The sequence below is a fragment of the Desnuesiella massiliensis genome (genome assembly GCF_001403615.1).
Taxonomy (GTDB): domain Bacteria; phylum Bacillota; class Clostridia; order Clostridiales; family Clostridiaceae; genus Desnuesiella; species Desnuesiella massiliensis.
Window position 1 is genome coordinate 115,343 of record NZ_LN879452.1, and the last position, 57,671, is coordinate 173,013.

The following is a 57,671-nucleotide window of genomic DNA, read 5'->3' on the forward strand; positions in this document are numbered from 1 at the left end:
TATGAGAAGTTCTTAAGAGAACTGCTTAGATGTAGCGAATCTAGGTGAACACTCTAAAAATATGTATAAATGAATTATTAGTTATTCGTATTTTCAACCGTATTTTGAAATTTTATATGAAAAATAGGCGTATAAAAGTAACCTATTAATTATTTTCTAAATCTTTCATAATTCATATCTTACCAGAAATGCTTATTTTACAATATTATACTTATATAGAGTCTATAATAGGGGATACTATATGCTAGATAAAGTAAAATAAAGCGAGGTGAGAATAATGGGTACTATTATAAAAACCGTTAAGCAATACTCCTATGAATTAGATAATGAACATTTAAAAGAACTATTATTCATAGGAAATCAATATAAAAATGTTAAAAACTATGTGTATTCAAGATTTAGCGGCATTAATAGTATTGCATTATTGAATAAACCTAGACAAATAAGAGATGAATGGGTAAAAAATGAGTTTGCAAAACAATGGAAATTACCAGCTAGGTATTGGAAGTTAGCTTTAAGCGAAGCAATGAGTAATATAAAAACTCAATGGAGTAGTATAAAGAAGAGAATTAAAGAACAAGTTAGAATTAATGATAATTTATCTAATGAGGATAAGCATTATATAAATTATATATTAAAGTTTGAAGATTTTTATCATAAGGTATTAACTAATGAAGTTTTTCCTATTCCTAAGATATTTCAACATAATGATTTAAATTATAAGTATCTTAACAATCTTATAAAAAGATATACTAGAAAATATAAAAATAAAATACCTTATTCCTACAAGGGCAATACATTTTCAATAGATGAAGGATTGTATTCTTATAAAGATAGCTGTATAAATATAACTTGTACTAAGAAAGGCGAAAGATTACCTATAAAATTAACTGATAACAACAAACATATTAGAACTTTAATAGTTAAAATTATGGGTAATAGATTAGAAATACATTGTCCTTTAAGAATTAAATCCAAAGAAAATAGAAATGACGAAAAAATTATAGGAATAGATAAAGGGTATAGGTATTTATTTGCAGTATCTAGTGAAAAATTTTACGGAGAAAAATCAAATGATTATCTTGGAAAAGAAACGGAAAGATTGAATAAAGTTAATACTGCTAGAAATAGATTTTGGGCATTGTATAATCGGTATTTAGAAGAAAACAACCATATAAAAGCCAATAATATAAAAGAAAATAATTTAGGGAAAGTAAAATATAATCACAATAAACAAAAGCATGATCAAATCTTAAAATCTTATATAAACTATTCCTTAAATCAATTAATAAAAGTGGAGAAACCTACTGAAATAGTAATGGAACAATTAGATTTTGTTAATTGGAAGGATAGATATCCTAAGCTGGTTAAACGAAGATTATCCAGATGGATAAAGGGATATATAAGAGAAAGGCTTGAGTATAAATGTGATTATAACAGTATCAGATATACTTATATCAATCCTGCATACACAAGTAAAGTATGCAATATATGTGGTAGTTTTGGTATAAGAAAAGAAGATATATTTACTTGTCTTAAATGTGGTGAAATTCATGCTGATTATAATGCTAGTAAAAATATATTAAATAGAAAATATGATAAAGAAATTGATTTATATACTTCATATAGAAAAGTGAAAGAGATATTAGAAAAAAGGATAAGTTAAAAAATATTTAATCACGAATATATGTACCGACCAAAGGAAGCATATATTTTATCAGAAATGAGGGTTAAATAATTTTACAAATATAAGATTTCAAAATACGGTTGGAGGATAGATTTATATATTGAATAATATATAAATTAACTGGTTCAACCAAGGCTTAAAACTATTTAAAGATAGAATAAGTGCGAATTATCTAATATGTGTACATTTGTATATGTTTTTAGAACCAGAAGCGAAGACTGTATATAAGGACAGTTATTATGTAGGAGGTTATCCACCAGAAAGTGAAGGAGTATGTACCGATGTTATATGGAGAGCCTTTAAGGGGATAGGAGTAGATATAAAAGCAGCTTTAGATAAGGACATAAAAGCAAATACTTCTCTTTACCCAAGAGTAAACGGAAAACCTGAGCCTAACATTGATTTTAGAAGAGTACCTAATCAAGATGTGTTTTTTAAAAGATTTGCAGAAAGCTTAAGCGTTGAAATAAAGTCTGGTGATATAGAAAATCTAAAAGGCTGGCAGCCGGGAGACATTATAACCATACTTTCACCTTATCAGCATGTAGCTATCATATCTGATAAAAGAGATGAAAATGGAGTACCTTACATAATTCATAATTTTCCACCTCAGGCTAGAGAAGATAAGCTTTCTGATTATTTGAATACCATAAAAATTAAGGGACATTATAGGTGGAAATATTAGTATGGTATAAATTTCTATTGACAAGAATTTTATAAAGGCTTACACTAAAGCTGTAAAAGTTAATAATTTTATCTTCAGGGCAGGGTGTAATTCCCTACCGGCGGTATAGCCCGCGAGCCGTAAGGCAGATTCGGTGAAACTCCGAGGCCGACAGTAAAGTCTGGATGAAAGAAGATGATTACAAGTTTACATTAATCAAAAAAGATTAAGTATGCTTTTTCATGTTGTAAGAATAGGCTCTGAAACTTTGTTTCAGAGCCTTTGTTTTTATAAATGGTTTCTATGTATATTATATAGAGATTTGCATGCGAATATTTTAAAAATGTAGGCTTAAGTGATAATCTAAGATGATTTTTTGCCCTGAGTTTTTACTCAGGGCTTATTTTTTTATAAAGGGTGATGCAGATGGATGGAAAATATATGAGAAGAGCATTAGAACTGGCACAGCTAGGAGAAGGAAGGGTTAATCCTAATCCTTTGGTAGGAGCCGTCATAGTAAAGGAGGGAAGGATTATAGGAGAAGGGTATCATGAGTTTTTTGGAGGACCTCATGCGGAGATAAATGCTTTTAAAAGCTCTAAAGAGTCAGTAGAGGGCGCCACTATGTATGTAACCCTTGAGCCTTGTTCTCATTATGGAAAAACTCCTCCTTGTGCAAAAGCCATCATAGAAAAAAAGATTAAAAAAGTAGTGATAGGTACCTTAGACCCTAATCCACAGGTATCAGGCAGAGGAGAGCAGCTATTGAAATCACATGGTATTGAGGTGGTAAAGGGAGTGCTAGAGAAAGAGTGCATTGAGATAAATGAAATTTTTATGAAATATATAAGCAGCAAAAAGCCCTTTGTTATTATGAAGACCGCTATGACCTTAGATGGAAAGATATGCACCTTTACTGGGGACTCTAAGTGGATAACTAATGAAGCTTCAAGAAATTATGTGCATAAAATCAGAAATAGGGTTTCAGCCATTATGGTAGGAATTAATACAGTTCTAAAGGATGACCCATTATTGACCTGTAGACTTGAAAATGGAGTAAATCCCACAAGGGTAATAATAGACAGCAGCTGTAAAATACCTATGGAAGCAAGAATTTTAAGCATAGCTGATGATGCTGGCACAATTATGGCTACCACTTCTAGGGCTTCTAAAAGCAAGATTAAAGCTTTAGAGGAGAGAGGCATTAGAGTTATAGAGACCCCCGAAAAACAGGGTAAGGTGGACTTGAGCTTTCTCATTAGTGAATTAGGGAAAAGTAATATAGACAGCATCCTTTTAGAAGGTGGAAGTACCTTAAATTATTCAGCTCTAGAAGCAGGTATAGTAGATAAGGTTCAGTTTTTTATAGCCCCTAAAATAATTGGGGGAGAAAACGCAAAAACTCCTGTAGGTGGCAGAGGTAAGGAGTATATGAAAGATAGTATTGATGTTTTTGATACAGCAGTAAAAAACTTTCAAGGGGATATATTAATAGAAGGATATGTAAGAAAAAAGGAGAGATAAATTGTTTACTGGGCTTATTGAAGAGATAGGAAAGATAGAAGCCATAGCAAAAGGTGAGAGGTCTGCAAGACTAACCATTAAAGCAGAAAAAATTATTGAGGACCTTAATATAGGAGATAGTATAAGTACCAATGGGGTTTGCTTAACGGTAACTAGTTTCAGTAGGAATACTTTTACTGTAGATGTGATGGCAGAAACTATGAGAAGAAGTAATTTAGGAGATCTATGTACTGGAGAGGAAGTAAACCTTGAAAGAGCCATGAAGGCGGAGGGAAGATTCGGTGGACATATAGTCAGTGGACATATAGACGGCATAGGAAAAATAATTTCCCTTGAAAAGGAAGATAATGCTACTTGTATTTCAATTTCTACCCAAAGCAACCTATTAAAATACATAGTAGAAAAAGGTTCAATCACTATAGATGGAATAAGCTTGACAGTGACTTATGTGAATGATCAAAGGTTTACTGTGTGTATAATTCCTCATACAGCAAAGGAAACTACGCTGCTAAATAAAAACATAGGAGATATGGTAAATCTAGAGTGCGATATCATAGGAAAGTATGTGGAGAAGTTATTAAACTTTAAAACCTTAGAGGATAAAGCTAGCAATATAACTGCGGACTTTTTAAAGAGTAATGGTTTTATGTAAATAATTATAAGGAGGTATCAATATGTATAAATTCAACACCATAGAAGAAGCTTTAGAGGATATAAAACAAGGAAAAATGCTCATAGTTATAGATGATGAGCAAAGAGAAAATGAAGGAGACCTGATTATAGCCGCAGAAAAGGCTACTCCAGAAGCCATAAATTTTATGGCTAAGTATGGAAGAGGCTTAATCTGTATGCCTATGGAAGAGCAGCGATTAAAGAAATTAAACATAAATCCTATGGTAGAAAAAAACACAGATTTCCATGAAACTGCTTTTACCGTATCCATTGATGCCATGGAAACTACTACAGGTATATCTGCTTATGAAAGATCCTTTACAATTCAAAAAGCTATAAATATTAATAGCATAGCAGAGGATTTTAGAAGACCTGGACATGTCTTCCCCTTAATGGCTAGAAAGGGTGGGGTTTTAAAGAGAGCAGGACATACAGAGGCTGCAGTAGATTTAGCAAAGTTAGCTGGACTATATGCTGCAGGAGTTATATGCGAAATAATGAATGAAGATGGAACCATGGCTAGGACTCCTGAATTGATGGAATTTGCTAAGAGTCACAATCTTAAAATTGTAACTATTGCGGATTTGATAGCTTATAGAAGACATAATGAAAAGCTTATAGAACGAGTGGTGGTTTCAAAGATGCCTACAAGATATGGGGACTTTGATATATATGGATATATAAATAAACTAAATGGAGAACATCATGTAGCCTTAGTAAAAGGCGAGGTAAATGATGGTGAGCCTGTACTGGTAAGGGTACACTCTGAATGCTTAACTGGTGATGCTTTAGGATCAAAAAGATGCGACTGCGGAGAACAGTATGCCGTAGCTGTCAAAAAGATTCAGGAGGAAGGAAGAGGTATTCTTCTTTATATGAGGCAAGAAGGAAGAGGAATAGGTCTTATAAATAAACTTAAAGCTTATGCTCTCCAGGATACAGGTCTTGATACCGTAGAAGCTAATTTAGCTTTAGGCTTTCCAGAGGATATGAGAGATTATGGAATAGGAGCTCAAATTCTTGAGGACCTAGGGGTGAAAAAGTTAAGGCTTATGACTAACAACCCAAGAAAGCTTTCTGGACTTTCAGGCTATGGCATGGAAGTAGTGGAGAGAGTGCCAATTCAGATGAATCACAATGAAAAAAATGAATTTTATTTAAAAACAAAACAAAGAAAATTAGGTCATTTATTAGAATGGGAGGAATAAAAAAATGAGAGTATTTGAAGGAAATTTAGTATCAGAAGGATTAAAGTTTGGAATAGTAGTGGGTAGGTTTAATGAGTTTATTGGCTCAAAATTACTAGGAGGAGCCATTGACGGATTAAAGCGTCATGGAGCAAAGGAGGAGGAAATAGAAGTAGCTTGGGTGCCAGGTGCCTTTGAAATACCACTAGTAGCAAATAAGATGGCTAAAAGCAATAAGTATGATGCGGTTATCTGTCTAGGTGCAGTCATTAAAGGTTCCACACCACATTTTGACTATGTATGTGCAGAGGTATCTAAGGGGGTCGCCAGTGTGTCCTTAGCTTCAGAAATACCAGTAATCTTTGGAGTGCTAACTACGGATAACATAGAGCAAGCCATAGAAAGAGCGGGCACTAAGTCTGGTAATAAAGGCTATGATGCTGCTGTGACTGCAATAGAAATGGCTAATCTTTTAAAAGGCTTAGAGTAAAAAATAAGGGAGTAAGTAAAAGAAAGACTATGCCGCGAAGAAGTGTAACTAGCTTACGTTTTACGTAGCAGAAGCCTTGACTCTTAACTACTTCGATGCAATTTTTGTATAAAGGGAACATCCATAGATTTTGATAAAACAAAATCTATGGATGTTCCCTGTTTCATTAATTAATAACATATATTAACAAATTGGTGTACATATGGTATTATGTATTAAATACACCAATGTTATTTCTTGATCAAAAATAATATGGAGGATGCCATAAAATGAAAAGGGCTATATTTATAACGATAATCGTTTTAATTACTATTGCAATTTTTAGTTTCCTAGGATATAAGCTTCAAAAAAACTTGGTTAAGAATGTGCCTAAAAATATACTAATCCCTAATTTGAGGAAAAGCAAAAGTGAAGTATTTAAAAGCTTAAAGCTAGAAGAAGGTAGAAATATAGAACAAAATAAGCAGTCCCCAGCTATGTATGATTACAAGAAAAAACAAAAGTTTGGAAGTGAATATTTTACACAATCGCTTCTTTTTGATATTAATAATAATACTTTATATGGACTTCTATACCTCAATCGATATAGCCAAAACTCTGAGGAAGGATATAAGGAAGTTATGAGACTAAATAAAGAATTAAATAAACAATTTGGTGAACCAACAACCTATTCATCTGCTGGTAATCGAATCGAGAAAATGCCAAATTATAATGATTTAGTGAAGAGTAAGAATGCTCTACATTATTTAGAAACCTGGAAAGTAAATGATGAAGTTATGGTCCAATTAGATATGAACTATGATACTAACAATGGTATAGTTGTAGATGTTGTATATAAATTAATTCCACCAATCTTAAAAAATAATTAATAGTATTTCTAATACTTATGGATTTTAGATATATCTATCAACAGTATGAAGTAAAATAATTGATCATATTGTGGATAAAACTAAAATATTATAAAAAACTGTGGATAATTAATTATAAAAAAGGCGTAATGATTAAATAACCTCATTGCGCCTTTTTATGAGTTTGTAAATTATTTTACTAGAGTTATAGCGCCCTTATTATCAGCAGATATTTTTTCAGCTTCAGCTATTTCTATAGTAGCTTTGTTGCTTTCAGGGGTATTAACTGTTACTGGAGTATTATTTAGTATAGAGTTTATGAAGTACTTAATTTCTCTATAGTAACCATCTTCCTTTGGAAGCTCTGGCTCAAATTTTGCTCCATCATGAGGGTAGTCTATAGTCTTTCCACCCTTAAATATTATGCAGCCTTTTTCAAAATTTACTCTGTAAGTCATTTCAAAACCGAACTCTCCGTTAATGGTCCAGTCATCTTGAGTATTGATTACTTTTCCGTCTGGGTAAATATAATTTGTAGAAACTGCATCATAGCCGCTGCCAGGTATCACACTTTTACCTATAGTAGAGACTGCCTCAGGTTTTCCAAAAAGCCAGTTGATCATATCTACATCGTGAATGTGTTGGTCAAAAAGAGCTCCTCCTGCTTTTTCGTCTTTTAATAACCAGTTTTCATAAGACCATTTTGGAGTAGAACCTCCTCTAAAGAAGTATCCACTTACTACATTACCATATCTTTTAGAATCTACGGTTTCCTTTAAGTACTCATAGCCAGGCCAGAATCTTAAACAGTGTCCCATCATTAATAATCTATTGTTTTTGTTAGAAGCATCAATCATGTTTTGACAATGCTCTGAGGTCAAAGCCATAGGCTTTTCACAAAGCACATGTAAGCCTTTATTTAGAGCTTTTACTGCCACCTCTGCATGGATATAAGTAGGAAGTGGAGTATCGATGTAATCTAAATCTTCCTTTTCTAGCATTTCATCTATATCTGTATAAAGATTGTATTTAGAGAAATCGTATTTATTATTTCCTACATCTAGATTACCTTTTATAAATTTTCCTTCAAATTTGTCGGGGTCAATATCACAGATAGCAACTAGCTTAACAGGAAAACCTTCTTGCTCTAACCTGATGTAATTATCAAGATGTCCCCTTCCCATAAAACCAATACCTATTAAACCAACCTTTAAAATTTTGTCCATCTTAAGACTTCCTTTCTTAAATATTATTTATAAATTCATTATTATATCTTCTAGTAATTTTTTAGACTCTAATACGGTTCTTGAGTGATTTTCATCCTCAAATATTTCGTTTTCAATAGTTAAGGCATTATCATAGCCTATGTTCTTTAACTCAGCTAGCAGCGCAGGGAAATTTACACTTCCATGGCCTATGGGCTTCTCTTGTCCTAGGAATCTACCGTTAGTTGGGTATTCGCCATCTTTAGCGTGTACCCCTCGTATATATTTTCCAAATATCTTAACTGAATCCACAGGATTAGCTTTTCCATAAAGAAGTAAGTTTGCTGGGTCAAGATTTATTCCTACATTATCAAGACCGATGTCCTCTATAGCTCTTAATAAGGTTATAGGAGTTTCTTGTCCAGTTTCGAATAAGAAGTACTGATCTTGGCTCTTTAATTTCTGACATATATATTTAAGAGAGCTTATAACTCCAGCATAGTTAGGATCATAAGGATTTTCAGGAATAAAGCCTGCATGAGTTATTACATCCTTAACATTTATTTTTTTTGCAAAGTCTGCACCTTCTAATATTCTTTCGGTTCTTGCAAATCTATAGGTTTCTGGAACTATGCCAAGAGTAAGTTGTCCCTCGTAGAAATTCCAAACAGCAGGCTGCTGCCAACCAGCCCATAGAGCTGTTATTTCTATGCCATATTCCTTAGAAGCTTCTACTACTTTTTCAGCATTTTCATCGGTAAACATGGTATGATCCCAGCAAATCAATTGGCAGGTTTCAAAACCATTATGTTTTAGCTTTTTAAATTCTTCTTTTATATCTACACCTTGTTTAAATATAACGATTACACCAAGTTTCATAAAAGAATACCTCCTTTTTAAAAATAGATTTTACATAGAGAAAGGGTTTAGTTATAAGAAATTTTAATAGAGTTTTCTAAATCTTTAATTTTATTTTATAATGTAAAGTAGAGAATATATTTAGAGCTAAGGTCAAAATATTTGCACTTTTGGACATATTTATTTTTTATATATAAATAGGAGGGTAAAATGTATTATAAAACTCCAATCACAAGAGTTATAGACATTGATAAAATAGTTACTATTCACTATTATGAGCTAGCCAGTAATTATGTGTATAAAGGAGAAAAGCATGATTTTTGGGAGATCCTATATGTAGACAAGGGTGAAGTTGAAATAATGGCTGATATGAATGGATATAAGCTTCAGCAAGGAGATGTAGTATTCCACAAGCCTAACGAGTTTCACAGTGTATGGGCTAATGGATTTATTGCTCCTAATATAGTTATAGTAAGCTTTGAATGCAATTCTGAAGCTATGAAATTTTTTGAAGGTAAAATATTGAAATTAGGCACCTACGGCAGAAATCTTATGGCAGAAATAATAAAGGAAGGTAAAGATGCTTTTCTTAATATGATGGATCCAATGCATGTTAAATTAGAAAAAAATGTGCAAAGTAATTTTGGAGCAGAGCAAATGGTAGAGCTATACCTAGAGATGCTTTTAATAGGCCTTATAAGGGAAAAAGGGGAAATATCTAATAATGAGAGACTTTCCACTGCTACCAAGGATAGAATAGAAGAAGATATTGTTAATGACATAATAGAATATATGAAGGACAATTTAAAGGAAAATTACAGCTTTGAAGATATTTGCTATAAATTTTCAATAGGCAGAACAATGCTAAAGACTATCTTTAAGAAAAAAATAGGCATGGGAGTTATAGCGTATTTTAGAATGCTAAAAATGGAGGAAGCCAAAAGATTTATAAGAGAAGGAAAGTATAATTTTACTGAGATATCAAATATTCTTGGTTATGAGTCAGTACATTACTTTTCTAGAGTATTTAAAAAATATACAAATATGTCTCCTACTGAGTATTCTAGTTCTGTTAAATCTAGAGGTTTAATCTAACAAGTATTATTCTTAATTTATTTCAATTTTTTGATTTTTCTATATATTTAATTTTATATAAATGTTATAATAAATTTAACATAAAAATACAAAAATCTAATAAATATGACTTAAAGTAAATTAATTCAACATCATAAAGGGATAAATATATTGAAAATTTAAGAACACCTTGGTTATATGGAGGGGTATGGAGTTATGATTAATATGCAAGAAAAAAACTATATAGACCCCAATATAATAAGAGAGATATTCTCTAGCATGGATGTAGGTATAGCTATATATAGTACAGAAGATGGAGAAAGCTTTACTGTGGACTTTTTTAATGAAGCAGCAAGGGATATAACTAAGTTAAAAGAAGAAGAGTATATTGGTAGAAATATACTAGACATTTTTTCTTCTTTAGAGCATAGTGATTTTTTAAAGGTGCTAAAATGGGTTTATAATACAGGTAAAAGTTATAGGCTTCCAAACTCTTATTATAAAGATGAAAGAATAGCGCTTTGGAAGGCAAACTACATATTTAGATTATCCTGTCTAAAGGTAGTATCTATATTTTATGATGTTACAGCTAATGTAGAGCTTCATAAACAAATCGATCAATATAGGTATAAAAATCTTTTTGAGAACGCCCAAGAACTAGTTTACACCAGGGATCTGCAAGGCAGAATTCTCTCTATAAATAGAGCCTGCGAAAAAATATTAAAGTATAAGCCTAAAGAATTATTAGGTAAAGATATTAGAGATATAGTAAATGCAGAGGATTATAATCTATTAGATATAAGCCATGAGTTAAAACTAAGTGATAAAAATTTTATATCAAATCTAGAAGCTAGATTTATTGATTCAGAAGGAAAAGAAAAGATACTAGAGTTAAGTAGATGTATATTATATAAAAATCATAGTCCCTATGAAATTCAAGTGATAGCAAGAGATATAACGGAGAGAAAAGAGGAAGAGGAAAAGATAAAATATTTGAGTTATCATGATAAGCTCACAGGTTTATATAACAGAACCTTCTATGAAGAGAAACTAAGATTATTTAATAACAAAAAAGTGTATCCTATTAGCGTTATAATGGGGGACGTAAATAGCTTAAAGCTAGTGAATGATGCTTTTGGGCATAATGAGGGAGATAAGCTTTTGATAGAAGTAGGAAATATATTAAAAAATAGCTGTTTAAGTACCTCGGTAGTGGCAAGGATAGCTGGAGATGAGTTTATTATAATAACTCCTCTTATCACAGAAGAAGAAACAGTTAATATAATAAATACAATAAAGATTTACTGTGAAAAAAGCAGTTTAAATCCTATAAAGCCTAGTATAGCCTTAGGGTATGCCTTGAAGGAAAAGGAAGAGGAAGACATAGATGAGGTGTTAAAGGAAGCAGAAAGCAGAATGTATAGGAATAAACTTACAGAGAGCAAAAGCTTAAGAAGTGCCATCATATCTTCTTTACAAAAGACTTTATATGAAAGTACCTCGGAAACCTCTGAACATTGTGAAAGGATAAAGACTATATGCGTAGAATTCGGTAAGTACATAGGGATCTCCAGCGCAGATATAGACAAGCTTATACTGCTTTCTTTACTACATGATATAGGTAAAATTACCATACCTAAAACAGTACTTCAAAAGAGAGGCCCTTTAACAGAGGAAGAGTGGGATGCGGTAAAAAGACATTGCCAGATAGGTTACAATATTGCAAATTCATCACCAGAGCTTACAGTAATAGCGGAATACATACTATATCACCATGAGAGGTGGGATGGAGGGGGGTATCCTAGAGGGTTAAAGGGAGAAGACATACCTTTTTTATCTAGGATTATTTGTATAGTTGATGCCTATGATGTGATGCTCCATGAAAGTCATTATAAAAGTCTTGTAACGCAGAAGGAGGCTTTAGAAGAACTACATAGATGCGCAGGCAGCCAATTCGATCCTTGCTTAGTAAGTAAATTTATTTCAATGATAACAAACAACTATAACGAAAAGATGTAACCCTTATATGGTTTACATCTTTTTTATGGGCTATAATAGAAGCATGTGCTAATATTTTTACTGGGAGGGATATAAATGATTATTAATTATTTAATGCCTACTAAGATTTTATTAGGTAAAAAGGTTATTGATACTCATAAAGGATTGTTGAAAAACTATGGTGAGAAAGCTTATATTATAACAGGAAAAAAATCCTCTAAGGCTAATGGCTCCTATAGAGATATGGTTAAGGCACTAGAGGAACAAAACATAAATTATATAGTCTTTGATGAAATAGAAGAGAATCCTTCTCTAGAAACCATAGAGAGAGCGGCAGAGCTTGGTAAAAGAGAAAAAGTAGATTTTATAATTGGTATAGGCGGGGGATCTCCCTTAGATGCTTCAAAGGCTATAGGGATCTTTATAAATAATGAAGACATTAATAAAGAGAATGTGTTTACTAGCCCTGGGCTAAAGAGTCTGTCAATAATTGCAGTTCCTACTACTTCAGGTACGGGATCAGAGGTAACCCCTTATTCTATAGTTACTGATCATAAGGCAAAAACAAAGAAAAACTTGGGACAGATTGTATTTCCTGAGATAGCTTTTCTTGACCCAAGCTATACTGAAAATATGCCTTATAGTGTTACGGTAAATACTGCGGTAGATGCTTTTTCTCATTTAGCAGAAGGGTATTTGAATGTCAATGCAAGTTTAATTACAGATATGTATGCCGAAAAGGGAATAGAGCTATTTGGTCAGTGTTTGAAGAGTTTATTAGATAACTCCATAGATTACTCTGTGAGAGAAAAGCTTATGTTAAGCTCTACTTTAGGGGGAATGCTGATAGCACAGACTGGCACATCCCTTCCTCATGGTATGGGCTATGCGCTTACCTATTTTAAAGGAGTTCCTCATGGTATGGCCAATGGTATATTATTTGGAGAGTACCTAAAAGTATTTAAGAATAAAGATAAGGTAAATAACATATTAAGGCTAATGAACCTTCAATCCTTAGATGAATTACAACATATACTTTCATCATTATTAAAGCTTAATATAGAAATAGCAGAGGAAGAGATAATAGATTATACTAAATCCATGGTTGAAAATAAAGCAAAGCTAAAAAATCATCCAGAGAACATAGAATTTGAAGACATATTTAACATATATAAAAATAGTTTACTCTAATATAGGTAAATTCAAGGTTTTGGGTTGCGAATAATAGATTTTGTCGCAACCTTTTATTTTTAATCCTTTGACAACAGCTATAAATGTGATTTATTATAAAATTTATTAAGAACCGTGTGAGATAGGAGCGGCATTATGAAATCATACAATTGCAAAAAAATAAATCATAATATAACTATTGATGGTTTATTAGATAAGGAAGAATGGCAAGGAGTTAAGGCTATTACTTTAATTGAAGTAATGATAGGAAGTAAGGTTAGATTAGAGACTGAGGTTAAAGCAATGTATAGTAATGATTATATATATTTTGCCTTTAGATGTGCTGATGATTATATAAAGGCCACAATGACGAAATCTGTTATTGGGATTTAATATTTACAGAAGGTACTAAGGATCAAGAAAGAGGTAGTTCTTCCGTAGCCATTGCTGGTTGTGGTATAATAGAGACATTAAAATATATGCCACTAACAGATGAATACAGAATGTACTATGAAAATGCAGCTCTTAGTATGTGAAAATCCCTAGCAACTAATTATGTAATCGAAGTAGACAGCAAAGAAAATGCTGTGTTAAAACATGGTGTTTATGCAAAACCTCAAGGAAATGGTATATATGAAAGTTGCATATGGGGAAACTACTATTATTTCGAAGCTTTAGTAAGAGCGCTAAAGGATTGGAATTTATATTGGTAACCAATGTAAGGGTTGTTGACTTATGTCGGCAGCCCTATTATTTATTTAATAATAGGAAAGAAGGTGAATAGATGCCTCCGCTAAGTCTCTTAATAAAACCTGCTTCCAGCAGTTGTAATTTGAAATGTAAGTATTGTTTTTATAACAATATTGCTGAGAATAGAGAAGTTAAATCTCATGGAATCATGAGTATTAGTACCTTAGAGCAGATTGTGAAAAAAGCTTTGGAGTATGCTGATATTCAGTGCTTATTTGCATTTCAGGGCGGTGAACCTACCTTATCAGGATTAGAGTTTTATGAGAAGTTAATAGAGTTTCAAAAGAAATATAATAAAAAAAATATAAATATAGTTAATACAATCCAAACCAATGGCATTGCCATAGATGACAAATGGGGAGAATTCTTGTCCAAAAATAATTTTCTGGTTGGACTTTCCATGGATGGGCATAAGGATGTACATGACAAGAATAGAGTCGATTTGAATGGCGAGGGTACTTTTAGCAAGGTTATGAAAACAGTAGAAGTATTTAACAAGTATAAGATAGAATATAACATACTTTATGTGGTGACCTCAGAAGCTGCTAGACATGGGAAAAAGATATATAGCTTTTTTAAAAAAAATAATTTTAAGTATATTCAATTTATACCTTGCTTAGATCCACTAGAAGAAGAACCAGAGAATTATGAATACTCACTAAAGCCTCAAATCTACGGACAATTTCTAAAAGACACTTTTGATTTATGGTATAAGGACATTTTAAATAATGAAATAGTCAGCATACGATACTTTGATAATTTATTGAGAAGGGTCATGGGCTATAGGACTGAGGCTTGTGGTATGAATGGAGTTTGCAGTTGCCAGTTTGTAATAGAGTCAAATGGAGGAGTATATCCTTGTGACTTTTACGTACTTGATAACTGGTATATGGGAAATATCTTAGAGAGCAATATTGAGGAGCTTAGAAGATCTGAAAAAGCTATGGAGTTTATAAGTAACTCAAACTATATTTGGGAGGACTGTAGGCAATGTCAGTGGATTAATCTATGCAGAGGAGGATGCAGAAGAGAAAGAGAACCCTTTTATCATGGAAAGCCTAGTTTGAATAAATATTGTTCTGCTTATAAGGACTTCTTTATCTATTCAGCTAGAAGGTTTTATTATTTAGCTAAATATATAAATAACGAAAGATAATATAATTTTGTTTTTTGTCCCCATATTTAATAATCTGATATGGAGAAAATACTTATAATAGCATTATTGTCAATGATTTTTAGAAATTGTCGCTATTATTTACGATGAAAATTTATTAAATTGTAAACACGAGATGAAATCAAGCGCTAAAATGTAAAAGTTAAAAAATTTAAGGGAAAAAAAACATGAATAAAAAATTAAGAAGTATTATGACAGGCTAATAAAAAAAGACCATCAGTTATATGGATCGGAGTAAATGATAAAGATATACTTGAAATGTTGTGTAAGAGAAGGTAAGGACAATTTTACAGAAACTACCGAGAAGATTGGCTATAATTCGGTAAATTATTTTTCTAGGGCCTTTAAAAACTGTACTAAATGACTCCTTCTGAATACGTTACATCAGTAAAAGCTATGGCAGAGATGTAATAAAAATTAGCTTGTCTTGTTATTAAGACAAGCTAATTTTTATTAAATTTGATATAATTATAACATACTATATTTCGACAAAAAGTTAACAATAAGTATTTTATTTAAAAGGAGATTTCTATGAAGCTGCAAAAGAAGATAACTCTTTTAATTATAGCTATATTACTATTTACTCTAAGCATAGCGGTATGGTTTTCTGTGAAAAAAATGAAAGAGCTTATAAAAGATCAGATGGGGAAAAATGCTATGGATATAGCTACGTCTGTAGCATCAATGAAAGAAGTACAAGATAATCTATTACTACCTAACGGCAGCACTACCATACAATATTTAATTGAAAAAATAAGATTAAAGACTAGGGTTCAGTTCATCACTGTTATGGATATGAATGCTATAAGATATTCTCATCCTATACCAGATAATGTGGGGAAAAAGTTTAGTGGAGGTGATGAGGACCGGGTATTAACTACGGGGGAATCCTATATTACAGAAGGAATTGGAACCTTAGGTAAGTCCTTAAGAGCCTTTACACCTATCTATAAGGATGGAGAGCAGATTGGGGCAGTGTGCGTTGGTATATTGACTGGATGGATATCTCAAGAATTCAAAAATCTTCTATATGATTTTTTGCCTTATATTCTATTGGCTATGGTTATAGGCGTCACAGGAGCTGCCCTTTTATCTTTAAACATAAAAAAGACAATTTTAGGATTAGAACCTAAAGAAATTGCTTGGATGGTAATGGAAAAGCAAGCTATAATAGAGAGCATGAATGAAGGCTTAATTGCCATTAATAGAGAGGGTAAAATAACCTTGTTAAATAAGGCGGGAAGAGATATTTTAGGGCTTAAAGGAGATTATGTGGGGAAAAACATATTAAGTGAAAAGTATTCTAGTAAATTTGTAGAGGTATTAAATACTAAAAAGCCCATATATAATGTTGAAGAAAAATTAAAAGCACAGATAACCATCATGAGCAACTATTGCCCCTTAATCGATGAAAGGGGAGAACTCATGGGGGTTTTAGCTAGCTTTCAAGATTTAACAAAGGTAAAACAAATGGCAGAGGAGCTTACAGGCATAAAGCAAATGACCTGGGACTTAAGAGCGCAGAATCATGAATTTATGAATAAGCTTCACACTATTTCGGGATTAATACAGCTTGAAAAGTATGATAAAGCTTTGGATTTTATATATGACACCACTAAAGTGAGAAATGATATTTTAGATATTTTAACTCATAGGATAAAGGATGTAACCTTAAGCGCTCTTATATTAGCTAAATACAATAAGGCTTCAGAAGCTAGGATAGATTTCAAAATTCATGAGGGCTGCAGCGTTAGATCACTACCTAGAGATATAAGAGAAGATGAGCTTTGCTGTGTGGTGGGAAATTTAATAGAAAATTCTATAGATGCAGTAATAGGGAAAGCAGGGGGGTTTATAAAAATCAAAGTGCTGCAAAGAATGAATGAGTTTTTAATAGAAGTCACTAATAATGGCGAAGCTATACCTAAGGAACTTGGTGATTCCATTTACGAAAAGGGTATTAGCACAAAAGAAGGAGAAAGAGGCTACGGTTTATATAATGTAAAGCAAATTTTGAATTCTGTTAATGGAACCATAAGTTATATTACGGGAGAAGAAACTATTTGGTCAGTAAAAATACCTATGAATGAGGTGGAAGTATGATAAGAGTTATGATAGTTGAAGATGACCCTATGGTTAGAGACATAAATTCAATGTTTTTAGATAAGCTTGAGGGGTTTAAACTGCTGGCCTCCACAGGAGATATTGGGGAAGCAAAAGAAATAATCATTAAAGATATGCCTCAGCTTATTCTTTTAGATATATTTTTGCCAAAAGGAAATGGTATTGAGCTCTTAAAGTGGCTTAGGAGAGAGGAAATAAAATGTGATGTTATATTAATAACGGCGGACAGAAGCATAGAAGCGGTGGAGGAGGCTTTTAGGTATGGGGCTATAGACTATTTAGTCAAACCTTTTACCTTTCAAAGGTTTAAAGAGGCTTTAAATCAATACAAATGCAGATTAGAAGGCATGAATACCATGAAGAGCGTTCAGCAGAAAGAGATAGACAGATTCATATTAAACTCTAATGAAAGTTTAAAAGAAGAAGAGGAGATGGAGCTTTCCAAGGGGCTAAACCAGCATACCTATGTTCAAGTATGGGAGCATATAGGCAGCGTTGAGGGGAATTTTACAGCAGATCAAATAGCAGAAGATATAGGATTAGCTAGAGTTACAGTGAGAAGATATTTAGAGTTTATGTTAAAGGAGGATAAATTAACTATTGAGTTTGAATATGGTAGGGTGGGAAGACCCTGTCATATGTATAAAAAGAAAAAATAAGACCAAAAAGACCAAAAAGAATAATAAGACCTAATTATTGATTGTTTGTTATTTAACAAATATACTCAAATTGTTATTATTGATAAACAATTTGAGGGGGAAACAGTAAATGAAGAAAATATTAGCTTTAGTTATGTCTGTGGCTTTAGTTCTTCCAATTATGGCAGGATGCTCGACAGCAAAGAGTGAAAAGGCGGACGTAGTTGTAATAGGAGCCGGTGGAGCAGGACTTGCTGCTGCGGTAGAGGCTTATGATAACGGTGCCAAGGTAGTAGTATTAGAAAAGATGCCAATGGTGGGTGGAAATACCAATAGAGCTACTGGTGGATTAAATGCAGCTGGTACACCACAACAAGAAAAAGCAGGTGTACAGGATAGTCAACAATTATTCTTTGATGATACTATGAAGGGTGGATACAATAAGAATAATCCAGAATTAGTTAAAGTATTAACTACTGAAGCTAAAAACTCAGTAGAATGGTTAACTAAATTAGGCGCTGATTTATCAGATGTAGGTAGATTAGCAGGAGCTAGTGTTAATAGAGCTCACAGACCATCAGGTGGTGGAGCAGTAGGAGCTACTATAGTACAAACTCTAAAAAAAGCAGCTGAAGATAGAAAGATAGATGTAAGACTTTGGAATGAAGCTAAAGAGATACTTAAAGATAAAGATGGAAATGTTACAGGTGTTAAAGTAGTAAATAAAGACAAAAAAGAATATACAATAAATGCTAAATCCGTAGTAATAGCAGCAGGTGGATTCTCAGCTAACCAAGAGATGGTAGTTAAGTATAAACCAGAACTAAAAGGTTTTGCTACAACTAACCATGCAGGAGCTACAGGAGATGGTATAGTGCTTGGAACTAAAGCAGGTTCAAAGCTTGTAGATATGGCAGAGATTCAAACTCACCCAACAGTAGTACCTGGAAAAGGTGTAATGGTTACAGAAGCAGTTAGAGGTAATGGTGCAATACTTATAAATAAAGATGGTAAGCGTTTTGTAAATGAATTATTAACTAGAGACGTAGTTTCAAAAGCTATATTAGAGCAAAAGGATAAAGTGGCATACTTATTCTTTGATGAAGGTATGAGAAAGAGCTTAAAGGCTGTAGAAGAATATTTCGATATGAAGCTAGTAACAGAAGCTGATTCAATAGAAGCATTAGCAGATCAGTTAAAGATAGATAAGAATGCATTAAAAGAAACAGTTGGTAAGTATAATGCAGCAGTTACAGCTAAAAATGATACAGAGTTTAAACGTCCTGATATGCCAATAACTTTAGATAAACCTAAATTCTATGCTATAGAAGTAACTCCAGCAGTACACCATACTATGGGTGGATTAGTTATAAATAATGATGCTCAAGTTGTAGGAGAAAATGGACAACCTATAAAAGGATTATATGCAGCAGGAGAAATTACTGGAGGAGTTCACGGAGGAAACAGACTTGGGGGAAATGCCTTAGCTGATATTGTTACCTTTGGAAGAATAGCAGGAAAAGGTGCAGCTAAATTCTCTAAATAGTAGGAGGAAATTATGAAAAAGATATTAAGTTTAGTTTTAACATTAATTATGGTTATGGCTATATTTGCAGGCTGTGGAAATAGTGGTAAGTATAAAGATGGTTCCTATGAAGGTGTAGGAAGAGGGGCCAGCAGCGATATAAAGGTTGCTGTAGAGGTTAAAAAAGGAAAGATAGATTCTATAAAGATTTTAGAGCATAAAGAAACTAAAAATCTTATAGATCCAGTTATAGAAAATGTAATCCCTGATATAATAAAGAAACAAACAACTGAAGGCGTTGAAGCTATAAGTGGTGCTTCAAACTCCAGTAAGGGCGTAATAGAAGCCGTTGAAGATGCTTTAAAGAAAGCTAAAAAATAATATATAGCCCCCTATATAGAAATCAGAGCTTTCCCTATAAATTACGGAGCAAAGTCTAATACATATTAGAAGGTGCTCCGTAAATTTTTTATCTTCATAAAAAAAACATATCTATAGGTTATAGTGAATTATATTGAATTTTTTTATAGTAGTTTGACAATGAATAGGCGTATGCTTTATTATAAAGCTTATAGATTTAATAAATTTTTGAGGTGATGCACTTGAATCCGATTGCTTTTAACATATTAGGAATTCCAGTTACATGGTACGGCATAATTATTACTTTAGGAGTTATAATTGCCTTAATAATATCTAGCTACAATAGTAAATTAAAAAATGTAGATTTCGATAAGATATTAGACGTGTTTTTAATCGCCTTTCCTTTGGCTATAGTGGGGGCAAGGCTTTATTATGTGGCTTTTGAATTTGAAAATTATAGAGGAGATTTAATGTCTATTATTAATATAAGAGAAGGCGGCTTAGCCATACATGGAGGGCTTATATTTGGAATAGGTACTGCATGGATATATACTAAAGTAAAAAAATTAGACCTAGTGGCTATGCTAGATGTGGTGGCACCAGCTATTATATTAGCTCAAGCCATTGGAAGATGGGGAAACTTTTTCAATAGTGAAGCCCATGGTGGAGAAGTAAGTGTTGAGTTTATAAGTAAATTTCCAGCCTTCATACAAAAGGGAATGTTTATAGATGGGGCTTATTACCATCCTACCTTTTTATATGAATCTCTGTGGAATTTGTTGGTTTTTGCTATATTAATGTTTGTACTTATAAAGAGAAGAGAAAATGAAAAAGGCTTAGTTATTTCCTTATACGCAGTGCTCTATTCTGTGGGTAGATTCTTTATAGAAGGATTGAGAACGGATAGCTTGTTAATAGGAGGCTTAAGAATAGCTCAGATTGTCAGCCTTATAGGAATTGTAGTAGGTCTCATCATAATAATTTATTTAAAGTTAAGAAAAAAGAAGAATATATTTAGTTAGGATAAAATCAACCTTTAGATTTAATCTTTAGGTTGATTTTTTATTACATTATTTATCAACGACTTGAGAGAGAAGAATGATCAGCGGTTATAGTCTAAAATATACTTTTTTAAAAAATCAGGTATAGAACTGTATTAATATGGTATAATTAACAGTAGCGATATACTTAAATCAGTTGACTATAGCATAAAATAAAATATTTTAAGGTGATGTGATGATTTTATGAGAATATTCAGCGTTATAAATATAGATATAGTAGGCTCAAGAAGGTTAAAGAATAGAGAGCTAATACAAGAAAATCTAAATAATCATATGCAAAAGCTAAACAGAGAATTTGGAGACATATTAGCATCTCCTATAACTTTTGTTTTAGGAGATGAATGGCAGATTATCTTAAGAAAGCCTAGCAAGAGCTATCACATCATAGCTGCATTTCAGAAATTTTTAAGAAAAGAGAACATAGATATATATGCCGGTATTGGTATAGGAACTATTAGCACGGACCTTTATGAAGATACAAGGTTAATGGATGGAGAGTGCTTTGTTAAAGCGAGAGAGGCTTTAAACATAGTAAAAAATAAAAATAGATTTTATAATAAAGAGCTAAATAGCAAGAAGAACAATATATATTTTAATGCTAAAGAGCTTCCTTTTATTGAACAATATGCACTAGGCTCTTCAACCTATAAGGAGGTAGCATTAACTAGTGATGATGATAAATCAAATGGTGTATCCATAAATAAGATTATAAATACATTGATTGAAAATAATGAGATATTAAAAAATAAAATAACAGATAAGCAATTAAAAATAATTGAGCTTTATGAGGAGTTAGGCTCATATAATAACATAGTAAAGAAGAGTCAAGATATTTCTAAAGCTGATATAAGTCAAAAATTAAATAGTTCTAATTACTTTGTAATTGATAACAATAATTATCTTATAGAATCATTGCTGGAATTATATTGTGCCATTAGAAAGGGTAATTAAAATGGATTTTAGGATTTTTTTATTACTTTTTTTTAGCCATTTACTTTGTGACTTTATATTTCAGAAAAAAAGCATATTGAATATGAGATTTAGTAAAGATTTAAAAAAGGGACTAGTAGGAAATGCACTACATAGTTGTATGCATTTCTTTCTAATGCTATTTCTTTTGTCCCTATATTATTTTCTGGACAAGCCAATAAAGCTTAATATTCTGATCTGTTTTAAAATTTCATTTTATACAGCTTTTATGCATTTTATAATAGACGAAGTAAAGAGTTTAGCATTTAAATTCAAGGCTTCCTTAGAAAATGATATAGCTTTATTTATTATAGACCAAGTGCTCCATGTTATAGTGATAGTTATTGTAGTATCATCTTTAAATATAAATGCTTTTTTGAAAGAAGTTGCTATTATTATAAATACCTATCCCAGTGACATCAATATAATTGATAGATGGCTTGTGCTAAGTATTATTTTTTTACTATGCACTTGGGTAAGTGGGGTTTTTATACGTAAGTATATTAGTAATGTAAATTTAAAAGCATACTCTAAGCTTATTGATAATGGTTTTATTGTAAGCAATAAAGTAAGAGATACAGACGCAGGAGCTAGGGATGGTGGGTTTATAATTGGAATACTAGAAAGAACCTTTATATTATTAGTTATGGCTATAGGGCAACCTCAAATGATAGGCTTTGTACTTACGGCAAAATCTATTGCTAGGTTTAAAAAGCTAGATGATAGCAGCTTTGCTGAATACTTTATTATTGGTACTTTTATAAGCTTTATAACTGCTATAGCTGGGGGAATAATAATAAAGAGTCTAAATATTATTCCAATCATCAAATAAAATTACCAAGGGCAAATTATTTCTTTTAGCAAATTTTAGGGCTTCTCTAGCTCTATGAAAAGAGGGCCCGTCCAATTGATTTACTGTAAGCTCAAAATTATGAATATATATGGAGCCGATGCCTACTCCAGTATAAAATTGTACATCAGGAATAAACTCATTAAAAAATCTTATTATTTTTTTATAGTCGCAAGGGTATTTTAAAAGGCCCTGCCATTCATCACCGGAAGTTATTAAAAAGGGAGATACAATAATATCTTTAAATTTTGTGTTAACCGCTTTTAACATATCAATTATTTTGTACTGTATTTCCTCTCTATTTTTAAGTTTTTTAGATGATTTAATATCACAAATTAAAGTACAATAAAGCATGACTCCTCCTTCTATTCTTAAAGTATAGATTTAAACATTAACTTTATAACAGTTAATATTTAAATCTATACTTTATTAAAAAATTAATCTTATTGTATAATATGAATACCGGTATAAATGGTGAATAATACATATAAAGAGGAGCATCTATGTAAAAGATGCTCCTCTTTATATGTATTAATATATCTTGCTCTAATATTATTTTTTCTTTGCGGTGGCAAGAATGGCGCCTAAGGCTATGGAGAGGAAGGACGCTACCAGTACCCTATACTCTGGAGGGAGTATAAAGGTAACTGTATGAGCTGGAATCCAAAATAAAGGTATAGTTTTTAAAACTACAAAACCAATAAACCCATTCCAGTCTATGGATTTTAAAACCTCAGAGACTTTTAAGCTAAAAATCTTATTTAACCTTCCATTACCCATTTCTATAAAAGTGTCCGTCACTCTATGAAAAGCCATAAAGGTTGGAGCAAAGGTCAAGTTCATAATAGCACTGATAAAAAATGCATTAATAACCTTTGATAGAGTTTCACCACCAACCTTAGGTAAGAGTCCCTTTGAAGTTACAAAAGAAACTCCACCAGCATAGATATCAAACATTATGACAAATACCATACCTATGAAACCCCATATTATAAACTTATAAAGAACTCCTGTAGGTTTTTTAAAGTCTCCGGTAGTTATTCTTATAGCTAAGAGCTCCCCCATGGTAGCAAGGATTGATACCTTGACAAATCCCATTATATAAGGATAGTTTTTAGTAGCTTCGATAAAAAGTTTATGAGTATCTGGATAGACAAGTATGAAAATAATTAAAATTAGACCAAGTGCCCATAATAAATCTTTCTTTTTCATAAATACACCCCCAATACAAATTATATCATGTAAACCTATACAGCAATAATAGCCCTACAAAAAATATGAAGATAGCTTCCGAAAGCAGAAATATGTTTATATTTTAATATCATTATTTAGAAATAATTTTCAATTTAATAATGTGAAATATATTATGTAAAAATGTTCATAAACAAGAAACAATTAATTGAGAAAAAACTATTGAAATATAAGTTGATTGATAGTATAATAACCATTGTGACAATTGAATAACAACAATAATATATGGAGAGATGTCTGAGTGGTTGAAGGAGCACGCCTGGAAAGCGTGTGTAGGGGAAACTCTACCGGGGGTTCGAATCCCCCTCTCTCCGCCATTTTATTTTTCCGTGCTAGATGGGGAGTCAGCGGTGCCCTGTAACCTGCAATCCGCTATAGCAGGATTGAATTCCTCACTTAGGCTTTAATCTGTAAGGTCTGACCTATAAAAGTGGTGTTGAGAGCTGGGTCCCACGCAACGGAAGCCCATAAACCCCGTCAGGTCCGGAAGGAAGCAGCGGTAAGTGGTCACTTCCGTGTGCCGTGGATTAACCTAGCTTGAGCTAACTGTATAGGTAACGCTTGTATGTTAAAGTCGACGTGAGGTGCACGGTTTACATAATAGTTTTAGAGTATGGGAGAGTTTTGATACTCTCTTTTTTATTTTTTGCTTGACATTAAAAAGCATAGGTGGTAGACTAGGTTTAATATTTTTTAGGAGGATTAGAAAATGAGAAACTTATTAAATGAAAAAGTACAATTTGTCTTTAGTAGCCAATTTAGATAGGGTTTGTATCTAGAATTAAAGCATAGGTACAAACCCAGCAATGCTTTGAAATTGAGGGTTGTATCTATGTTGGCTATGAGTGTAAGTTTTTCGTTTATCTTGTAAAGAAAGCCACATAGGTTGTCTATGTGGCTTTTACGTTTTTTTGCGTTTGTATTTATTAAGCCACAGGATGTTCTCTGTGGTTTTTTTATATTCAAAATAAGAAAAATTAGAAAGGAGAAATTTTATGGAGGCAATGGAAGCTGTATTAACACAAGGGCTAATTTTATCAATTATGGTATTAGGGGTGTACATAAGCTATAGCATATTGGATTTCCCTGATCTGTCTGTAGACGGGAGCTTTTCCTTAGGAGGAGCAGTAATAGCTATAATGCTGAAAAGTGGGCATTCACCGATTTTAGGAGTGATGGTGGCACTATTATCAGGAGGTATAGCAGGCTTATTAACAGGAATACTCCATGTAAAGCTAAGGATATCGAATTTACTTTCTGGAATTTTAGTAATGGGTATATTATATTCATTAAACCTACGGATCATGGGAAAGGCTAATATACCTATCTTTGCAAATGAGAATATATTTTATAATTTTAATCCATTAGTAACTACGTTAGTTTTTGTAATGGTAATAAAGATTTCTATAGATATGTTTTTGAAGACAGGCCTAGGCTATACATTAAAAGGAGTGGGTGATAACCCTCAAATGATTAAATCCTTAGGCATAGAAATAGGGAAAGTTAAGATACTTGGTCTTATGTTATCCAATGGACTTGTTGCTTTTGCAGGAAGTATAATGGCTCAGTATCAAGGATTTTCAGATATATCTATGGGAATCGGTACTTTAGTGTTAGGCATAGCATCCATAATCTTAGGAACATCAGTTATTAAAAGGGTTAATTTTGTAAAAGACACTACCTTAGTGATAATGGGAACCTTAATCTATCAGATAACTATATATTTTGCAATGAATATAGGGCTTACTCCTGTGGATTTAAAAATGGTCACATCCATAGTGATAATTTTATTCCTAGCTCTTAGCGGATTAAAGAATAAGGAGAGTAGAAGAGGGAGGGGGAATTTATTAAATGTTAAAGATACAAAACTTATCAAAAAGCTTTCATAACTCCTATGTGGGTGAAAACATACTATTTTCAGATTTAAGCTTAAATATTAAAAAAGGAGATTTTATTACTATAATTGGCAGTAATGGTACAGGGAAGTCCACATTATTAAATGTACTTTCAGGGCTTGTTAATGAAACCTCTGGAAGCATTTTATTGAAAGGTATGGATTTAAGTAAAGTACCCGAACATAAAAGAACAAAAATCATCAGTAGGGTTTTTCAAAATCCTTCCTTGGGTACATGCCCCTCTATGACTGTGAGAGAAAATCTATCTTTAGCCTTAAATAAAGGAAAATTAATTAATTTGAAATATTGTTTAAGACATAAAACAGAGGATTTAGAAGCTTTACTAAAAGATATATCTTTAGATTTAAAAAGACTTTTGGATGTACAGGTTAAGTATTTATCTGGAGGTCAAAGACAGGCATTATGTCTTATAATGGCTAGTGTTTCCAATCCTAAACTATTATTGCTAGATGAGCATACCGCAGCATTAGATCCCAAGACATCAAAGGAGATAATGGAGTTAACAAGAAGGCTTGTGGAAGAAAAAAATATTACCACACTGATGGTTACTCACAATTTAAAGGATGCCATTGAATATGGTAATAGATTGATTATGCTGCATAAGGGTGATATCATTCTAGATTTAGAAGGAGAGCAGAAAAAGAGATTGACTATAGAAAATATATTAGAAAAATTTGAATACGCAGTGTAAAGGAGAATTGCTATGAAAAAATTAATTGCCTTAATATCGATAGTTGGAATTATGCTAACAGGATGTACAAAAGCTGAAGGTGGCAAGAAGGTTATAAATATAGGTATAAGCCAGATAGTAGAGTATGTGGCCTTAGACCAAAGCAGGGAAGGCTTCATGAAGGCTTTAGAGGAAAATGGTTATAAGGATGGAGATAATATAAAAATAGAATATCAAAATGCGCAGGGGGATATAGCTGTAGCTCAAACCATAGGCAAAAAATACGTGTCTCAAAAGAAGGATTTAATTTTTGCTATAGCTACAGCTTCAGCTCAAGGAGCTTATAATGCTACAAAGGACATTCCTATAATGATTACTGCAGTTACTGACCCCATAAAAGCAGGCATAGCAAAGTCTTTAGATAAACCAGAAACAAATGTTTCAGGAACCTCAGATTATTTACCAGTAGAGAAGCAGTTAGACTTAATAAAACAGCTAATGCCTAAGGCTAAAAAAATAGGAGTTATATATAATACCAGTGAAGTAAATTCCGAGGTTCAAGTAGAAGAATTAAGGAAAGCAGCAAAAGATTATGAGATTATAACTACAGGAGTTTCAAGTACTAATGATGTTAGCAGTGCCATAAACAGCCTAGTGAAGAAGATAGATATACTTTATGTACCTACAGATCAATTAGTAGTGTCTTCAATGCCAATAATTGCAAAAAGCACCCTAGAGGCTAAAATTCCTATTATAGCAGCAGAAAAAGGCTCAGTAGAAGCGGGAGCTTTAGCGACTGTAGGTATCAATTATTACAAGTTAGGCTATGAAGCAGGTAAAATGGCGGTAGAGGTATTAAAAGGAAAGGATATATCAAAAATGCCTATTAAAATATCAGAGGAAACAGATATATATATAAATGAAGATAGCTTAAAGGCATTAGGGATTCCAAAGCCAAAGGCTGAAAATATTCAATATATAAAGACTAAGTAATTTTCAAATATGTTACTCTATGTAAAGTATTTTTATAGTATAATAGGTATATACAATGCAAAGTAGATTGTTTACTAAAGCATAGATATATAGGCTATAATAATAGTGAGGTGATACCTTTGGCTTATACAGCTTTATATAGAGAATGGAGACCTAGAACCTTTGATGATGTAGTAGGTCAAGAACACATAACCATAACCTTAAAAAATCAAATTAAAAAAGAAAGAATAGCTCATGCCTACCTATTTTGCGGCACAAGAGGAACGGGTAAGACCTCCACAGCGAAAATATTAGCTAAGGCCTTAAATTGCTTAGATTTAAGGGAGGGAGAACCCTGTAATCAGTGTGACATGTGTCAAAAGATAAATTCCGGGTTAGCTATAGATGTAAATGAATTAGATGCAGCTTCAAATAATGGAGTAGATAATATAAGAGACATAATAGATGATGTGCAGTATCCTCCACAAGAGGCAAGATTCAAGGTTTACATCATGGATGAAGTTCATATGCTTTCTACTGGTGCGGTAAATGCTTTTCTAAAAACCTTAGAGGAGCCACCTAAGAATGTAGTATTTATATTGGCTACCACAGACCCGCAAAAGCTGCCCATAACCATATTATCTAGGTGCCAAAGGTTTGATTTTAAGAGAATAAAAAATGAAGATATTTCTATAAGGCTTAGGAGAATTGTTAAGCAGCAAGGAGTTTTTGCAGATGATAAGAGTTTAAATCTTATTGCAAGAATGTCCGATGGAGCTATGAGAGACTCTTTAAGTATATTAGATCAAGCTATATCCATGGGAGGCGGCAAGGTAGAATATGAAGACGTAGTGAACATGCTTGGATTAGTTACCAATGAAAGTCTAGTACAGCTCATGGACTCTATAATAGGAAAAGATATCGAAAAGTCTATGAAGAATATAGATCAAATTGTTTTTGGAGGAAAGGATATTCATACCTTCATTAAAGACATGATAAACCATCTTCGTAACCTTTTAATGGTGAAAATAAGCAATAATCCCGAAGAAGTTGTAGATATGTCTGAAGAAAATATAAAGCTTCTAAAGGAACAAGGCGAAAAAATAAGAGTAGAAGAGATAATGAGATGTATAAGAATTCTACAGGAGGCGGAGGAGCAATCCAAGTGGAGCAAGCAAGGTAGAGTTTATTTAGAGCTAGCAGTTATAAAAATGTGCAAAATAGAATATGATACTTCAAAGGAAGTGCTGCTAGCAAGAATAAATAAATTAGAAGAGGCTATAAAACAAGGAAAGATAACAGTGGCCTGCGAAACTGTAGCGCAAAGGCCTCAAAGAGAGGTAACTAAAGCTTCAACCTCTGAAGAAAAAGAAGAAGCAAAGGTAAAACCAGTACAGCGATTTAATGAAAATTCCACTCTTAGTTTAGATGATGTAAGAAAGTCCTGGAAGGACATACTAGAAACCATTAAGGCAAGAAGGCATATGGTGGTGTATGCTTCTATAGTAACAGGAAAACCTGCAGCCTGCAGTGGAGGAGTCATAGAGATAGAATATGAAAAACAATTTTCTTTCAATAAGCAAAGGTTAGAAAAGGAAGATAATAGAAAGATTGTTGAAGATATATTCTCCGAGATTCTAAGGGAAAGAGTTAAAATTAAGTATAGCATAGACTCTGATGAAGAGGTAGTGGATGATCTTACAGAAAAGAGGTTAATTGAAACCTTTGGAGAAGAATTAGTGGAAGTTCTTGATGAGTAAATATAAAATTAAGATAACAATGTCAATAAGAGGGTAATTTTAATATTATATTCTATATAGTAAATAGTGCTTATTTCTCTTATATTTTCTCATAGTATTGGGGAATAAGGGACTTTTGCACAAACAATTAAAATAATATATAATAATGAATAGGTTTAAATTAAGGAGGTATTAATTTATGGCAAAAGGTGGATTCCCAGGAATGGGCGGAAATATGAATAATCTATTAAAGCAAGCTCAAAAATTCCAAAAGCAAATGGAAGATATGCAAAAGGAACTCGAGGATAAAGAATTTGAAGCTTCTGTTGGTGGTGGAGCAGTAGTAGCAGTGGCAAATGGCAAGAAGCAAATAGTAGATATAAAACTAAAACCAGAGGTAGTAGATCCAGATGACGTTGAAATGCTTGAGGATTTAATTCTTAGTGCGTGCAGTGAAGCATTAAAGAGAGCAGAAGAAGAAACAGCAAAGGAAATGGGTAAATTAACTGGTGGATTTAACTTACCAGGAATGTTTTAATAAATTTATATAGTAGTTATTTACCACTAATTTAGGCATACAGTTATGTATGCCTAAAATAAGTTTATGAGGATGTGAAAATAAATTGGAATTCTATCCAGTTGCAATAGAAAAACTTATTGAGGAATTTGCTAAATTACCTAGCATAGGACATAAAACCGCTCAAAGGCTTACTTTGCATATATTAAATCTACCTAAAGATGAAGTAGAGGAATTTGCTAAAGCGTTAGTTCAGGCTAGGGGAACCATAAAATACTGCTCTGTATGCGGAAATTACACAGATAAAGACCCTTGTGCTATTTGTGGAAATCCAAATAGAGATAAAGCCTTAATTTGCGTAGTAGAGCAGGCAAAGGATATTATATCTATGGAAAAAGTAAAGGAATTTAATGGAGTATATCATGTACTTCATGGAAATATATCTCCTATGGCAGGCAGAGGCCCTTCTGATATAAGAATAAAAGAGCTTATTACCAGAATGAGTGGAGATGTAACAGAGGTTATAGTGGCCACAAATCCTAATATTGAAGGAGAGGCTACAGCCATGTATATATCAAAGATACTAAAGCCTTTAGGGGTTAAAGTAACTAGGATTGCCCACGGTATACCAGTAGGTGGAGATTTAGAGTATGCGGATGAAGTTACTTTATCAAAAGCTTTAGAGGGCAGGAAAGAAATATAAAAGCTTGTATATTTTTGTTTAACACAAAAAAACATTTATCACGGCAAAAAAAGTTTTGTTAGAGAAAATAAAGTTATGTTATGAATTTAGGCTAAAAAAGGAAGAAACAATAGATAAATAATTTAGAAAAGTAATAGAAAAATAAGGCGAAAGCCTTTATAATTAAAGAATAGAAGGGAAAAAGCAATAGGAAAATCAATAGTCTTTTTCCCTTATTTCTTTGTCCTTGCCACTGCTTCACAACAGAACATTATTTACTTTTATAGATACCATTTTAGAAATAAAATGGAAAGTCTCTTTAGAAAAAATAAAATTTAGAGTGTTTATAGAAAATTAACAAATATTAACAAATGGCTAAATTTCAAGCTTTTAGTCAACTTTTGTAACATAACTTTTTTTTATTTTTGATAAAATATTTTTTGATTAGTATATAGTTAGGATTAAGGAATTAGAGAAAAAGAAATAAGGAAAAAATTTTTTTAGAAAAGAATTTTAGATAAGTTTTGTTAAAATGAAAATAAAGTTTTGTCAGTCAAGGAACAGAGATGAACAAATAAATAAGGGGATATTATCTAAAGGTATATTATGTTTAATTTTATTAATGTCAACATCACGTTGACGTTAACAGAAAGATGATTTTAGATACTCATTAATAGTAGTTTTAATAAACAATCTATTAAACCAATACAGGTGGTCCAGTTTCAAGAATCACTATATACCTTAATATAAAGGATAATATGAAGATGCAACAGGCTTTAAAAATTTTCTTGAGTAAAATTTGAGTATATAATATAAATATGATAGTATATAAACATAGCAAGGGAGACCAAGAGAAATCAGTAACCCTGCTTAAGTCATATATCATATAAGATGCAACATTCCTAAACTAAATAAAAGTACATAAATAGAATTTATCAAAACTCTAATGAAATAAAAGGAGTGATGCATATATGAAAAAAGTAATAAACCATAAACTATACAATACTGATACTGCAGAACTATTGGGGGAATATTCCTTTGGCAATGGTTACAGTGATGTAAATTATTTTTATGAGGCATTATATAGGACTAAAAGCGGAGCCTACTTTATTCATGGAGAAGGTGGTGCCAGAACAGAGTATGCTACTTTAGTTAGTTCAAATTCTTGGACAGGTGGAGAAAACATAATCCCGATTTCAGAGATGGAAGCATATGAGTGGGCAGAAGAGCATGACATGATAGGAGTTATAGAAAAATATTTTTCAGATCAGATAAAAGAAGCATAAATCAAAGAATTAATTTCAAGTTTTGGAGTGTAGAATCATAAAATTCTGCACTCTAATTATTTTGTTTCAATGAATATGTAAAAATTGTTCCAATAATTGTATTGAAGCAGAATGACTCTATTCAGGTACAGTGTTTCATAAATAATAAATCTCAAAAAAGTTCTTTTGATAATATATAAGATTAAGTATTTATTTTTTTATGTATGGTATTATGGATTTTACAATATCTAAAATAAGTGAACGTTCAAGTTTAGAGCATTTTCTTATTAGATTGGTTAATTCATCATCATTAATATTTTCATCTTCGGTATCTTTCCCATATATCAAATAATCAATTGAAACTCGCAAGCATTCGGAGATTTTTACCATAGTTGCAAGGCTCATTTTCTTTTCTCCGCGTTCAATTTGACCAATAAAATTTGCTGATAAATTAAGAATTTCGGCAATTTTTTCGCGAGTTAAACCAAGTCCTAGTCTTTCCTTTTGTATTCTCTCACCAATTTTTTTATAATCCATTTTCAAACACCCCTCTAGTTTACTTTACAGATAATGTATACAACATAAAATAAACTAAATGGGTTAAAATAAATTACCCATGTAGCGCTAAAAACCTTTGAAGATTTTTACATTATAAGATAAAATATTCATGTAAGTGTAGGAATATATCAAATAAAATAGAATACTACTATAAAACAAAAATAAATCACAGATATATAATTAGAAAGGGATGGATGTAGATAAAATTTCGAAAAAATTGAGTCTTACCAATTATTTACTATATGTTCATAAAGGATCAAGTTTTTTATTAATAAAAGAACAGCTTAAATATATAAAGAATATAATATGCTCTGTCAATTAAGTAATATAATCAGCAAAATGATTTGTGATATACATTAGATTTAGACTTGTTATAAGGTTTTATGTTTATGAATGAAATTAATAGTGCTGAAGAAGATGTTATTTAAATTTTCAGATGATTTTTCTTTACTTTGTGCAAAGAAAAATATTATGATAAGCAATGGTATTTAGTTTATTAGAAATATTATAGGAAAGAGGGCAATTAGTAGTGAGAAGGTTTTTCTACAGGTTTATGCCAGTTATTTTATTGGTAAATGCCTTTATACTTCATGTGCTAGGGTATTTTATTGATTTCTATGTAGCAGAAAAATATGATTTATTTATATGGTTAATGGTTACAGTTATCGCTATGTTTTTTTCTTTTGTAGGAGCTATGAAAATCCAAACACTATATAGTCAGGCTTACAAAGATAGTTTGACGGGTTTAGGAAATAGGAGTTTCTTTTACTTGGAAATGAAATATAAAATGGAGCAAACAAGAAAACGTGAGTCTTCAATATCATTACTTATGGTGGATGTAGATAATTTTAAGGAGTTTAATGATAAATATGGACATATATCAGGAGATAATATACTAAAGCAAATTGCAGGTATTTTTATGCATAATGTGAGAGTTAATGATAGTGTTGTAAGATGGGGAGGTGAAGAATTTGCTATAATTCTTCCAGATACAGATGCTGATGGTGCATATAGGTTAGCAGAGAGAATTAGAAGAATGGTTGAAGAAAATAATTTTAGTTGTGAACAAGATATATTATGTAAAGTTACAATTAGTATTGGAGTTGTTACAGTTCAAGAAAAAACAGAAATAAACTATCTTATAGGATTAGCGGACAAGGCATTATATAAGGCAAAAGGTCAGGGACGTAATAGGGTGTCATTATTTGACAGGTATTAATATAGAAAGTATTTAAAAGAATAGCTACATAGGTATTGGTTTGGAAATGTTTTGCGTGCGAGGATAAGCAATCCAATGGCCTGTGCCGCCAAATCGTTCGAATACTTAATATACTATTAGTACTATAGAATTGTAGACATGATTGAAAACTTCCTATTGAATTCTTATAATATTAATAAATACAATTTTGTATTGCTTATAATAAAAAGTCTTACTATAAATATCAAATTACCACATTTACAATTTGCAATACTTGTAACAAAATGTTAAATGTACTATAGGGTAAGTTTCTTTAGTATTACGTTGACAATTATAATAAATCTTTTTCCTAAATAATAAACATTTTCTGTAATTCTTGGATGGACGCAGAGGGGATACTGCATTTCCGTTCAGGGATTTATTTGTTTGTAGGAAAAAGGCTTAAGGAATAAGGATTAATTATTATAGTTGTCATCATATATGCATTAGAGGGATAAACTTTACAAAGTAACAAGCATTTATTACAATATATAGTAATACAAATAGAAAATGTTCAATATATAGTATTGTTGGGGGTTTTGTTGTGAAGAATAATGCAAGAGTTACGGATGGCATTAAAGTAGGTAGCGAAATAATTTTCAAGGGGCATATCTACGAAAAAGTTAAAGATGGTTTTTGCGCAAATGAGGGATGGAGCCATGTAATAATATATAAAGGTAATAAATATGAATTTAGTGATTTATTGAAACTATATCTTGAAAAAACTGATGATGAATGGACTGAAATATTACCTGATATTAAAATGAAACATAGAAAGTTAGGGAAAAGATGGTGGCAATTTTGGAAAGAGGTTGGCTTTGAATGGGAATTTAGAATTAATTTAGATACAAAACTATGGATTGAAGTATATTATGAGACACTTCCTGTTGGTTTTGAAGAACCGAAACTATTATGGTTTAGTGGAAAGGCAAAAGTTAATGAAAGGAAAAGAAAGAAACTTGAAGAGAATTGGAATAATGATACTCATTTCGTTTTAGATACTGTACTCAAAGAAGTACCTGTGAAAGATATAGTTAATTATCCTGATGCGTTGGGAAAAGGAGTAAGTGGGTGTATACAATTGTATAATTATATGAAAAAAGGTTTATACAATCCATCAGATGAATGGAATGGTGAGATGACTATAAATGATGTTTTAGAAACTTCCGCTAAATATGAAGAACAAGTTAAGGAATGTATAAATTCGGAACGATGCGGATGGCTCTACAAGCAACATTGTAATGGATCCTTAAAAGAATTAGATGACTACGTTAGATTAAATGAAGTTGATGGTAAGTTTTATTTGGGAAGTAACGGAAACCATAGAATTTGTCTATTAAAAAGGATTAAATCTGAAAAAATATATGCTAAAGTTAGTATATGGGAGAAACGAAAAAATGTAGTTTGATTATTATAGATGCTATAGAAGAATTATTACGTGAAAATAAGAAAGGAAAATAAATATCTATATTAAAGAGTAAATATATAGAAACACACAGGCTTATAGTGAATTTTATTTCCCAATATCTTCATTTTAAGAAATATGGTAAAATAAAAGTAAAAAATAAAGATATGGTGATAAAATTGGATAAAGCTAAAGAACCAATTATAAAAGTTAAACCGCCAAAGCCACTCTGGGTGCGTGCTATTCTTGATAATGCTGATAACTTTGAAGAAGATTACAGACGTAGATTGCATAATCGCATTATGGATGTTGCTTTAAATAAAAAATAAGTTCAAATATCTAAAGTTTACCAGTTCGTTATATTTAATTTCTAGTTTTTCAAAACGACAGTAAATTTAAAGTTTATTGGCAAAAAGATAAAGTAATTACAGAATGTATTTCCAATAAGTCATTTTAAAGTACTTAAATCCATTCTAAAAGATTAGGGAAATAATCAAAAATCATAAAATATAATAGAGTATAGGCGGAGAGGATTTTATGAGAAAATCCTCTTGATTCTTCTATATATAAAGAGAGATAAAAACTTTGCTTTATATATTGACTTTATAAGGCCTTAAATCTTTACTTATATAAGTGTAAAGTTAGGCTTGTTAGGATATTTAAGGCTCTTATTTTGTGTTAGATGTCTTATACATATACTTATAAGAATTATTAATAAAAACGTCCACTTTATTCATTAAAGGAGGACATCTTTGACAAGCATTAAAAGCAAAACAAAATTATTGATATTTTTAAGCTTTAGCTGGGGAATTAAAAGGTTCTTTCCAAGCTGTTTGTATCTTCTTCATCTTTTGAGCTGGAGCAAGTGCCATAAACTTTTCATATTCCTTGCTTTCTTTACTGCTAAAGTTTAGTGGTATTGGAGTAAGTTGATTAAGCAAAAAGTTTATAGAGTTCCGTTTATCATTTTCGTTGTTATTAGAAAAATGCTCACGCATATTTTTAAGAGTGTCAATGATATATTGGGTTTCAAAAATATGAATATAGATATAATCTTCTCCCTCATATAGAAGGGATTCAGTAATGCTATTACAAATAAATTCGCAGATTTCTTGTTCCTCTTTATTATCATATATATTATTACAATGGTACATTGCTTCATACATTTCCTTTTTTTGAGAGGAATAAGGATACCCCATTGTTATTCTACGATACATAAATTTATTTCTTGGAAGAGTTCGCTGCCCAAAAGTGACTCCATCTAAACGCTGTTTATAATATGTGTATATTTTATTCCAATGGTCAGACCTACTTGGAATATTTTGACCTTGTTTTGATCCAGCAAGACCTTGAATTATAATATAACGATCATTAAGATATTTAATCAATGTTTCAAGTTGTTCAGCTATCTCATCCTTATATTCCAATATATCTATTACAACATCAATCTCTGATGGTAATAAATATAGTGGTGATTGAGTATTGTTATGCCATCGACCCGCTCTATATTCAATTAACATATCTTCGCAAATATTATTTAAATGACTTGATATATCCATAACAAGCATATTGTTACAATTGGAAGAAGAGCTATATTCTTTAATTGCTTGTTTAATAAGTTTTATTTCATCTGGTGTTACATAAAATGTTTCCAGCTCTCTTTCTACAGCTCTAATAACGCGGCATATTAGCCTTGAGCCTGGTATTCCGCAAAAATCACTCATTTAATATTCCTCCTGTTTGTTAAATATCCTTAATAAAAGCTGAAGTTAAAAAGTATTGCTTAAGAATTATATAGCTATTATTTTTATTAATGTCAAGTTAATTTGATTTTCAATATTACTGTAGTATTCATATTCATATCTTGATACATAGCCGCTATTTATCATATTTTGTATGAATTCTTCGTCTGAATAATCATTAATCACAGAAACAAGAGATTTTCCGCTCCCTCTTTCAATTAATACAATGATTGACCCTTCTTTTTCTCGGAATGTTACATCCTCATTATTATATTTTTTGATACCAGCCCACATTTCTTTTGAAATCGAAAGAATTATTATCTCTTCATCCTGCTTGATAAATTTTTGTGGGGTTCTATAGTGACAAACATTCAAATTATTATTTTTTGCGTAGTTTTTCATAACATCGGAAGCATCATTTAGAAGCCAGCAGCCACCTTTTTTCATCTGTTCTTGAATCTTCTGAATAGTGATTATTTTACTCATTATTAAGACCACCTCGATTTTAGATTATGTAATAAGGACTCGGCCCATTAGCTGAATCCTTATTTTAACGGGGATTTAACCAATTTATTGATTTTCTCTTTCCATACGTCTATCATCTTCATAAATATATATTTGGTCATCTACATATTCTTCAGGTGTCAAACTCTTTTCATCATCAGATTCTGGAAGATCTGACATTACAACTTCTATATAATCGGTTAGAAAATAGTCAATCCATTCACCATCGTCATAACCATTATACTCATAGATTTCTTTCAATTTTTCTATTCTATCCTCGGTTATTCCTTTGGTTAGATATTCGGTAGCCTCATTGCGAAAATGGGTAGAAATAATTTCTTCTTCCGGAAGTAAAGTCACAGCATATTTTTCCCACTCTTTTCCTTTTACTTTAAATTCTTTTTCTGCATCTTTGAGGTTTACCTCATTGCAAAGCACTGTAACAATGGCATCGCATAACTGATCAAGAAGACCGGTAATCATACTTTCTTTATCAAGGTATTTGGAATTTTCATCAATATACAACATGGTTAGTTTAGCGGAACCTGTTAATTTGTTATATACATAATTTAGGCTACATAATGAACCAAGATCATCAACTAATTCAATATTACAGTCCTGTAATTGATTTTCTACTTTTTCCTTTTCGGATAGAGTTAATAAACCTTTATTGTAAAGATAATCTATTCCTTTAGAGAGAATTCCTAATGTTGTTTCTCTATCATATAATGGCTCTCCTTTTTCAGTGGTGTTTAAAGTAATTTCTCCGAATTTTTCATGGTTAAATTTAATTGTTTTTTTAGTTGGCATAATAAAAACCCCTTCCTCATCTTGAAATATTATCCTATTCGTATAAAATTATAATATTTTATTTTTATAAAATTCAAGTAGTTTGTTGTTTTGTATATTGGCCTTATAATGAATTGGCTTTCTGATTGTGGAAGTGTAAAATTAGACTTTTAAAAAGAGAATTGATACTACATAAATGAGATAAGATAGTTGAAAATGATATGAAACAAGGACTATGCTATAAAAACAGTTACTAAACTCTCCTGATATTTAAGTAATATACATAAGGCTAAAACAGCCTAGGAAAAAGGAGAGTGATGTATATGATGAAAATAAATACTGAAAATATACAAAAAGAAATTGAGTTTTTACAGAAAATGCTATCCCAATATAGAGTAATGGATAAGAACGCAAGAGAGAATTTAGAAAGACTAGGATATGAATTATTTTGGTCAAAATCAGAAGGTATAATAAATTGTAAGATTGGTAGCAAGGAAATAAAGATATTAAAACAAATGAAGTCCTTTGGTATTAGAAAATTCCTTGCAGTTGGAATATGCAGGACAAGTAATTATCTTTATAGATGTTATGCAAAAGAAATCGTTGATTAATATACTATTGCCGGTCTTTACTAAATATAAACAGAATTGAGCCAAGATTCTTGATGTAATGCAGCATAATTATAACCCCAGCAAAACGGCTGGGAGTTACATATGTAGTGATATGATTAGGATATTCAATCAGTCTGAAATTAAAGCAATGCTTTAATATAATCTAAATAGAAAGCCTAACATTTTTTATCTATTTGTCAAGTTTTGTGTTTCATCAATTTGAATAGACTATCAAGATGATCTAGCATCAGCTTTTGATCATTAATGCTTAATGTTGAAAGTTTGTTAATCAAAAGTGAAAGAGTAGTATTATCAGTATCCACAGTAGATGGTTGTATATACTTAAACAAATCTTCTAAAGTAATTCCCAGAGCGTTGGTTATCTTTTCTATGCTACTTAATGATGGATTTTTCTCTCCTCTTTCCAGCTTGCCAATATGTGAAGGGCTAACACCTGCTCTATATGCTAATTCTTCCTGACTTAATCCCTGATCAGCTCTTAAATTTCTTATTCTATTTCCAACAATTTTTGCAATATCACTCATTTTATCACCCCATTAATAGGTAACTTATCTTTTAAGAATAAAACCATCAAGAATTTTTGGGGTAGATTTATAATATATATGCACTAGAGAAGTTGACACAATAGTAAAAATTTTTTATACTTGTAAATATATACAGAATTGATACTCTTAAAAAAAGTACTAATTTAACGGAGTTGAATAATTTATGATATTGATAAGGGCAAACTTATCGAAAGGTAAGGACGCAAAGCTACGAGTCTAAAGTGTATAAACGCCATGACGGTCGGGTTGCCATATTTCAAGCTTATAAGACCGTGGCACTCGTTGCTGCGGTTTTAATATGTAAAAATGTAGATGGGGTGAGGACATTGTTATATGAAAAGAAAACTTATAGGTAAATTAAGTGAAATACGGAGTGTACCAGGTTAATTCGAAGTTCTTTTACTTGCTTATGAAAATGATAAGAAAGTATTCTTTGAAAAATATTTATAATAAAATGGAGGTTTTATGATGCTAAAAAAAGTTTCAACAATTTTTATAACACTAATTTCATTATTAATCGTTTTTTCTGTAACTTGTTATGCTGATGAGCTAAATAAACCAGTAGAAATTCAATTTGGAGGAGATAATCCATATTTTGAATTCAGTATGGATAAGGCCGATAGTAATGGTATTAATAATAAAGATTTATATAAAGGAAGTAATGATGATACGATTTTTATTCAAGGAAATGTCAATAGAATTATTTCGGCTATATATAATCAGGACAACAAAGAATACATCAATATAGTCAAAAGCGTGCCGAATGGGCAACAATTTATTGATTTTTGCAAAACTCACTTTCCAGATGTGGCTGAAAGTATGGATGACATACAAGCACAGGATATTTTTATGGAGTCTTCGTCTACATATAATCCCAAGGTTGGAGGCATATTTGTAGCTAATTTACTATTTGCTGAAAATGGTAAGTATGATTATGAAGCGAATCCGGCATCATTTATATTTAAGAAATTACCGAATGAAAAGTATAAATTGTCAGAAATCCAATTTAAAAAAATGGAAGCAAATGAGGTATATAAACAAGTATCGGCGAAAGTAAGTGCACCAAGCGATACTCCAAAGACAGAAAGCAGCATTGCTGCAAATAGTGAGAATATACAAGCCTCCTCAAAAGGCATTGGAGACCAAACAAAAAATCAATCTGCAAAAGGGAATAGTGGAAAATCTGTTATTATAATTATAATTGCTGTATTAACTGGAGTAATAGTTTTCCTAGGAATAAGGAAGGTTAAATATAATAATAAACCTATGTAATAAACATTCTGAAGAATACTAGGGTTATAAAGGAATATTTGTGATAAGATTTAAAAATAATTCAATGTGATTATAGAAGTTTTGGAGGTCATTATGAAAGATAATATAAATAGTGAAGAAAAAGAAATTTTGCAAACTGAAAATACACCAGTTTTAAAAAGTCATAAAACAAAAAAAGTAAGCAAAGTAGCATTTCTTTCGCTTATAGGCATTTTACTTTTATCCATGTTTTTTTTGTTTCTTAACGGTACTGTGCATACTTTCTTTGCTGATGTGAATTATAAAGGACATAATTTTCAAAAGGCAGCAGAATTATATCAAAAAGCAGCTAATTTCGGGAATAATAAAGCACAGACGAAATTAGGAATCATGTATGAAAATGGATTGGGAGTTAAGATAGATCTAAACAAAGCAATAGAATTATATACAAAAGCATCAGAAAATGGTAATGCAGAAGCACAGAATAATTTAGGGGATTTTTATGACGGATATGACGGATTTTCAGTGGATTATAAAAAGGCATATGAACTTTACTCAAAATCTGCAGAAAAAGGTTATCCAAAAGGTATTATGAACTTGGGATGGATGTATTTGAAGGGCTTCGGGGTAGGGGTTGATTATAAACAAGCCAAGGGGCTATTTGAACAGGCTGGAGAGAAAAATGAGCCTAAAGCCTATGAATATCTTGGTGAAATGTTTTTAAATGGATATGGAGTACCCATTGACTTTGACAAATATAAAGAGTATTGTGCAAAAGCAATTGATATATATGAAACTAATGCCAAGAAGGGTGATATATTTGCAATTATCAGTCTGGGTGACATTTATTACAATGGTAAGGGAATTGATGTTAATAATAAAAAAGCAATGGAATATTATCAAAAGGCAGCAGATTTGGGGAGTGCATATGGATATAATATGATAGGAAGTATGTATGGTGATGGAAGAGGAGTAGATATAAACCATGAGAAAGCTATTGAATACTATAAAAGAGCTGTAGAGTTCGGGTATAATACAGCGCAAAATAATTTAGGGGTCGCATATTTTAAAGGAACTGGTGTGGATAAGGATATACAAAAATCTATTGAATATCTTAATAAAGCAGCTGATAATAATCATGTAATGGCTTGGGAAAATCTCCTTTATATTTATAAAAATGATAACAGTAAAGGGAAAAGTGATGACAAATTAAAAGAGTACTATGAAAAGATACTTAATTATTATTTAAACAGAGCAGAACAAGGTGATGGCGATAAGTTTTATAATGTTGCAGATATTTATAAAAATGGTGCGGCAATAATAAAAGATGAAGTAAAAGCAAAAGAATACTATAAAAAGTATTTTGATTACTGCGTAGCATTGGTGGATAAGGGAAATATTGAGGCCCAAAATAAAATGGGTGCTATTTATGATAATGGTTTAGGAGTAGAAGAAAGTGATTCAAAAGCATTAGAATTGTATACAAAAGCTGCAAACAACGGTTACAGAGTATCACAAAACAATTTGGGGTATTTTTACCTAAATGGTATTGCTGTTAAGCAAGATTATAAAGAAGCCTTTAATTGGTTTTCTAAATCAGCGGAACAAGGATATACGAATGCAGAAAATATGGTAGGGGTTTTATTGTATAATGGAAAAGTAGTACAACAGAATTTCACAAAGGCAATAGAATGGCTTAATAAAGCAGCAGAGAAAGGACATAGTAACGCATTGAGTAATATGGGTGTAGCATATTACCATGGTAATGGCGTTGATGTAAATTATAAAATAGCTGCAGAATATTTTAAAAAAGCTATTAGAGCTGATAATAGTAATGAAACAGCGACACAGATGCTTGATAAAATGAAAAGCGAAGGGAAAATATAACTGGTAATATAGAGTTATAAAGGTTGAGATAATACTTTTGAAAATAGAATCCAATGTAGTAAAAAAGAAAACTTGGAAGCAAGTGATTGAGGAAACTTCAGGTAGAGATGAGGAATATATTAAAGCAAAAGTTATAAAGATGGAATTGGAGAAAGACTCATTATAAAATGAGATATTAACAGCTTCGATGTTTAAAATTGAACAACAATCGATGTTTGACCTCATTAAATAAACTTTTATTACTATCCGCACTACAAAAAATATTAGTTGATGATAGAAAAAAGAAAGCAAATGGAGACATACATATAAAAGTTCTAGTTAATCTGGAACTTTTTTTATTGTCAACGTAATGTTGATTTTTACAAAAAGTTAAAACTAAACAGCTCGAAAAACTGCATCAATTACTTGTACGTATAAACTAAAAATAACTAGCTTTAGAAGATAAGAACGGAGGTGATTACATGACAAAAGCATAAAGCAATGGTATCCAGAAGGTAATAGGTGTAATTTACCAGATATTATTATATAAATCTACAATTACTCTAAAAATAATGTCTTTAACTTTTTTAAAAAGTCAGGATATGATAAAATTTTATTTATAGATACCATGAAAAACCAATGGGGATGTAGAATTTTATAAGCTCTATCTTTATCTTACTTACTTAATACGCAAACTGCCAAGGGGAAAGGTTCCAACTGTTAATTTAACTGATTAGGTGGCTCTTGAATATTATTCTAATAAGAAAACCTTTGAAGGAAATTTATCATTAAAGATTGCTGATGAGATTGTTCCGCTAACCCCTACCCAATTTGCAGGAAGAGGAGAAAAGGAGCGACATATAGAAACATTATCTACGATTATAGAGAAAATCAACAAACGTTTCGGGACAGAATTTACACCAACAGATCAGCTTTCAGTGGAACAGATTAAGGAAGACTTTGTTATGGATGAAGATATGATAAATAAGGCAAAGACTAATTCCATGGAAGATTTTCGTTATGCTTTTGAAAAGGCATTTATGGGGAAGGTTGTAGAGCATATGGGTCAGAATCAAAAGTTTTTTATAAAAATCCTTGATGACTCACAGTTTGCTAATGCACTAATGGAACTAATGCTTTCAGAAGTATACGAAAAGCTTAAGAATACAGCGATTTAGAATATAAAAGATCGGAGGATAGTAGATGGAAGACAAGATTATGGAGAACAAAGTAAAGCGATTTAAGTTTCTAAAACTTCTATATGAGGTTACAGGCGGAAATCAGAGTTGTTTTGTAAATATGTGGGAAGTGGGACAGGAGCTTGGATATGATAGAAAGGATATTGATTTAATTTGCCAGTATCTTAAAGGAGAAGGGTTAATTGAATATAAAACATTAGGTGGTGGAATAAGTATTACTCATTGGGGAGTAATGCAAATAGAAGAAGCAGTAAGCGAGCCAGAGAAAAAGACACAGTATTTTCCGTCTGTTGTTAATATTATAAATGTAGAACAGATGAATAATTCACAAATCCAGCAAGGAAATGACCGTAGTGGTCAAACTTTTAACCAAAATAGCAGTATGGATTTTAAGGGACTGGAGCTATTTTTAGAGCAGATGAAAAAAGATATTGAAAAACTGAATCTACCAGAATATAGTTACAAAGAGGCAATGGCAGAAATAAATACAGTAGTTTCACAGGTTTCATCACCAAAGCCAAAAAATACTATTATTCAAGAATGCTTAAAAACATTAAGAATTATTCTTGAGGGAGCAGCTGGGAGCATAATTGCAACGGGGTTATTGAATCAACTGGATAAATTCATTAAATAGAATCAAAGGGAAAATTATAATAATAGTAAATCCATAATGGGTAATATGAAAATAGTTTGACAAACAATTGTCAGAGAATAAGTTTTTAGATCATTTTGATTTAGGTGGGAGAGTTTATAATGAGCGAAGAATTTGAACCAGTTAATTTTATAAATAATTTCAAAAAATCTATAAGGATTATAACCATCACAATAAATTGCGGAGAAGTAAACTTACCAATCGTTTATAGCTCTGCTGCGGCAGAAAAATATAGGGAGTTTTATAATAAAACCAATGATTATAGATTAGCTTTTTGTAATATGGTGTTTCATATTGCAAAATCTAACTGGCATTTTATTCATAAAGATAATAAGGAACCTGATTTTACACAAGAAGATTTAGAAGAGGTATCTGATGCTGACCTATATAAAGTATATGAGGCGATTCTTTCTGGAGTTGACTATTTTAAGAAGTTTGAAACAGAGGTGGAAGATGAGAATTCTACTTGTTTTGAAAAATTCTATTATTTAAACAATAGAGAATATGAAGAATATATTAAAAAACCAGCTTTAAAAACAGCAAGGATTATTGATAGCCAAATGAATAATTTATATAAATCTATTATGCCTTTATCTAATCATATTACCCAGATACAGAATATAATGAAAATGGTTGAACCACAATTTGAATTTGTAAAGCAAGCTGCTAAAATTGCTGATACGGGTATTTTAGCCTCAATGCAAAATATGAGGGCATTTGAGTTTGCAAGTAAGAGTATGTTCGAAAGCGGTATGCATAAACACCTTGACAATATTAATAGAAGCATGAAACTTATTTCAGCTATAGATATAAAAGATTTATCGGTGAAAAGTATCATTGATCCAATGGACAACTTTAATGATATATTTAAAGCAACCACAATGGCAGCCACTAAATCTGTGCTTTTAGCTGAAAAAGGGATACTTGATACTATAAGTAAACAACAAAAGATATTAGAGAATACTTTGAAGGGATTTACAAGGTTTGAGTATCAGGATAAGCTTATTCAGTTTGCAAATCTACATAAAGATATTTCAATAAATATAAAGCCTTTTCTGTTTGATATTAATATAATGGGCTTTGAGGCCCTGAATTTGAACGACATTTTGAAAAAAAGGGCAAAGACTTTATTTGATTTCGGATGGTGGTTTCTTGGTTCTTTACCTATGGACGTAATTAACTACATCCATAAAAATAAGATCGAGTTGACGCAAGAAGAAGTAGATAAGATTATTTGCGACTGTTTTGAAGATAACAATTTTGAGATGTTGAATAATTTGATAAAGGAATGGGGGAAATTAGAATATCTTCGTAAGTGGGAAAAGGAAATAAATGAAGCTATAAATTTACACAGGTCAGGTAATTATCGTTTTTCAGTTTTGGCATTTTTGAAAATTCCAGAGGCAGTAGTTCGAGATTTTTTAGATGATGAATACAAAGTATTTTCAAGAAGCTTTAAGCCTTACATGAGACGTATAGAAAAGGAATGTAAAAGAATACAAATGTTTTTGGTGCATTATGCTTTACAGCGTTTTGAAGATATATATAGGAGTTTTGAGCCTGCACAAGCAGATCAAGTTCCAAATTTTAACCGAAATAAAATCTACCATGGATTTACTACTGACTATGATAAAAGAGTGTATTCACTGAAACTAATTTTATTTACAAATGAAATATTTAATATCATTTGCGGGATAAAAGAGCTTAAAGTTGCCTGATAAAATAAGTCCTCAAAAGAGGGCTTATTTTAATTAGAGAATATACTGGATAATAGTTTCGTTACTTGGAATTTAAAAGTAATATAAAATGTTTAATTTCTATGCGGAAATATTTACATAGCCGTTTACATGTGATATTATATTTATAGGCGCATAATATGCGCATATATAATTCTTTTGTTTAGAAAGGAGAGATCTATGCCAAAGAAAAATCTTTACGTAAAAGAAAAAGATCTAAAAGTTTTTGATACTGCAGAAATGGTTGGAGGTGATTCTTTAAGTAATATAGTTATAGATGCACTTAATCTCTATATAAAAGAGAAAAAGATTAAAGATGAAGGTTTTGATAAGATTACTATTAATACAGGTCAAAAGGAAGGGGATACATTAAAAATAAGGAAAGTGTATTTTTATGGAAAATTTTTATCTGGATTTGAGTATGTAGATGATGAAGATGTTTACTATAATATAAGTATTTACAGAACGATAAAAGACAAAATATTAATATATAAACATATAAGTTTCATAGGAAAACGGAAGGATATTTATGAATACTTTATCTATGATAATCTTGAACTGGCAAAGGAACATAATTATATATCACAAGAGGCATATGACGAAGCTATTAGAGCTTTAGAAAACGAAACTATGATTTATTTAGATGTTTAGTATAAAAGAGGAATAGTGATAATATGAAGTATGTTGATATCTGGACAGATGGCTCATATAAGGCGAAAAAGGGCGGATGCAGTTTTTACATAAGTGCTCCAGAGATTTTAGAGAAGCAAATATTAGTTTATTCATTTATGAAAGCTAAAAAGTCTACGCAAGTAGAGCTTTTAAGTATAATAAATGCAATTAAATACTTGTATTATTTAAAAGTAGATCTACAAGAATGTCATATAAGAATTATGTGTGATGAGCTATCAATTGTAGAAGTATTTAAGAAGAAGAAATACTTGATTTGGGAAGAAAAAGGATGGAGAAAAAAGAATGGTAAAGCAATAAAATCATCTATAAATCAGTGGTTTCAGCTAACTTGTTTGATTAGATCTATACCCGAAGATAATATAGAGTTTATAAAGGTTCCAAGCCAAAAGGATAAAGGTAATAAAATTGTAGATAAATACTCCAATTATGCTCGAAATTTAGAAACTTTAAGGGAAGGATATTTTACCATATTAGAATATTTTGATGATAAGAATGAATTTGTTGAGAAGGAAGTAGTAGAGAGCATTGATAGTTTTGAATCAAAAAAAATATTGAATAGAAAAAATCCATGGGATAAAAATTATAGTGCAAAAAGAATTAAGTGGAAATATAGCCCAGATGATGTAATCCTAATTGACTGCAAGGACATAGATATAGTAGAAGAAGTTCATTTAAACTGTAAGGAAATAACGTTTGGAAAATTACTTAAACAAATTATAGAGAAGGGACAGATTAAATTTCCTATAGCGGTAAGAAAGGTAGATGAAAGATATGTACTTATAGCAGGTATAGCAAGGTTAACTGCTGCCAAACTTTTAAATTTGCAACAGGTTCCATGTGTTATATTGGATTTGAGCCACGATGAATTTATTAAAGAAAATACAAAAATTGTAGAAAGGCAATGATTATGAAAACTGAATATTTTAACACAGCAGGAGATACAAAGTAATCCCCTAACACAGTCTCGGGAAACGAGAACATAAGGTGTTAGGGGATTTTTTGTATTTTTGAAGGAGGTGAATAGTGTGAATATTAATGTGGTAGCTGTTGTGGGAATAGCAAGCATTGTTATACTCGCTCTAGGCGCATACATGGTGATTATAAAATTAAATAATAAAAAATAAAATAGAAAAAGGAGATGTTTAATAATGGAAGGCACAAGAAATCTAGCAGAAACAGTTTTAAAGCATGAAGAAAATGTAAGGAAGTTTAATGCTATAATTACAGTTCCAGACTTACAACATGGGAATAATTATTCATATCATGAAGATGGTGTTGAATGGCTTTGCAAGAATTTTGGTGCATATGTAAATAATAAAGGTTATAAAGTGCCAGATGTGCTATATTATCTGGATAGAAGAATTTTGCTTTTAGTATTTTGGTTAGATAAGCTTCCGTCAGAAAAGGACATAGAAAATAGCAGAGAATTTATACGATACTTTGAAGAGAATCCACCTGTAAGATGCAAGGTGGATGGAGGAGAGTTTTATATAAGCAGTAAATTTAAAGATCCATCTATCTATGAAGATATAGAAATTAGAACTGTATTTATGGTTCCATATAATGAGCTTAATAACACTGAAGTTTCTGAAGTGATGAAACAGCAAATCATATACTATAAATATAAAGAGCATGAGTTAAGGAGAAGAAATATCCATTATACATGTATGCAGACTGATGATTTAGATAAAGTGGTAGAATTAGAGTTTATAGGGGATTATAATAGGTATTTTATGATTTCACAGTTGTCCAAAGTTGTAATTGGTGATAAGTATATTATGGAGAAAGCATCTTTGCGAGATATTTGTATTAACAAGGTATCTACATACGAGCCAGGTGTATATGTACTTTTTTATCAAGGCGAAATTAAGAAAGTTGGCAAGGCAGAGTCTGGGATATATCAAAGGGTAAAGGATTACTATTATGAGAATAACAGGAAACAAACAGGAGGAGAAGCTGGAGGACATATTACCGAAGAGAATAAAGATAGTATTGAAGTAGCTTGGTTAGTTTGTCCAAGAGATCAGTGCAAGGATAAAGAAAAAGAAATACAGTTGACATTAAGTTATTTGGGATATGATTTAGAATGGGACAAGCAGAGTGCATTCAATAATAAAAAGTGGCAGCAAAGGCTTTATGATAGTCACTGGAAGTATATGTTTAATACGATGATGGATATGGGATTGCTTGATGAAATAGTTAGTAAAAAAATTAAGAATATGGCACAGGATATTCTTTTAGAACTTAAGAAAGTTAGAAATAATCTTGATGAATTAAAGGAAGGTAACAAAGAGATTAAACAACTTATAGAAAAAACCATAGATTGCACAAAGTATTTATGTGATGTAGCTGAAGATATGGAAGTTTAGTATTTAAAGTTAATGAAGATATATAGATAGGGCTGTGAGCAAAGGGATGAAGAGTTAAGTAATAATAACAGATACTTATTCCATTAAAGAATTTGGATAATTTTATTAACTGCTTGACAGTGTTAAATGACACTGACGCTTGGAGTTTAGATGGTAGTTACAGCCCCAAAACCTGCATTGATTTAGATAGTATAGTTATTTTTAATGAAGGTGTTGATATAAAAGAAAAAGAGTTTATAGATAAGTATGATTTTAAAAAGAAATGCGTTTCTTGGCAAAATTAAGAAGCAAGTATTAAGGTATAATAGAAAAAGAGATAGATGTGTTTAGGAAATTTCGTATAACCAGTGGCTTTGCAAAGTTACTGGTTAATCTTTTTGGCATTTCTTTTCTAGTGTTTGTGTAAAATCTAATACCATTAAACATAAAGATATTTGTTGTTAAATTTATTGATAAATTTAACAATATTTTATATACTGCAGATATAGAAAATGACTTAAGTAGTAAGAGCATTAATCCTTTAAGCTTATTACTTAATCGACCCCAACGAAAGGAGTGATAAAATGATAAGTGATATGTTAAATGCAATCGTTCCTATTTCTAGGTTTAATAAAGGTGAAGCAAATAAAATATTTGATGAAGTAAATAAGAATGGATATAAAATTGTTGTAAAGAATAATAAGCCAACCTGTGTTCTCATTACTCCAGAAAGATATAGAGAGATGGAAGAAATAATTGAAAACTATAATTTACTCATAGAAGCCGAAAGACGAATGGAAAATGCAAAAGATGATGATTTTATTTACAGTGAGGAGGTTCTTTTAAATCTTGGAATTACTAAAGAAGAATTAAGTAATATAGATGAAGTAGAAATAGACTAAAGAAGTGGAAAGTTAAATATTTAAAAGATGCCTTAAAGGATTTAAAAGCACTTGATCATTCCCAAAGGATAACAGGTTCTAAAAACTATAGATAAAGCATCCCAAAATCCTTTGCCGATTTTTGAGGGAGGATATGGGAAGCCACTTGGAAATAAAGCAAATAGAAATTTAACAGGTTATTATAAAATCATATTTTTGAAACTAGGTATTAGAGTTGTGTATAGATTGATGAGAGAGAAGGGTGTTATGAAAATAATAGTAATATCATCCGTGATGATGAAGTAGTTTATGAGACTGCAGTAGATAGAATAGACAGTGGAAGATAATGATTAATTAAATTTCGTCCACTCTATTTAGTAATTGGCTATATTCATATTTTAATTAAGCTATAGACAAATATTATTGTAACAAACTATTCATGGTAATTCTCAAATACAGCAAAATATAAATATGTTATGGTTTTAACCTAATACTGATGTTAGTATTAAGTTATCAAATCCAAGAAGGTAATTTTATTTCACAAATTGAATTTAGAATACAATCAAAATATAATATTATTATATTTATCAAGATATAAAAGAGATAATAGTTAAGATACTACCTGCATATTTGTGCATGAAAAGTCGGTTTTGCAATCTCCATTTCATGTATATTAAATATAGAAAGAGGTGTGAAGGCATGGACTGGTTGGAGAGAATGAATCGCGCATTGGATTACATTGAAAGTCATCTAGATGACGAGATAGATTATACAAAAATGGCAGGAGAAGCGTACTGTTCAGAGTATCATTTTTCAAGAATGTTTTCCTCTATTAGTGGCATTTCTCTTTCAGAATATATTAGGCGTAGACGGATAACACTCGCTGCTTTTGAAATTCAAAAAACTGATATTCGTATTATAGATGTTGCCATTAAATATGGATATGAATCTCCTGACTCATTCGCACGAGCTTTTCATAAGATACATGGAATAAAGCCATCTGAAGCTCGTGATAAAGGAGTACAATTAAAGGCCTTTCCACGAATCTCTTTTCAAATATCTATTAAAGGGGATGTAGAAATGGAGTATAGGATTGAGAACCTTGATTTTGAATTAAGAATAATAGGTAAAAGTAAAAGAGTAAAGACAAGCAGAGCATTTAAAACAATTCCAACACTTTGGAACTGTGCGAAAAAAGATGGATTTATGCAAAAGTTGATTGATATGTCATGGGAAAATCCAAAATGTAAGCTTGAAGGCATTCTAGGAATATGCGGGAAAGAGGCAGCAATTACAGAAGAAGAATTTGACTACTTTATGGGAGTAAGATACGAAGGTGAGGTTCCTAATGATATGGAAACTCTTATAATTCCACAAAGCACATGGGCAGTTTTCCCTAATGTTGTAGATGCATGGAAACGTTTATATTCAGAATGGATCCCTACTTCGGGTTATGAACTTGCTAATTTACCATGTATTGAATGTTATTATGGTCCAAAACATAAGCCAAGACATGAGTTATGGGTTCCTGTTATCCCTAAATAATAATAAAAAATTCATTGGGTAAAAGTATAAAGCTGACACATCCTATGTAGTCTTTATTGGATTTTGCTAATAGACTTGATTATATAAACTTCTATAGATGTCTATAAATGTAAATGTCATACGTACTAAAATAAGTGTAAAAGATGTAATTTAAGGAATTTAAAAATGACTACGAAATGACTACATTTTGACTATACTTTGATTACAAAAAGGTATGTATATTCAAGCCTTCATTATATGTGGGCTTGAATTTTTTGATTCTACTAATTTTCATCTATTTGAGTTTGCACCTTGCGCATATAACCAATCAGCATTTTGATTATTTCAATAGTTTTATTATCCAATAATTCATAGTCATTTTGTGATATATAGCCGTTCACCAAAGAAAGCTCCAGCCAGTGTCTGCATTCGGAGGCACTCCCCAGAGCGTTATTGATAAAGGATACCTTTTTCTTGGGGTATAGTTGTCCACAGCCTTCAGCAATATTTGCTGCAATAGAGGTTGTACATCTAATTATTTGGGATTTCATAGCATATGTCTCGTAAGCGGGAAAATTTGCGGTAACAGAATATATATACTTGGCAAGATCTATAGCCTTATGCCAGACCTTTAGAGTTTTAAAGTCTTTAACGTGTATTAGAGTATCTTGATACATATAAACCACTTCCTTTCCAAAATTTTGTTTGATGCTTTTATGATATAAAATAAATACTGATTAATCAAATTTTACTCGCATTTATTTTCAAGTGGAAATTTAATGGGTTTCTTTTTCATTATTTCTTTAAAGGTGTCGTTTAAATATTTATTTTTACTCTTACCCTCTAACACGGCTTGTATCATAACATATCTGTAAACATCGCAGTCCCAAATAACAGTATCCTTTTTATCATCTGAATTTTTATTAGTATTATTTTTGGACTTTTTTAATACACTGCATTGAGTACAGTAGCTCCCAAAAAGTCCAGTTTTTAAAGATTTCTTATATTCATCTTCTTTCCATATTTCAAACCATCCGTTGTCTTTGTATTTTGCAACGTTGAACCAGTTTCCGCATCTATAACATTTCTTTTGAAGAATAAAATCAGATGTTAAGCGAAAATTACTTGTTCCTTCTCTTGTAAATTCTGGAGTAGGCACTTTTTCACCATTTATAATTACCGCAAAATCATTTCTTTTTATAATTTGAAAATCTTCATTATTCATATATATCACAACCTTTCATTTTCATATTTCGTGATATTCGGAATTTCAGAATACCTGACTTGGTTATATATTTGCAAATGATAAAAATGAAAGTCAAGTTTTTTTGCTAAAAACGTAATATAAAAAGCGTAATTGGTTTTTAAATTTGCTATAGTCTTTAGAATATATATTAGATTAATTATAGAAAATAGAAGAAAAATAAAGGTTTTGTAAGAGATTGTAGTATAATCGCTTTTAAATTTACTTTGATAACTATAAATCGTGAATATAGGCAATAGAAGCCAGTGTGTTATTATCACGATATAATATCTAATAATTATATAAACTCATTTTTAAGCAATTTTATTTTTCTGCCGTGGAGGACTAATTAATGGCGTAAATTATATAGAAAAATTAGATTTGAGAAAGCACAGTAATGGGAAGATAAGGCTGAAAAGCTACTTGAAATAAAAAAAGAAAATGATGAGATAGTTGACGCTCACTCATCATTTTCTAACAACCTCTAATAACCCATGAACACACAGGTCACATTTTTTCTACCTTTATTATACCACATATTTAGAGAAATAAGCATTTTTGATAAAAAGACTAAATAAGATGAAAACATGGATAATGCATTTATTCTCATAGTAACCATAGAAATTCTTTGTTTAACAGGTGTAAGCATATATGCAATCAAACTAATCAAATTAATGACTACCTGAAATTATTAGTCTATATAATTACAAAGATTACTTTATGTAAAGTCTATATATGAGATGTATCATATATAGGCTTTTTTCATTACTGGGGTGTTTTACTTAATTTTAACATCCATCTTATTCCGGTTTTAACGCTGCTGGTAGTAGGAGTATCTATTTCATAATCATGAAAAGATGGCTCTGCAATCAAGGAACAGCCGCAAGAGTTAAGTTGCCCTCTTGCCATTATTATAGCTTTTATAGCTACATAATTAGATCCAACTCCGATTGTATTTACTATTACGGTATCTCCTACTTTAATATTACCAACAATTGACGTTTTTAATGAATTAACATCTGTTTTGCTTCCAGCCTTTAGATTAACTATCTTACCCATAGAATTCCTCCTTCATTCATCTTTAAATCAAAGATTTATTGTAGGAATAGAATATACAATGATTTATTAGAACATCAAGTATATTTACGGCTTATGTTACAAGATAAGACATAATCATAGTGTTTATTTTAATAAAAAGTGAGTTTTGTCAAATGGAATCAAATCAGACTTTTCCTTTATGAGTAGTTATACAAAAGTCATATAGTAAATAATATTACCTTCCATAATATCATTAGAGCCGTTTCCAAAAATAGTACAATTATTTAGTTTATAAATAGGGATATAAAGTTTTATGGAGTAGAATTTGGTTTCTAACTGAAGAATTATTATAATAAATTTAAACAATCATAAAACTACATATATCACCTCATAAAGGTAACGATTAATACATACGGAATAATTTATAAAGAGTTTAACATAGAAGAAGTGGATTTTAGTGCATTTTTGGAATCGATAGTAGGTATAAATAGGAAAGTAATATAAATTCTATATAACTTTAATAAACTTACTCAAAGAAAGAATTGTTAAACTCAAGTGGCAAACCCGATGAATTTTAATATTATGAGGGGGTGAGTTCTATGGGTAATAAAGTCACAAAAGTACAGCAAATGTATGAAGGATATAAAATAGCTTTTAAGAATAATGAGGGCAAAGAATCTTGCTATAGGATTTTTTATGAATTGCTTAATTTTACTCAATCAGAATTTGAAAACTATAATAAAGTCGGAGGATACTATGCAGTATATATCGAAAACTACGTGTTAGAGGCTAAAAATATTTCTCACAAGGACAAGCTGATTTATATTATGATTAAGGCTTATATAAATAAGCATAAGGTAGCATTTCCATCAATCGAGCATTTAGAAGAGTGTACTGGTCAATCCCATACTACAATAATAGATAGTATAAATAATCTTGTAAGCCATGGATATATTAAGGCTGAACGAAGTAGAAGAAGAGAGAATGATAAGAGATTCAACCATAATAACTATTATTTTAATTTATATGATAGTAGTGTAACGTTTGTTCCCTTTTGTGTTGTCTTTTCTATAGCTTTGAATATTACAGAGAAGATGCTTTATATATTCTTGCTTCAAAAAGTTAAGAATGGATATATGGTAACTATTACAATAGAGGAAATAATGAAGTTTTTGAATAGAAAGGATAAAAAGACTTTAAAACGGCTATTGGATAGTTTAAAGGAAAGGGGATTAATATTTACTTATTATAAAACTACAAAAGGACCTGAATGTGAAAAGGCAGTTTGTTTACTATTGAGGCGAATCTGTCCACCGGAGTTACAAATAGAATATGAAGATTAGGGTGATAGTTATGATTAATTGGAAGATTGAGAAGGAAATAATTAAAAACATAGATTTAACAATGCTTTTAGATGAACTCGGAGTTGATTACAGGAATTCGGGTGAATATATAAGAACAGTTTGTGTATTCCATGAAAATGCCAGTAAATTTAATTTAGCATTAAATAGGAATAAAAAATCAATGATATGTTTTAGTCACCACTGTGAACAGCATGAATATAATCTTACTGATTTTGTTATGAAAGCTGGTAATATAAAAGAAAGAAAAGAAGCTATTGAATTTATGGCTAAACTTGCTGGGCTTGAGATTGATAATAAGGGGTGGAATGTAAAGCCTATCCAATATAATAGGAAGAAAGGCTTAATGTTTAAAGAGAGCACTATTGCTTATCGTAGAAATATAAGTAATATATTACCAGGAGGAAATAAATTATATCTTAAGGAGAGCGATATAAGAGAATATCATTCAAATTTAAAAGAAAAAAAGAGTGCCATTCGTTATTTAGAAGGTAGAGGCTTAAATGAAGATGACATGGAAGATTATTATTTAGGTTTTGACTGCGAGGAAGAACGAATAGTGTTTCCTATATATAATGAGAATGGAAAGCTGAAGGCAGTAAGCAAGAGAATTTTTTATAATACGGATGAAAATGAATTTAAACCAAAGTATAAATGTTTAGGTAATAAATCGGAATGCTTATATGGATATTATCATCTAATGCAAAAGGGATTAGATACAAACAACGTTATTCTTGTAGAAGGAACTTTTGATGCAATTATGTTGCAGAAGTATGGATATAGTGCTATGGCTCTAATGGGGTGTGTTATAAGTAACTATCAGTTAAAAATATTGAAAGAAATGAATCCAGATCATATAATTCTGTGCCTTGATAATGACAATATAATAGATGAGGATAATGCAGGAAAAGAAGGTACACTCAAATGCATTAATAATTTTTCAAGGGCTGGATTTGATTTAGAACAAATATCTGTAATTCAGCTAAAAGGAAATTACCAAGATCCTGATGAAGTACCTGCAACGGAATTTAGACAATTCTATGAAAGACGAATAAAAGGCATAGATTATTATTTGATGAACCAGGTTAGGTAGAAAATTCAGGTTACTAAAAATTTTAGAGAGTAAAATTTGAGTAAGGCTTTTAAATATTATAGAATAATAATATAAGATATGGTTCAGTCGACTAAACCTTTCTTAAGAAGTGCATTTCAAGAGTATTAATGGTTTATATTGCAGATCTGCTAACAAATTATTGAATTCCATTTAAATAAGATAATTAAATAAAAATAGTAAATTGGAACCTGGCCATATTTATAAAAGGCATAGGCTTGGTATTGAACTGCTTAAAAATGAATATGTAGTTTTATAAATAAAAGTGAAAAGGAGATGGTAATATGAGAACAATAAAAATTAATAATGAAAATACAATTGAAAAGGTTAAAAACTATCCTGTTGGAGAATATATATATGCTGATCAGGAAAATAAAGAGAAGATATTTGAAGTGTATTCAGGGGATATGGCTGCAGGAATGATAGACACTCTTTCGACTATGTATAAATTAGCAAAAGCAGAATTGAGAAATTATTTTACACTCGAAGAGGTATGGTGCATAGTGAGAGCTTTTCATTCGACAAGCTATGAACCAAGCGAATTCAAGCCAAAAGACATACTAATTATAGGAATAGAGAATTGTTTCATATATGAACCTCATGATGAACTTTCACAAGTAGGAATAAATACAGTTATTGAAAAAATAAAAACACTTTCACAGTTTCAATGCCATACACTTCTTATGATGTATTTTGAGTTCAGAAACAATAATTTTGGGTTTGAAATACCTTATAATGAAATTAAAAGGGTATTTATGATAGAGGAATAAGATTTTGAAAAAAGCAATATATTTTTCAGAGAATAATAATGGCTTTAACTATAGAGTAGTTGAAAAAAGTTTGGGCTTAACTGAAGTCCAAACTTTTTTATTGGTTGAGATATAAATTTGGTTGATATTTGATACTTGGAGATTGAGAAAGTTGGACATTATGGAAGCGTTTTTTAAACTTTTTAATATGAAATTTTATTAGGTAGCTGCAATACCAATACTTTAGCGCTATAATAAGGATAGACAAAATGGTTATTTTGTCTAACTAATTATGAAAAGAAAAAAGCGAAGTTAGCCTTCGCTTCTAATAGTTTTAGTTATTTCGTTCTTGTTTCCAGTTTTTAATAAATAACAATTTATCTTTGGACAAGTCTAATACCTTATGTTTGGTAATTAAATCTGCCGTATCTGTTTTGTATGAATGTATTTTATCAATAGCAATGAATATCTGTTTCTTATTATTACTATATAACTCGATTATATTTTCTAATGCAGAATTTTCAATGTTTTTTAAAAGTGGTAAGTCATGTGCGATAGCAGGTAAACAGGTTAGGTCTAAAATTGCTAAATCAAATGTAATGAGGTTTGCAAAAGCAGTACCGGTTCCAGTATCACCATAAGTGTTAAAGGTGTATTTATTTCCATGTATATTAAGAGTAGGATCACGTCTATTATCAGTATATATTAGTTGGTTTAATTCATGCATTTTTATATTTATTTGATTACATATTTCATCTAATAGGGTT

Annotated in this window: 59 protein-coding genes, 1 tRNA gene, 1 other RNA gene and 2 riboswitches (1 of these 63 cut by a window edge); of the genes, 47 read left to right on the forward strand and 14 right to left on the reverse strand. The window is 31.1% G+C overall.

Going from position 1 to position 57,671, the window contains the following annotated elements; translation table 11 throughout:
- Positions 1–277: 277 nt before the first annotated feature.
- From BN2665_RS02200 to BN2665_RS02230, 7 genes are all read left to right on the forward strand, one after another.
- A complete protein-coding gene (locus tag BN2665_RS02200; RefSeq protein WP_055665478.1) occupies positions 278–1,666 on the forward strand; it encodes a zinc ribbon domain-containing protein in 1,389 nt (462 codons plus the stop codon).
- A 214-nt stretch (positions 1,667–1,880) separates the two neighbouring features.
- The gene (locus tag BN2665_RS02205) at positions 1,881–2,372 is read left to right on the forward strand and encodes a DUF1287 domain-containing protein (protein WP_055665479.1); all 492 of its coding nucleotides are present in this window, start codon (positions 1,881–1,883) and stop codon (positions 2,370–2,372) included.
- Positions 2,373–2,438: 66 nt separating this feature from the next.
- A riboswitch (FMN riboswitch) is annotated at positions 2,439–2,552 on the forward strand.
- Between the two features lie 225 nt (positions 2,553–2,777).
- Positions 2,778–3,875, forward strand: coding sequence for a bifunctional diaminohydroxyphosphoribosylaminopyrimidine deaminase/5-amino-6-(5-phosphoribosylamino)uracil reductase RibD (gene ribD / locus BN2665_RS02210; protein WP_055665480.1), 1,098 nt, complete (start codon positions 2,778–2,780; stop codon positions 3,873–3,875).
- A gap of 1 nt (position 3,876) precedes the next feature.
- Positions 3,877–4,527: a riboflavin synthase gene (locus BN2665_RS02215; RefSeq protein ID WP_055665481.1), complete on the forward strand. Its 651-nt coding sequence runs from the start codon at positions 3,877–3,879 to the stop codon at positions 4,525–4,527.
- Between the two features lie 22 nt (positions 4,528–4,549).
- Entirely contained in the window at positions 4,550–5,755 is a 1,206-nt protein-coding gene (locus BN2665_RS02220; protein ID WP_055665482.1) for a bifunctional 3,4-dihydroxy-2-butanone-4-phosphate synthase/GTP cyclohydrolase II, read from the forward strand.
- Between the two features lie 4 nt (positions 5,756–5,759).
- Positions 5,760–6,224: a 6,7-dimethyl-8-ribityllumazine synthase gene (gene ribH / locus BN2665_RS02225; protein ID WP_055665483.1), complete on the forward strand. Its 465-nt coding sequence runs from the start codon at positions 5,760–5,762 to the stop codon at positions 6,222–6,224.
- A gap of 269 nt (positions 6,225–6,493) precedes the next feature.
- The gene (locus BN2665_RS02230; RefSeq protein WP_055665484.1) at positions 6,494–7,093 is read left to right on the forward strand and encodes a hypothetical protein; all 600 of its coding nucleotides are present in this window, start codon (positions 6,494–6,496) and stop codon (positions 7,091–7,093) included.
- Positions 7,094–7,263: 170 nt separating this feature from the next.
- On the opposite strand, the gene BN2665_RS02235 is transcribed toward BN2665_RS02230, so the two are convergent.
- Entirely contained in the window at positions 7,264–8,298 is a 1,035-nt protein-coding gene (locus BN2665_RS02235; RefSeq protein ID WP_207643668.1) for a Gfo/Idh/MocA family protein, read from the reverse strand.
- A gap of 27 nt (positions 8,299–8,325) precedes the next feature.
- Positions 8,326–9,156, reverse strand: a complete 831-nt coding sequence (locus BN2665_RS02240) for a sugar phosphate isomerase/epimerase family protein (RefSeq protein ID WP_055665485.1) — start codon at positions 9,154–9,156, stop codon at positions 8,326–8,328.
- Positions 9,157–9,345: 189 nt separating this feature from the next.
- Between BN2665_RS02240 and BN2665_RS02245 the strand changes: the two genes are divergently transcribed.
- The 12 genes from BN2665_RS02245 (at position 9,346) to BN2665_RS02300 (ending at position 22,810) form a co-directional block, all read left to right on the forward strand.
- The gene (locus BN2665_RS02245; protein WP_055665486.1) at positions 9,346–10,230 is read left to right on the forward strand and encodes an AraC family transcriptional regulator; all 885 of its coding nucleotides are present in this window, start codon (positions 9,346–9,348) and stop codon (positions 10,228–10,230) included.
- A 195-nt stretch (positions 10,231–10,425) separates the two neighbouring features.
- Positions 10,426–12,228 (forward strand): HD domain-containing phosphohydrolase, encoded by a 1,803-nt coding sequence (locus BN2665_RS02250; RefSeq protein WP_055665487.1) that lies wholly within the window; start codon positions 10,426–10,428, stop codon positions 12,226–12,228.
- Positions 12,229–12,303: 75 nt separating this feature from the next.
- Positions 12,304–13,398 (forward strand): iron-containing alcohol dehydrogenase family protein, encoded by a 1,095-nt coding sequence (locus BN2665_RS02255; protein WP_055665488.1) that lies wholly within the window; start codon positions 12,304–12,306, stop codon positions 13,396–13,398.
- 135 nt (positions 13,399–13,533) lie between these two features.
- The gene (locus BN2665_RS02260; RefSeq protein WP_055665489.1) at positions 13,534–13,770 is read left to right on the forward strand and encodes a DOMON domain-containing protein; all 237 of its coding nucleotides are present in this window, start codon (positions 13,534–13,536) and stop codon (positions 13,768–13,770) included.
- A 391-nt stretch (positions 13,771–14,161) separates the two neighbouring features.
- Entirely contained in the window at positions 14,162–15,283 is a 1,122-nt protein-coding gene (locus tag BN2665_RS02265; protein WP_055665490.1) for an anaerobic sulfatase maturase, read from the forward strand.
- A 549-nt stretch (positions 15,284–15,832) separates the two neighbouring features.
- The gene (locus BN2665_RS02270) at positions 15,833–17,404 is read left to right on the forward strand and encodes an ATP-binding protein (protein ID WP_055665491.1); all 1,572 of its coding nucleotides are present in this window, start codon (positions 15,833–15,835) and stop codon (positions 17,402–17,404) included.
- Positions 17,401–18,084 (forward strand): response regulator, encoded by a 684-nt coding sequence (locus tag BN2665_RS02275; protein WP_055665492.1) that lies wholly within the window; start codon positions 17,401–17,403, stop codon positions 18,082–18,084. The genes BN2665_RS02270 and BN2665_RS02275 overlap by 4 nt, the downstream gene beginning before the upstream one ends.
- A 109-nt stretch (positions 18,085–18,193) precedes the next feature.
- Positions 18,194–19,609 (forward strand): flavocytochrome c, encoded by a 1,416-nt coding sequence (locus BN2665_RS02280; protein ID WP_055665493.1) that lies wholly within the window; start codon positions 18,194–18,196, stop codon positions 19,607–19,609.
- A 12-nt stretch (positions 19,610–19,621) separates the two neighbouring features.
- The gene (locus tag BN2665_RS27505) at positions 19,622–19,969 is read left to right on the forward strand and encodes an FMN-binding protein (protein WP_055665494.1); all 348 of its coding nucleotides are present in this window, start codon (positions 19,622–19,624) and stop codon (positions 19,967–19,969) included.
- Between the two features lie 221 nt (positions 19,970–20,190).
- Positions 20,191–20,970 (forward strand): prolipoprotein diacylglyceryl transferase, encoded by a 780-nt coding sequence (gene lgt / locus BN2665_RS02290; protein ID WP_055665495.1) that lies wholly within the window; start codon positions 20,191–20,193, stop codon positions 20,968–20,970.
- A gap of 222 nt (positions 20,971–21,192) precedes the next feature.
- Positions 21,193–21,960 carry a SatD family protein gene (locus BN2665_RS02295; RefSeq protein WP_055665496.1) on the forward strand — a complete coding sequence of 256 codons (768 nt, stop codon included), beginning with the start codon at positions 21,193–21,195 and terminating at the stop codon, positions 21,958–21,960.
- Between the two features lies 1 nt (position 21,961).
- Entirely contained in the window at positions 21,962–22,810 is an 849-nt protein-coding gene (locus tag BN2665_RS02300; RefSeq protein WP_055665497.1) for a DUF3307 domain-containing protein, read from the forward strand.
- Here the strand turns inward: BN2665_RS02300 and BN2665_RS02305 are convergent.
- Positions 22,784–23,182: a SatD family protein gene (locus tag BN2665_RS02305; RefSeq protein WP_055665498.1), complete on the reverse strand. Its 399-nt coding sequence runs from the start codon at positions 23,180–23,182 to the stop codon at positions 22,784–22,786. The two genes, BN2665_RS02300 and BN2665_RS02305, sit on opposite strands and share 27 nt — an antisense overlap.
- A 198-nt stretch (positions 23,183–23,380) precedes the next feature.
- Complete coding sequence (locus BN2665_RS02310; protein ID WP_055665499.1) at positions 23,381–24,040, reverse strand: Mpv17/PMP22 family protein; 660 nt, start codon at positions 24,038–24,040, stop codon at positions 23,381–23,383.
- A gap of 266 nt (positions 24,041–24,306) precedes the next feature.
- Between BN2665_RS02310 and BN2665_RS02315 the strand changes: the two genes are divergently transcribed.
- The 9 genes from BN2665_RS02315 (at position 24,307) to BN2665_RS02350 (ending at position 31,861) form a co-directional block, all read left to right on the forward strand.
- A tRNA-Ser gene (locus tag BN2665_RS02315) sits at positions 24,307–24,396 on the forward strand.
- A gap of 10 nt (positions 24,397–24,406) precedes the next feature.
- Positions 24,407–24,671, forward strand: an RNA gene (gene ffs, locus BN2665_RS26130) — signal recognition particle sRNA large type.
- A 403-nt stretch (positions 24,672–25,074) separates the two neighbouring features.
- The gene (locus tag BN2665_RS02320; RefSeq protein ID WP_055665500.1) at positions 25,075–25,968 is read left to right on the forward strand and encodes an ABC transporter permease; all 894 of its coding nucleotides are present in this window, start codon (positions 25,075–25,077) and stop codon (positions 25,966–25,968) included.
- Positions 25,931–26,686, forward strand: a complete 756-nt coding sequence (locus BN2665_RS02325; RefSeq protein ID WP_055665501.1) for an ABC transporter ATP-binding protein — start codon at positions 25,931–25,933, stop codon at positions 26,684–26,686. Before BN2665_RS02320 ends, BN2665_RS02325 begins: the two co-directional genes overlap by 38 nt.
- 12 nt (positions 26,687–26,698) lie before the next feature.
- A complete protein-coding gene (locus BN2665_RS02330; protein WP_055665502.1) occupies positions 26,699–27,658 on the forward strand; it encodes an ABC transporter substrate-binding protein in 960 nt (319 codons plus the stop codon).
- A gap of 119 nt (positions 27,659–27,777) precedes the next feature.
- Entirely contained in the window at positions 27,778–29,397 is a 1,620-nt protein-coding gene (gene dnaX, locus BN2665_RS02335) for a DNA polymerase III subunit gamma/tau (protein WP_055665503.1), read from the forward strand.
- A 178-nt stretch (positions 29,398–29,575) separates the two neighbouring features.
- On the forward strand, positions 29,576–29,914 hold the full coding sequence (locus BN2665_RS02340; protein ID WP_055665504.1) for a YbaB/EbfC family nucleoid-associated protein: 339 nt from the start codon (positions 29,576–29,578) through the stop codon (positions 29,912–29,914).
- 85 nt (positions 29,915–29,999) lie between these two features.
- A complete protein-coding gene (recR, locus tag BN2665_RS02345; RefSeq protein WP_055665505.1) occupies positions 30,000–30,596 on the forward strand; it encodes a recombination mediator RecR in 597 nt (198 codons plus the stop codon).
- A 950-nt stretch (positions 30,597–31,546) separates the two neighbouring features.
- On the forward strand, positions 31,547–31,861 hold the full coding sequence (locus tag BN2665_RS02350) for a hypothetical protein (protein WP_055665506.1): 315 nt from the start codon (positions 31,547–31,549) through the stop codon (positions 31,859–31,861).
- A gap of 189 nt (positions 31,862–32,050) precedes the next feature.
- Here BN2665_RS02350 and BN2665_RS02355 read toward each other — a convergent pair whose 3' ends face one another.
- Complete coding sequence (locus tag BN2665_RS02355; RefSeq protein ID WP_055665507.1) at positions 32,051–32,377, reverse strand: helix-turn-helix domain-containing protein; 327 nt, start codon at positions 32,375–32,377, stop codon at positions 32,051–32,053.
- Between the two features lie 550 nt (positions 32,378–32,927).
- On the opposite strand from BN2665_RS02355, the gene BN2665_RS02360 reads away from it, so the two are divergent.
- From BN2665_RS02360 to BN2665_RS02370, 3 genes are all read left to right on the forward strand, one after another.
- Positions 32,928–33,617 carry a GGDEF domain-containing protein gene (locus tag BN2665_RS02360; protein ID WP_195892644.1) on the forward strand — a complete coding sequence of 230 codons (690 nt, stop codon included), beginning with the start codon at positions 32,928–32,930 and terminating at the stop codon, positions 33,615–33,617.
- A 562-nt stretch (positions 33,618–34,179) separates the two neighbouring features.
- Positions 34,180–35,043: a hypothetical protein gene (locus BN2665_RS02365; RefSeq protein WP_055665509.1), complete on the forward strand. Its 864-nt coding sequence runs from the start codon at positions 34,180–34,182 to the stop codon at positions 35,041–35,043.
- A gap of 176 nt (positions 35,044–35,219) precedes the next feature.
- Positions 35,220–35,369: a hypothetical protein gene (locus BN2665_RS02370; RefSeq protein WP_195892645.1), complete on the forward strand. Its 150-nt coding sequence runs from the start codon at positions 35,220–35,222 to the stop codon at positions 35,367–35,369.
- 462 nt (positions 35,370–35,831) lie between these two features.
- Here the strand turns inward: BN2665_RS02370 and BN2665_RS02375 are convergent, their stop codons facing one another.
- The 3 genes from BN2665_RS02375 to BN2665_RS02385 form a co-directional block, all read right to left on the reverse strand.
- Complete coding sequence (locus BN2665_RS02375) at positions 35,832–36,764, reverse strand: hypothetical protein (protein WP_055665511.1); 933 nt, start codon at positions 36,762–36,764, stop codon at positions 35,832–35,834.
- 66 nt (positions 36,765–36,830) lie between these two features.
- Positions 36,831–37,268: a hypothetical protein gene (locus BN2665_RS02380; protein ID WP_055665512.1), complete on the reverse strand. Its 438-nt coding sequence runs from the start codon at positions 37,266–37,268 to the stop codon at positions 36,831–36,833.
- An 84-nt stretch (positions 37,269–37,352) separates the two neighbouring features.
- Positions 37,353–38,096 carry a hypothetical protein gene (locus BN2665_RS02385; protein ID WP_055665513.1) on the reverse strand — a complete coding sequence of 248 codons (744 nt, stop codon included), beginning with the start codon at positions 38,094–38,096 and terminating at the stop codon, positions 37,353–37,355.
- A 302-nt stretch (positions 38,097–38,398) separates the two neighbouring features.
- Here BN2665_RS02385 and BN2665_RS02390 point away from each other — a divergent pair, with 302 nt between their 5' ends.
- Positions 38,399–38,686, forward strand: a complete 288-nt coding sequence (locus BN2665_RS02390) for a hypothetical protein (RefSeq protein ID WP_055665514.1) — start codon at positions 38,399–38,401, stop codon at positions 38,684–38,686.
- A 197-nt stretch (positions 38,687–38,883) separates the two neighbouring features.
- On the opposite strand, the gene BN2665_RS02395 is transcribed toward BN2665_RS02390, so the two are convergent.
- Positions 38,884–39,231, reverse strand: a complete 348-nt coding sequence (locus tag BN2665_RS02395) for a helix-turn-helix domain-containing protein (RefSeq protein ID WP_055665515.1) — start codon at positions 39,229–39,231, stop codon at positions 38,884–38,886.
- A gap of 188 nt (positions 39,232–39,419) precedes the next feature.
- Positions 39,420–39,506: riboswitch (cyclic di-GMP riboswitch) on the forward strand.
- 214 nt (positions 39,507–39,720) lie between these two features.
- Between BN2665_RS02395 and BN2665_RS02400 the strand changes: the two genes are divergently transcribed.
- The 12 genes from BN2665_RS02400 to BN2665_RS02445 all read left to right on the forward strand — a co-directional run bounded on the left by BN2665_RS02400 (position 39,721) and on the right by BN2665_RS02445 (position 51,423).
- On the forward strand, positions 39,721–40,524 hold the full coding sequence (locus tag BN2665_RS02400) for a hypothetical protein (RefSeq protein ID WP_055665516.1): 804 nt from the start codon (positions 39,721–39,723) through the stop codon (positions 40,522–40,524).
- A gap of 93 nt (positions 40,525–40,617) precedes the next feature.
- Positions 40,618–42,390 carry an SEL1-like repeat protein gene (locus BN2665_RS02405; RefSeq protein WP_055665517.1) on the forward strand — a complete coding sequence of 591 codons (1,773 nt, stop codon included), beginning with the start codon at positions 40,618–40,620 and terminating at the stop codon, positions 42,388–42,390.
- 37 nt (positions 42,391–42,427) lie between these two features.
- Entirely contained in the window at positions 42,428–42,556 is a 129-nt protein-coding gene (locus BN2665_RS27700; RefSeq protein ID WP_278335842.1) for a hypothetical protein, read from the forward strand.
- Positions 42,557–43,106: 550 nt separating this feature from the next.
- Positions 43,107–43,547, forward strand: a complete 441-nt coding sequence (locus tag BN2665_RS02410; protein ID WP_055665518.1) for a hypothetical protein — start codon at positions 43,107–43,109, stop codon at positions 43,545–43,547.
- 25 nt (positions 43,548–43,572) lie between these two features.
- Entirely contained in the window at positions 43,573–44,202 is a 630-nt protein-coding gene (locus tag BN2665_RS02415) for a hypothetical protein (protein WP_055665519.1), read from the forward strand.
- A 119-nt stretch (positions 44,203–44,321) separates the two neighbouring features.
- A complete protein-coding gene (locus BN2665_RS02420) occupies positions 44,322–45,938 on the forward strand; it encodes a hypothetical protein (protein WP_055665520.1) in 1,617 nt (538 codons plus the stop codon).
- 198 nt (positions 45,939–46,136) lie between these two features.
- Positions 46,137–46,607 carry a hypothetical protein gene (locus BN2665_RS02425; RefSeq protein WP_055665521.1) on the forward strand — a complete coding sequence of 157 codons (471 nt, stop codon included), beginning with the start codon at positions 46,137–46,139 and terminating at the stop codon, positions 46,605–46,607.
- Between the two features lie 23 nt (positions 46,608–46,630).
- Positions 46,631–47,554, forward strand: coding sequence for a ParB N-terminal domain-containing protein (locus tag BN2665_RS02430; protein WP_055665522.1), 924 nt, complete (start codon positions 46,631–46,633; stop codon positions 47,552–47,554).
- A gap of 243 nt (positions 47,555–47,797) precedes the next feature.
- Positions 47,798–49,018, forward strand: a complete 1,221-nt coding sequence (locus BN2665_RS02435; protein ID WP_055665523.1) for a hypothetical protein — start codon at positions 47,798–47,800, stop codon at positions 49,016–49,018.
- A 92-nt stretch (positions 49,019–49,110) separates the two neighbouring features.
- Positions 49,111–49,302, forward strand: a complete 192-nt coding sequence (locus BN2665_RS26830; RefSeq protein ID WP_154674843.1) for a hypothetical protein — start codon at positions 49,111–49,113, stop codon at positions 49,300–49,302.
- A gap of 279 nt (positions 49,303–49,581) precedes the next feature.
- Positions 49,582–49,899, forward strand: a complete 318-nt coding sequence (locus tag BN2665_RS02440; RefSeq protein ID WP_055665524.1) for a type II toxin-antitoxin system Phd/YefM family antitoxin — start codon at positions 49,582–49,584, stop codon at positions 49,897–49,899.
- Between the two features lie 678 nt (positions 49,900–50,577).
- Positions 50,578–51,423, forward strand: coding sequence for an AraC family transcriptional regulator (locus BN2665_RS02445; RefSeq protein ID WP_055665525.1), 846 nt, complete (start codon positions 50,578–50,580; stop codon positions 51,421–51,423).
- Positions 51,424–51,686: 263 nt separating this feature from the next.
- On the opposite strand, the gene BN2665_RS02450 is transcribed toward BN2665_RS02445, so the two are convergent.
- From BN2665_RS02450 to BN2665_RS02460, 4 genes are all read right to left on the reverse strand, one after another.
- Entirely contained in the window at positions 51,687–52,079 is a 393-nt protein-coding gene (locus BN2665_RS02450) for a four helix bundle protein (protein ID WP_055665526.1), read from the reverse strand.
- Between the two features lie 71 nt (positions 52,080–52,150).
- Positions 52,151–52,627 (reverse strand): hypothetical protein, encoded by a 477-nt coding sequence (locus tag BN2665_RS02455; protein WP_055665527.1) that lies wholly within the window; start codon positions 52,625–52,627, stop codon positions 52,151–52,153.
- A 502-nt stretch (positions 52,628–53,129) separates the two neighbouring features.
- Complete coding sequence (locus BN2665_RS26835) at positions 53,130–53,315, reverse strand: hypothetical protein (RefSeq protein WP_154674844.1); 186 nt, start codon at positions 53,313–53,315, stop codon at positions 53,130–53,132.
- Positions 53,316–53,410: 95 nt separating this feature from the next.
- Positions 53,411–53,704: a stage V sporulation protein S gene (locus BN2665_RS02460; RefSeq protein WP_055665528.1), complete on the reverse strand. Its 294-nt coding sequence runs from the start codon at positions 53,702–53,704 to the stop codon at positions 53,411–53,413.
- Between the two features lie 578 nt (positions 53,705–54,282).
- Between BN2665_RS02460 and BN2665_RS02465 the strand changes: the two genes are divergently transcribed.
- The 3 genes from BN2665_RS02465 to BN2665_RS02475 all read left to right on the forward strand — a co-directional run bounded on the left by BN2665_RS02465 (position 54,283) and on the right by BN2665_RS02475 (position 56,925).
- Complete coding sequence (locus tag BN2665_RS02465; protein WP_055665529.1) at positions 54,283–55,026, forward strand: helix-turn-helix domain-containing protein; 744 nt, start codon at positions 54,283–54,285, stop codon at positions 55,024–55,026.
- A gap of 10 nt (positions 55,027–55,036) precedes the next feature.
- Positions 55,037–56,137, forward strand: a complete 1,101-nt coding sequence (locus tag BN2665_RS02470) for a toprim domain-containing protein (protein WP_195892646.1) — start codon at positions 55,037–55,039, stop codon at positions 56,135–56,137.
- Positions 56,138–56,439: 302 nt separating this feature from the next.
- On the forward strand, positions 56,440–56,925 hold the full coding sequence (locus BN2665_RS02475; RefSeq protein ID WP_055665531.1) for a hypothetical protein: 486 nt from the start codon (positions 56,440–56,442) through the stop codon (positions 56,923–56,925).
- Between the two features lie 313 nt (positions 56,926–57,238).
- Here BN2665_RS02475 and BN2665_RS02480 read toward each other — a convergent pair whose 3' ends face one another.
- Positions 57,239–57,671, reverse strand: the 3' portion of a protein-coding gene (locus BN2665_RS02480) for a DUF2326 domain-containing protein (protein WP_055665532.1). The gene runs 1,187 nt beyond the window's last position; 433 of the gene's 1,620 nt are visible here — the last part of the coding sequence; its start codon lies beyond the right edge, outside the window — the gene reads right to left on this strand; the stop codon is at positions 57,239–57,241.

Bases quoted from the DNA above. Each gene is read 5' to 3' on its own strand.
- BN2665_RS02280 (WP_055665493.1), top strand. From the start codon at position 18,194: ATGAAGAAAATATTAGCTTTAGTTATGTCTGTGGCTTTAGTTCTTCCA.
- BN2665_RS02440 (WP_055665524.1), top strand. From the start codon at position 49,582: ATGATAAGTGATATGTTAAATGCAATCGTTCCTATTTCTAGGTTTAAT.
- BN2665_RS02405 (WP_055665517.1), top strand. From the start codon at position 40,618: ATGAAAGATAATATAAATAGTGAAGAAAAAGAAATTTTGCAAACTGAA.
- BN2665_RS02425 (WP_055665521.1), top strand. From the start codon at position 46,137: ATGCCAAAGAAAAATCTTTACGTAAAAGAAAAAGATCTAAAAGTTTTT.
- BN2665_RS02330 (WP_055665502.1), top strand. From the start codon at position 26,699: ATGAAAAAATTAATTGCCTTAATATCGATAGTTGGAATTATGCTAACA.
- BN2665_RS02460 (WP_055665528.1), bottom strand. From the start codon at position 53,704: ATGGGTAAGATAGTTAATCTAAAGGCTGGAAGCAAAACAGATGTTAAT.
- BN2665_RS02420 (WP_055665520.1), top strand. From the start codon at position 44,322: ATGAGCGAAGAATTTGAACCAGTTAATTTTATAAATAATTTCAAAAAA.
- BN2665_RS02340 (WP_055665504.1), top strand. From the start codon at position 29,576: ATGGCAAAAGGTGGATTCCCAGGAATGGGCGGAAATATGAATAATCTA.
- BN2665_RS02255 (WP_055665488.1), top strand. From the start codon at position 12,304: ATGATTATTAATTATTTAATGCCTACTAAGATTTTATTAGGTAAAAAG.
- BN2665_RS02465 (WP_055665529.1), top strand. From the start codon at position 54,283: ATGGGTAATAAAGTCACAAAAGTACAGCAAATGTATGAAGGATATAAA.
- BN2665_RS02245 (WP_055665486.1), top strand. From the start codon at position 9,346: ATGTATTATAAAACTCCAATCACAAGAGTTATAGACATTGATAAAATA.
- BN2665_RS02455 (WP_055665527.1), bottom strand. From the start codon at position 52,627: ATGAATAATGAAGATTTTCAAATTATAAAAAGAAATGATTTTGCGGTA.
- BN2665_RS02200 (WP_055665478.1), top strand. From the start codon at position 278: ATGGGTACTATTATAAAAACCGTTAAGCAATACTCCTATGAATTAGAT.
- ribD (WP_055665480.1), top strand. From the start codon at position 2,778: ATGGATGGAAAATATATGAGAAGAGCATTAGAACTGGCACAGCTAGGA.
- BN2665_RS02390 (WP_055665514.1), top strand. From the start codon at position 38,399: ATGATGAAAATAAATACTGAAAATATACAAAAAGAAATTGAGTTTTTA.
- BN2665_RS02250 (WP_055665487.1), top strand. From the start codon at position 10,426: ATGATTAATATGCAAGAAAAAAACTATATAGACCCCAATATAATAAGA.
- BN2665_RS02230 (WP_055665484.1), top strand. From the start codon at position 6,494: ATGAAAAGGGCTATATTTATAACGATAATCGTTTTAATTACTATTGCA.
- BN2665_RS02310 (WP_055665499.1), bottom strand. From the start codon at position 24,040: ATGAAAAAGAAAGATTTATTATGGGCACTTGGTCTAATTTTAATTATT.
- BN2665_RS02400 (WP_055665516.1), top strand. From the start codon at position 39,721: ATGCTAAAAAAAGTTTCAACAATTTTTATAACACTAATTTCATTATTA.
- BN2665_RS02415 (WP_055665519.1), top strand. From the start codon at position 43,573: ATGGAAGACAAGATTATGGAGAACAAAGTAAAGCGATTTAAGTTTCTA.
- BN2665_RS02430 (WP_055665522.1), top strand. From the start codon at position 46,631: ATGAAGTATGTTGATATCTGGACAGATGGCTCATATAAGGCGAAAAAG.
- BN2665_RS02450 (WP_055665526.1), bottom strand. From the start codon at position 52,079: ATGTATCAAGATACTCTAATACACGTTAAAGACTTTAAAACTCTAAAG.
- BN2665_RS02205 (WP_055665479.1), top strand. From the start codon at position 1,881: ATGTTTTTAGAACCAGAAGCGAAGACTGTATATAAGGACAGTTATTAT.
- BN2665_RS02300 (WP_055665497.1), top strand. From the start codon at position 21,962: ATGGATTTTAGGATTTTTTTATTACTTTTTTTTAGCCATTTACTTTGT.
- BN2665_RS02320 (WP_055665500.1), top strand. From the start codon at position 25,075: ATGGAGGCAATGGAAGCTGTATTAACACAAGGGCTAATTTTATCAATT.
- BN2665_RS02305 (WP_055665498.1), bottom strand. From the start codon at position 23,182: ATGCTTTATTGTACTTTAATTTGTGATATTAAATCATCTAAAAAACTT.
- BN2665_RS02270 (WP_055665491.1), top strand. From the start codon at position 15,833: ATGAAGCTGCAAAAGAAGATAACTCTTTTAATTATAGCTATATTACTA.
- BN2665_RS02260 (WP_055665489.1), top strand. From the start codon at position 13,534: ATGAAATCATACAATTGCAAAAAAATAAATCATAATATAACTATTGAT.
- BN2665_RS02355 (WP_055665507.1), bottom strand. From the start codon at position 32,377: ATGGATTATAAAAAAATTGGTGAGAGAATACAAAAGGAAAGACTAGGA.
- BN2665_RS02275 (WP_055665492.1), top strand. From the start codon at position 17,401: ATGATAAGAGTTATGATAGTTGAAGATGACCCTATGGTTAGAGACATA.
- BN2665_RS02375 (WP_055665511.1), bottom strand. From the start codon at position 36,764: ATGAGTGATTTTTGCGGAATACCAGGCTCAAGGCTAATATGCCGCGTT.
- BN2665_RS02435 (WP_055665523.1), top strand. From the start codon at position 47,798: ATGGAAGGCACAAGAAATCTAGCAGAAACAGTTTTAAAGCATGAAGAA.
- BN2665_RS02395 (WP_055665515.1), bottom strand. From the start codon at position 39,231: ATGAGTGATATTGCAAAAATTGTTGGAAATAGAATAAGAAATTTAAGA.
- BN2665_RS02350 (WP_055665506.1), top strand. From the start codon at position 31,547: ATGAAAAAAGTAATAAACCATAAACTATACAATACTGATACTGCAGAA.
- BN2665_RS02470 (WP_195892646.1), top strand. From the start codon at position 55,037: ATGATTAATTGGAAGATTGAGAAGGAAATAATTAAAAACATAGATTTA.
- BN2665_RS02220 (WP_055665482.1), top strand. From the start codon at position 4,550: ATGTATAAATTCAACACCATAGAAGAAGCTTTAGAGGATATAAAACAA.
- BN2665_RS02265 (WP_055665490.1), top strand. From the start codon at position 14,162: ATGCCTCCGCTAAGTCTCTTAATAAAACCTGCTTCCAGCAGTTGTAAT.
- BN2665_RS02240 (WP_055665485.1), bottom strand. From the start codon at position 9,156: ATGAAACTTGGTGTAATCGTTATATTTAAACAAGGTGTAGATATAAAA.
- BN2665_RS02235 (WP_207643668.1), bottom strand. From the start codon at position 8,298: ATGGACAAAATTTTAAAGGTTGGTTTAATAGGTATTGGTTTTATGGGA.
- ribH (WP_055665483.1), top strand. From the start codon at position 5,760: ATGAGAGTATTTGAAGGAAATTTAGTATCAGAAGGATTAAAGTTTGGA.
- BN2665_RS02295 (WP_055665496.1), top strand. From the start codon at position 21,193: ATGAGAATATTCAGCGTTATAAATATAGATATAGTAGGCTCAAGAAGG.
- BN2665_RS27505 (WP_055665494.1), top strand. From the start codon at position 19,622: ATGAAAAAGATATTAAGTTTAGTTTTAACATTAATTATGGTTATGGCT.
- BN2665_RS02475 (WP_055665531.1), top strand. From the start codon at position 56,440: ATGAGAACAATAAAAATTAATAATGAAAATACAATTGAAAAGGTTAAA.
- BN2665_RS02445 (WP_055665525.1), top strand. From the start codon at position 50,578: ATGGACTGGTTGGAGAGAATGAATCGCGCATTGGATTACATTGAAAGT.
- BN2665_RS02325 (WP_055665501.1), top strand. From the start codon at position 25,931: ATGTTAAAGATACAAAACTTATCAAAAAGCTTTCATAACTCCTATGTG.
- BN2665_RS02380 (WP_055665512.1), bottom strand. From the start codon at position 37,268: ATGAGTAAAATAATCACTATTCAGAAGATTCAAGAACAGATGAAAAAA.
- BN2665_RS02385 (WP_055665513.1), bottom strand. From the start codon at position 38,096: ATGCCAACTAAAAAAACAATTAAATTTAACCATGAAAAATTCGGAGAA.